61 protein-coding genes, 2 tRNA genes and 1 pseudogene (2 of these 64 cut by a window edge) are annotated in these 54,826 nt (G+C 61.0%); 44 read left to right on the top strand and 20 right to left on the bottom strand.

Annotation, left to right across the window (positions count from 1 at the left end; all coding sequences use genetic code 11):
- A protein-coding gene (locus tag U5919_RS11830; protein ID WP_336025583.1) for a CRISPR-associated protein Cas4 crosses the window boundary here: on the bottom strand, positions 1 to 537 show its 5' portion. The gene continues 192 nt to the left of window position 1, outside the view; the window shows 537 of its 729 coding nt (coding positions 1-537); the start codon lies at positions 535 to 537; the stop codon falls past the left edge of the window.
- A 188-nt stretch (positions 538 to 725) separates the two neighbouring features.
- Positions 726 to 1,211: an FKBP-type peptidyl-prolyl cis-trans isomerase gene (locus tag U5919_RS11835; protein WP_336024545.1), complete on the bottom strand. Its 486-nt coding sequence runs from the start codon at positions 1,209 to 1,211 to the stop codon at positions 726 to 728.
- Between the two features lie 116 nt (positions 1,212 to 1,327).
- On the opposite strand from U5919_RS11835, the gene U5919_RS11840 reads away from it, so the two are divergent.
- From U5919_RS11840 to U5919_RS11860, 5 genes and pseudogenes are all read left to right on the top strand, one after another.
- Positions 1,328 to 1,729 (top strand): DoxX family protein, encoded by a 402-nt coding sequence (locus U5919_RS11840; RefSeq protein ID WP_336024546.1) that lies wholly within the window; start codon positions 1,328 to 1,330, stop codon positions 1,727 to 1,729.
- Between the two features lie 11 nt (positions 1,730 to 1,740).
- Positions 1,741 to 4,089 (top strand): hypothetical protein, encoded by a 2,349-nt coding sequence (locus tag U5919_RS11845; RefSeq protein WP_336024547.1) that lies wholly within the window; start codon positions 1,741 to 1,743, stop codon positions 4,087 to 4,089.
- Positions 4,090 to 4,192: 103 nt separating this feature from the next.
- Entirely contained in the window at positions 4,193 to 5,443 is a 1,251-nt protein-coding gene (locus U5919_RS11850) for an MFS transporter (protein ID WP_336024548.1), read from the top strand.
- 473 nt (positions 5,444 to 5,916) lie between these two features.
- The gene (locus U5919_RS11855) at positions 5,917 to 6,195 is read left to right on the top strand and encodes a MarR family transcriptional regulator (RefSeq protein ID WP_336024549.1); all 279 of its coding nucleotides are present in this window, start codon (positions 5,917 to 5,919) and stop codon (positions 6,193 to 6,195) included.
- 46 nt (positions 6,196 to 6,241) lie between these two features.
- Positions 6,242 to 6,367: pseudogene (locus tag U5919_RS11860) on the top strand (type II toxin-antitoxin system HicB family antitoxin); the annotation flags it as partial.
- A 9-nt stretch (positions 6,368 to 6,376) separates the two neighbouring features.
- On the opposite strand, the gene U5919_RS11865 reads toward U5919_RS11860, so the two are convergent.
- The 4 genes from U5919_RS11865 to U5919_RS11880 all read right to left on the bottom strand — a co-directional run bounded on the left by U5919_RS11865 (position 6,377) and on the right by U5919_RS11880 (position 10,850).
- Positions 6,377 to 6,613, bottom strand: coding sequence for a DUF7563 family protein (locus U5919_RS11865; RefSeq protein ID WP_336024550.1), 237 nt, complete (start codon positions 6,611 to 6,613; stop codon positions 6,377 to 6,379).
- A gap of 61 nt (positions 6,614 to 6,674) precedes the next feature.
- A tRNA-Pro gene (locus U5919_RS11870) sits at positions 6,675 to 6,747 on the bottom strand.
- 78 nt (positions 6,748 to 6,825) lie between these two features.
- Entirely contained in the window at positions 6,826 to 8,676 is a 1,851-nt protein-coding gene (locus U5919_RS11875) for an SLC13 family permease (protein ID WP_336024552.1), read from the bottom strand.
- A gap of 116 nt (positions 8,677 to 8,792) precedes the next feature.
- The gene (locus U5919_RS11880; RefSeq protein WP_336024555.1) at positions 8,793 to 10,850 is read right to left on the bottom strand and encodes a DEAD/DEAH box helicase; all 2,058 of its coding nucleotides are present in this window, start codon (positions 10,848 to 10,850) and stop codon (positions 8,793 to 8,795) included.
- Positions 10,851 to 11,099: 249 nt separating this feature from the next.
- Between U5919_RS11880 and U5919_RS11885 the strand changes: the two genes are divergently transcribed.
- Positions 11,100 to 12,275: a CBS domain-containing protein gene (locus tag U5919_RS11885; protein ID WP_336024557.1), complete on the top strand. Its 1,176-nt coding sequence runs from the start codon at positions 11,100 to 11,102 to the stop codon at positions 12,273 to 12,275.
- A gap of 2 nt (positions 12,276 to 12,277) precedes the next feature.
- Here U5919_RS11885 and U5919_RS11890 read toward each other — a convergent pair whose 3' ends face one another.
- Entirely contained in the window at positions 12,278 to 13,018 is a 741-nt protein-coding gene (locus U5919_RS11890) for a competence/damage-inducible protein A (protein ID WP_336024560.1), read from the bottom strand.
- A gap of 115 nt (positions 13,019 to 13,133) precedes the next feature.
- Here U5919_RS11890 and U5919_RS11895 point away from each other — a divergent pair, with 115 nt between their 5' ends.
- Positions 13,134 to 13,322 (top strand): DUF8178 family membrane protein, encoded by a 189-nt coding sequence (locus U5919_RS11895; RefSeq protein WP_336024561.1) that lies wholly within the window; start codon positions 13,134 to 13,136, stop codon positions 13,320 to 13,322.
- 149 nt (positions 13,323 to 13,471) lie between these two features.
- On the opposite strand, the gene U5919_RS11900 is transcribed toward U5919_RS11895, so the two are convergent.
- Positions 13,472 to 13,897 (bottom strand): type IV pilin domain-containing protein, encoded by a 426-nt coding sequence (locus U5919_RS11900; RefSeq protein WP_336024562.1) that lies wholly within the window; start codon positions 13,895 to 13,897, stop codon positions 13,472 to 13,474.
- 419 nt (positions 13,898 to 14,316) lie between these two features.
- On the opposite strand from U5919_RS11900, the gene U5919_RS11905 reads away from it, so the two are divergent.
- The gene (locus tag U5919_RS11905; protein ID WP_336024563.1) at positions 14,317 to 17,520 is read left to right on the top strand and encodes a DUF7827 domain-containing protein; all 3,204 of its coding nucleotides are present in this window, start codon (positions 14,317 to 14,319) and stop codon (positions 17,518 to 17,520) included.
- A 62-nt stretch (positions 17,521 to 17,582) separates the two neighbouring features.
- Here U5919_RS11905 and U5919_RS11910 read toward each other — a convergent pair whose 3' ends face one another.
- Positions 17,583 to 17,897, bottom strand: a complete 315-nt coding sequence (locus tag U5919_RS11910; protein WP_336024565.1) for a thiamine-binding protein — start codon at positions 17,895 to 17,897, stop codon at positions 17,583 to 17,585.
- Between the two features lie 128 nt (positions 17,898 to 18,025).
- Positions 18,026 to 19,192: an AI-2E family transporter gene (locus U5919_RS11915; protein ID WP_336024566.1), complete on the bottom strand. Its 1,167-nt coding sequence runs from the start codon at positions 19,190 to 19,192 to the stop codon at positions 18,026 to 18,028.
- A gap of 167 nt (positions 19,193 to 19,359) precedes the next feature.
- On the opposite strand from U5919_RS11915, the gene U5919_RS11920 reads away from it, so the two are divergent.
- Positions 19,360 to 20,094, top strand: a complete 735-nt coding sequence (locus U5919_RS11920; RefSeq protein ID WP_336024569.1) for a YIP1 family protein — start codon at positions 19,360 to 19,362, stop codon at positions 20,092 to 20,094.
- A 210-nt stretch (positions 20,095 to 20,304) separates the two neighbouring features.
- Complete coding sequence (locus U5919_RS11925; protein WP_336024571.1) at positions 20,305 to 20,841, top strand: hypothetical protein; 537 nt, start codon at positions 20,305 to 20,307, stop codon at positions 20,839 to 20,841.
- 434 nt (positions 20,842 to 21,275) lie between these two features.
- On the opposite strand, the gene U5919_RS11930 is transcribed toward U5919_RS11925, so the two are convergent.
- A tRNA-Gly gene (locus U5919_RS11930) sits at positions 21,276 to 21,346 on the bottom strand.
- A gap of 233 nt (positions 21,347 to 21,579) precedes the next feature.
- Between U5919_RS11930 and U5919_RS11935 the strand changes: the two genes are divergently transcribed.
- From U5919_RS11935 to U5919_RS12060, 26 genes are all read left to right on the top strand, one after another.
- The gene (locus U5919_RS11935) at positions 21,580 to 22,413 is read left to right on the top strand and encodes a putative RNA uridine N3 methyltransferase (protein ID WP_336024573.1); all 834 of its coding nucleotides are present in this window, start codon (positions 21,580 to 21,582) and stop codon (positions 22,411 to 22,413) included.
- A 4-nt stretch (positions 22,414 to 22,417) separates the two neighbouring features.
- The gene (locus U5919_RS11940; protein ID WP_336024576.1) at positions 22,418 to 23,434 is read left to right on the top strand and encodes a 50S ribosomal protein L3; all 1,017 of its coding nucleotides are present in this window, start codon (positions 22,418 to 22,420) and stop codon (positions 23,432 to 23,434) included.
- 3 nt (positions 23,435 to 23,437) lie between these two features.
- A complete protein-coding gene (gene rpl4p, locus U5919_RS11945) occupies positions 23,438 to 24,184 on the top strand; it encodes a 50S ribosomal protein L4 (RefSeq protein ID WP_336024579.1) in 747 nt (248 codons plus the stop codon).
- On the top strand, positions 24,181 to 24,435 hold the full coding sequence (locus tag U5919_RS11950) for a 50S ribosomal protein L23 (RefSeq protein ID WP_336024580.1): 255 nt from the start codon (positions 24,181 to 24,183) through the stop codon (positions 24,433 to 24,435). Before rpl4p ends, U5919_RS11950 begins: the two co-directional genes overlap by 4 nt.
- Before the next feature lie 2 nt (positions 24,436 to 24,437).
- A complete protein-coding gene (locus U5919_RS11955; protein ID WP_336024582.1) occupies positions 24,438 to 25,175 on the top strand; it encodes a 50S ribosomal protein L2 in 738 nt (245 codons plus the stop codon).
- Positions 25,172 to 25,594, top strand: a complete 423-nt coding sequence (locus tag U5919_RS11960) for a 30S ribosomal protein S19 (protein ID WP_336024584.1) — start codon at positions 25,172 to 25,174, stop codon at positions 25,592 to 25,594. Before U5919_RS11955 ends, U5919_RS11960 begins: the two co-directional genes overlap by 4 nt.
- A 3-nt stretch (positions 25,595 to 25,597) precedes the next feature.
- Entirely contained in the window at positions 25,598 to 26,068 is a 471-nt protein-coding gene (locus tag U5919_RS11965; protein ID WP_336024587.1) for a 50S ribosomal protein L22, read from the top strand.
- A complete protein-coding gene (locus U5919_RS11970) occupies positions 26,068 to 27,087 on the top strand; it encodes a 30S ribosomal protein S3 (protein WP_336024589.1) in 1,020 nt (339 codons plus the stop codon). Before U5919_RS11965 ends, U5919_RS11970 begins: the two co-directional genes overlap by 1 nt.
- Positions 27,087 to 27,299 carry a 50S ribosomal protein L29 gene (gene rpmC, locus U5919_RS11975; protein ID WP_336024591.1) on the top strand — a complete coding sequence of 71 codons (213 nt, stop codon included), beginning with the start codon at positions 27,087 to 27,089 and terminating at the stop codon, positions 27,297 to 27,299. Before U5919_RS11970 ends, rpmC begins: the two co-directional genes overlap by 1 nt.
- A gap of 7 nt (positions 27,300 to 27,306) precedes the next feature.
- On the top strand, positions 27,307 to 27,816 hold the full coding sequence (locus U5919_RS11980) for a ribonuclease P protein component 1 (RefSeq protein WP_336024592.1): 510 nt from the start codon (positions 27,307 to 27,309) through the stop codon (positions 27,814 to 27,816).
- Positions 27,807 to 28,133: a 30S ribosomal protein S17 gene (locus U5919_RS11985; RefSeq protein WP_336024593.1), complete on the top strand. Its 327-nt coding sequence runs from the start codon at positions 27,807 to 27,809 to the stop codon at positions 28,131 to 28,133. Before U5919_RS11980 ends, U5919_RS11985 begins: the two co-directional genes overlap by 10 nt.
- On the top strand, positions 28,133 to 28,531 hold the full coding sequence (locus U5919_RS11990; RefSeq protein WP_336024595.1) for a 50S ribosomal protein L14: 399 nt from the start codon (positions 28,133 to 28,135) through the stop codon (positions 28,529 to 28,531). The genes U5919_RS11985 and U5919_RS11990 overlap by 1 nt, the downstream gene beginning before the upstream one ends.
- Positions 28,532 to 28,534: 3 nt before the next feature.
- Positions 28,535 to 28,897: a 50S ribosomal protein L24 gene (gene rplX, locus U5919_RS11995; protein ID WP_336024597.1), complete on the top strand. Its 363-nt coding sequence runs from the start codon at positions 28,535 to 28,537 to the stop codon at positions 28,895 to 28,897.
- Positions 28,894 to 29,691 (top strand): 30S ribosomal protein S4e, encoded by a 798-nt coding sequence (locus U5919_RS12000; protein ID WP_336024598.1) that lies wholly within the window; start codon positions 28,894 to 28,896, stop codon positions 29,689 to 29,691. Before rplX ends, U5919_RS12000 begins: the two co-directional genes overlap by 4 nt.
- Positions 29,688 to 30,206 (top strand): 50S ribosomal protein L5, encoded by a 519-nt coding sequence (locus U5919_RS12005; protein WP_336024601.1) that lies wholly within the window; start codon positions 29,688 to 29,690, stop codon positions 30,204 to 30,206. Before U5919_RS12000 ends, U5919_RS12005 begins: the two co-directional genes overlap by 4 nt.
- The gene (locus U5919_RS12010) at positions 30,203 to 30,379 is read left to right on the top strand and encodes a 30S ribosomal protein S14 (RefSeq protein WP_049985035.1); all 177 of its coding nucleotides are present in this window, start codon (positions 30,203 to 30,205) and stop codon (positions 30,377 to 30,379) included. Before U5919_RS12005 ends, U5919_RS12010 begins: the two co-directional genes overlap by 4 nt.
- 2 nt (positions 30,380 to 30,381) lie before the next feature.
- Positions 30,382 to 30,774, top strand: coding sequence for a 30S ribosomal protein S8 (locus U5919_RS12015; protein ID WP_336024604.1), 393 nt, complete (start codon positions 30,382 to 30,384; stop codon positions 30,772 to 30,774).
- A gap of 4 nt (positions 30,775 to 30,778) precedes the next feature.
- A complete protein-coding gene (locus tag U5919_RS12020; RefSeq protein WP_336024606.1) occupies positions 30,779 to 31,315 on the top strand; it encodes a 50S ribosomal protein L6 in 537 nt (178 codons plus the stop codon).
- Position 31,316: 1 nt separating this feature from the next.
- Complete coding sequence (locus U5919_RS12025) at positions 31,317 to 32,018, top strand: 50S ribosomal protein L32e (protein WP_336024607.1); 702 nt, start codon at positions 31,317 to 31,319, stop codon at positions 32,016 to 32,018.
- A complete protein-coding gene (locus U5919_RS12030) occupies positions 32,018 to 32,473 on the top strand; it encodes a 50S ribosomal protein L19e (RefSeq protein ID WP_336024609.1) in 456 nt (151 codons plus the stop codon). The genes U5919_RS12025 and U5919_RS12030 overlap by 1 nt, the downstream gene beginning before the upstream one ends.
- Positions 32,473 to 33,027, top strand: a complete 555-nt coding sequence (locus U5919_RS12035) for a 50S ribosomal protein L18 (RefSeq protein ID WP_336024611.1) — start codon at positions 32,473 to 32,475, stop codon at positions 33,025 to 33,027. Before U5919_RS12030 ends, U5919_RS12035 begins: the two co-directional genes overlap by 1 nt.
- Positions 33,024 to 33,677, top strand: a complete 654-nt coding sequence (locus tag U5919_RS12040; RefSeq protein WP_336024613.1) for a 30S ribosomal protein S5 — start codon at positions 33,024 to 33,026, stop codon at positions 33,675 to 33,677. The genes U5919_RS12035 and U5919_RS12040 overlap by 4 nt, the downstream gene beginning before the upstream one ends.
- Positions 33,677 to 34,141: a 50S ribosomal protein L30 gene (locus U5919_RS12045; RefSeq protein ID WP_336025584.1), complete on the top strand. Its 465-nt coding sequence runs from the start codon at positions 33,677 to 33,679 to the stop codon at positions 34,139 to 34,141. Before U5919_RS12040 ends, U5919_RS12045 begins: the two co-directional genes overlap by 1 nt.
- Positions 34,138 to 34,638 carry an uL15m family ribosomal protein gene (locus tag U5919_RS12050; RefSeq protein WP_336024614.1) on the top strand — a complete coding sequence of 167 codons (501 nt, stop codon included), beginning with the start codon at positions 34,138 to 34,140 and terminating at the stop codon, positions 34,636 to 34,638. The genes U5919_RS12045 and U5919_RS12050 overlap by 4 nt, the downstream gene beginning before the upstream one ends.
- Before the next feature lie 3 nt (positions 34,639 to 34,641).
- Complete coding sequence (secY, locus tag U5919_RS12055; protein ID WP_336024616.1) at positions 34,642 to 36,111, top strand: preprotein translocase subunit SecY; 1,470 nt, start codon at positions 34,642 to 34,644, stop codon at positions 36,109 to 36,111.
- 87 nt (positions 36,112 to 36,198) lie between these two features.
- Complete coding sequence (locus U5919_RS12060) at positions 36,199 to 38,301, top strand: DUF7845 domain-containing protein (protein ID WP_336024617.1); 2,103 nt, start codon at positions 36,199 to 36,201, stop codon at positions 38,299 to 38,301.
- 344 nt (positions 38,302 to 38,645) lie between these two features.
- On the opposite strand, the gene U5919_RS12065 is transcribed toward U5919_RS12060, so the two are convergent.
- From U5919_RS12065 to U5919_RS12080, 4 genes are all read right to left on the bottom strand, one after another.
- Positions 38,646 to 39,389, bottom strand: a complete 744-nt coding sequence (locus U5919_RS12065; protein WP_336024619.1) for a M48 family metallopeptidase — start codon at positions 39,387 to 39,389, stop codon at positions 38,646 to 38,648.
- Positions 39,386 to 40,771 carry a type I restriction enzyme endonuclease domain-containing protein gene (locus U5919_RS12070; RefSeq protein ID WP_336024621.1) on the bottom strand — a complete coding sequence of 462 codons (1,386 nt, stop codon included), beginning with the start codon at positions 40,769 to 40,771 and terminating at the stop codon, positions 39,386 to 39,388. The genes U5919_RS12065 and U5919_RS12070 overlap by 4 nt, the downstream gene beginning before the upstream one ends.
- A gap of 68 nt (positions 40,772 to 40,839) precedes the next feature.
- Positions 40,840 to 41,328, bottom strand: a complete 489-nt coding sequence (locus U5919_RS12075) for a DUF8154 family protein (RefSeq protein WP_336024622.1) — start codon at positions 41,326 to 41,328, stop codon at positions 40,840 to 40,842.
- Positions 41,321 to 41,908 carry a nucleotidyltransferase domain-containing protein gene (locus U5919_RS12080; RefSeq protein ID WP_345786355.1) on the bottom strand — a complete coding sequence of 196 codons (588 nt, stop codon included), beginning with the start codon at positions 41,906 to 41,908 and terminating at the stop codon, positions 41,321 to 41,323. The genes U5919_RS12075 and U5919_RS12080 overlap by 8 nt, the downstream gene beginning before the upstream one ends.
- Before the next feature lie 285 nt (positions 41,909 to 42,193).
- Here U5919_RS12080 and U5919_RS12085 point away from each other — a divergent pair, with 285 nt between their 5' ends.
- Entirely contained in the window at positions 42,194 to 43,312 is a 1,119-nt protein-coding gene (locus U5919_RS12085) for a hypothetical protein (RefSeq protein WP_336024626.1), read from the top strand.
- Positions 43,313 to 43,469: 157 nt separating this feature from the next.
- Positions 43,470 to 44,537, top strand: a complete 1,068-nt coding sequence (locus U5919_RS12090; RefSeq protein WP_336024628.1) for a hypothetical protein — start codon at positions 43,470 to 43,472, stop codon at positions 44,535 to 44,537.
- A 93-nt stretch (positions 44,538 to 44,630) separates the two neighbouring features.
- On the opposite strand, the gene U5919_RS12095 is transcribed toward U5919_RS12090, so the two are convergent.
- Positions 44,631 to 45,290: a tyrosine-type recombinase/integrase gene (locus U5919_RS12095; protein WP_336024629.1), complete on the bottom strand. Its 660-nt coding sequence runs from the start codon at positions 45,288 to 45,290 to the stop codon at positions 44,631 to 44,633.
- Between the two features lie 283 nt (positions 45,291 to 45,573).
- Here U5919_RS12095 and U5919_RS12100 point away from each other — a divergent pair, with 283 nt between their 5' ends.
- Entirely contained in the window at positions 45,574 to 46,302 is a 729-nt protein-coding gene (locus U5919_RS12100) for a DUF308 domain-containing protein (protein ID WP_336024631.1), read from the top strand.
- Positions 46,303 to 46,483: 181 nt separating this feature from the next.
- On the opposite strand, the gene U5919_RS12105 is transcribed toward U5919_RS12100, so the two are convergent.
- Positions 46,484 to 46,753: a type II toxin-antitoxin system HicB family antitoxin gene (locus U5919_RS12105; protein WP_336024634.1), complete on the bottom strand. Its 270-nt coding sequence runs from the start codon at positions 46,751 to 46,753 to the stop codon at positions 46,484 to 46,486.
- A 1,155-nt stretch (positions 46,754 to 47,908) separates the two neighbouring features.
- On the opposite strand from U5919_RS12105, the gene U5919_RS12110 reads away from it, so the two are divergent.
- The 4 genes from U5919_RS12110 (at position 47,909) to U5919_RS12125 (ending at position 51,013) form a co-directional block, all read left to right on the top strand.
- The gene (locus U5919_RS12110; protein ID WP_336024636.1) at positions 47,909 to 48,463 is read left to right on the top strand and encodes a hypothetical protein; all 555 of its coding nucleotides are present in this window, start codon (positions 47,909 to 47,911) and stop codon (positions 48,461 to 48,463) included.
- A 23-nt stretch (positions 48,464 to 48,486) separates the two neighbouring features.
- A complete protein-coding gene (locus U5919_RS12115; RefSeq protein ID WP_336024639.1) occupies positions 48,487 to 49,494 on the top strand; it encodes a signal peptidase I in 1,008 nt (335 codons plus the stop codon).
- Positions 49,495 to 49,568: 74 nt separating this feature from the next.
- Positions 49,569 to 49,997 (top strand): hypothetical protein, encoded by a 429-nt coding sequence (locus tag U5919_RS12120; RefSeq protein WP_336024641.1) that lies wholly within the window; start codon positions 49,569 to 49,571, stop codon positions 49,995 to 49,997.
- Positions 49,994 to 51,013 (top strand): DUF5305 family protein, encoded by a 1,020-nt coding sequence (locus tag U5919_RS12125; protein ID WP_336024643.1) that lies wholly within the window; start codon positions 49,994 to 49,996, stop codon positions 51,011 to 51,013. Before U5919_RS12120 ends, U5919_RS12125 begins: the two co-directional genes overlap by 4 nt.
- A 93-nt stretch (positions 51,014 to 51,106) precedes the next feature.
- On the opposite strand, the gene U5919_RS15935 is transcribed toward U5919_RS12125, so the two are convergent.
- The 3 genes from U5919_RS15935 to U5919_RS12135 all read right to left on the bottom strand — a co-directional run bounded on the left by U5919_RS15935 (position 51,107) and on the right by U5919_RS12135 (position 54,460).
- Positions 51,107 to 51,481 (bottom strand): ferritin-like domain-containing protein, encoded by a 375-nt coding sequence (locus tag U5919_RS15935; protein WP_425604228.1) that lies wholly within the window; start codon positions 51,479 to 51,481, stop codon positions 51,107 to 51,109.
- A gap of 321 nt (positions 51,482 to 51,802) precedes the next feature.
- Positions 51,803 to 52,516: a DUF8102 family protein gene (locus U5919_RS12130; RefSeq protein ID WP_336024647.1), complete on the bottom strand. Its 714-nt coding sequence runs from the start codon at positions 52,514 to 52,516 to the stop codon at positions 51,803 to 51,805.
- A gap of 663 nt (positions 52,517 to 53,179) precedes the next feature.
- Positions 53,180 to 54,460, bottom strand: a complete 1,281-nt coding sequence (locus U5919_RS12135; RefSeq protein ID WP_336024648.1) for a tyrosine-type recombinase/integrase — start codon at positions 54,458 to 54,460, stop codon at positions 53,180 to 53,182.
- 198 nt (positions 54,461 to 54,658) lie between these two features.
- Here U5919_RS12135 and U5919_RS12140 point away from each other — a divergent pair, with 198 nt between their 5' ends.
- Positions 54,659 to 54,826 carry the start of a formate/nitrite transporter family protein gene (locus U5919_RS12140; protein WP_336024649.1) on the top strand. The gene runs 678 nt beyond the window's last position, so the window shows 168 of its 846 coding nt (coding positions 1-168); its start codon is at positions 54,659 to 54,661; its stop codon lies beyond the right edge, outside the window.

Consider the following 54,826-nt stretch of genomic DNA (forward strand, 5'->3'; position numbering starts at 1 on the left):
CGCCGGATACTCGACGAGCGCTCGGGGGATCTCCCGGCCGCGCTCCCACGCGAGCGCCTTCGCGACCGCGACGGCGCGGACCCGCTGGGGATCCCAGACGCCCTGCGGCGGCGGGTCGCCGGGCGAGACGATCGTCGGCGTCGGCGGCGATTCCGCTCGCTCCGCCGTCGAGGCGGCGGGACCGTCACACGCGGACCCGTTCGGGACGTCGCTGTCGACCGCCGGCGCGAGTAGCTTGTGGGCGATCCCGTGGCAGTCGCGGCCGGTGAGGACCGCATCCCGCGTCCGCGGGGCCGCGAGCCGATCGTAGTCCTCCCGTTCGGCGAGCGAAGCGAGGTTCCGCCGATACGTCCCCGGGGCGACCGCGATCGGCAGCCGACGGAGGGTCTCGTCGGTCGCGGTCCGGTTTCGGTCATAGGCGAACGCCAACTCGCGGACGGCGGCCACGTCCGGTGGCGGCTCGTGGTCGTCGTCGCGGCGCGCGTAGTAGAGCTGTCGCGGGCAGTACGCCGCACGCGCGAGGTGCGAGATCGGGATCGAGTCGCTCGGTCGGCTCCCCTCGACGTCGTCGGGCTGACGGACGGGACGGTCGGATTCGTCCGGCGAACTCGTGTCTGGGGCAGTCTCGTCCGACGGGCTCGTAGACGGGTCGACGTGGGCTGGCGGAGGCACGGCGACTGTGGCCTCGGCCTCCTATTTGAACGCTCGGCTCGGACGTATCACTCTCAGTTGGGTTCCTCGGCGACGTCGACGACTTCGAGCTCGAAAACGAGCGTCCGGCCGGCGAGTTCGTGGTTGAAGTCGACCTCGACGCTCTCGTCGGTGACGGCGACGACGTCGCCGTGGAGGCCGTTCTGCGCGTGGACGTGCAGGCCGACTTCGGGCGACTCGCCGACCATCGACTCGAACGTGTCGGGATCGTACGTTCGCACGCGCTCCTCGCTCGCTTCGCCGTAGGCCGACTCCGGCGACACGGTGACGGTGGTCTCCTCGCCGACCGACAGCCCGCGAACCGCCCTGTCGAGCCCCTCGATCACCTCGCCCGCGCCGACGATGAACGCCAGTGGCCCGTAGTCGCTCTCCTCGCGCTCTTGGGCGTCGTCGAGGCCGTTCTCGACCGCGACGGCGTATCTGGAGGTTCCGAAGACCGTCCCGTCCTCGAACCGCCCGACGTACTCGATCGCGACTCGGTCGCCCGCCTCGATGGCCATAGCGGACGTTCGGACGGGGCCGAAAATAGGCTGTCGACTGTCCGCTGCCGGCTCGATTCGGCTGGTGACCGAACAGAGCCGAACGCTTATTGAGCGCCGTCGAGAGGTGTGTGGTAATGACTTCGGACACCGAGCGCGTCGAATCCGTCGACGGATCGGCCGCCCTCTCGCGCATCGGTCGCGTGCTGTTCGGCCTCGGCCTCGCGCTGCAGGCGTCGGAGGACTTCCGCGATATGGACGGGACGATCGAGTACGCCGAATCGGCTGGCGTGCCGATGCCCGAACTCGCGGCCCCGTTCGCCTCCGGAATGATGGTCGTCGCGGGGCTCGGCATCGCTCTCTGGCGACTCCCTCGAGTCGCGACCGGCGCGGCCGTCGCCTTCCTCGCGGTCGTGACGCCGACGATGCACGACTTCTGGAACGACGAGGACGCGAGCAAGGGAGACCGCCTCGCCTTCTTCGGAAATCTGGCGATGTTCGGCGCGGCGCTCGCCTTTCTCCGCGAGGCGTACAAGTAGCCGCTTCCACCGTGTCAGACCTTCCATCAGTCGATCGTCGGACGCTGCTCGCGACGCTCGCCGGCGCAGGCGTCGGGTCGCTCGCGGGCTGTTCGATGTTCGACCGCGAGCCCGACGGCCCGACGACCGAGGCCGATCCGGACTACGCAGAGTTGCTCGCCACCCGGTTCGCGCCGACGCTGTTTTTCGACGCCGCGGAACCGTGGCTGCCGACGGACCCGCGTCCGTACGCCAGCGAGCGTGACGGCGAAACGATCGTCGACGGCTTCGACGCGCTCGATGGGTATCACGAGCGCTACGCCGAGGCGGGCGACCCGCCGGATCCGACAGTGTTCTACCACGTCCTCGAATACGAGGACTCCCCGCTCGCAGTCGTGCAGTTCTGGCTGTACTCGACGTTCGATCAGTTCACGACGAACTTCCACTGGCACGACTGGGAGGTCCTGCACGTCTTCGTCGACACCGAGACCGATCGACCGCAGCTCTACGTCGCCAGCTCGCACTCTCAACGGGTTCCGAACAACGAGTTCCTCGATCCCGACCCCGAGATGGTCCCGCGGATCCTCTCGGAACTCGGCTCACATTCCAGCGCGCTCTCGGTCAACGACGAACCCGACGCGTTCCAGCGACTGCCCGGCGCGGACCTCTTGGCGGACATCACCAACTCCGCGATCGAGGGCGTTGAGTCGCTCTCGGAGCTCCCGCTCGCCTACGGACTCCCGCGCGACGAGGGCGCGAGACTCCCCTACGTCGTCCCGGAGTACGAGGGCGCGGCGGTGTACGAGCACGAGCGACTTCCCAACGTCGGGCGCGACTCGCTCGTCGACGAGGCGCTGACGGTCCGATCGTTCGACTCGCTCGCGTCGCCGCCGACGGACCTCCCCGAGCGCTCGACCGGCGTGGCGTTCAGACACGAGGACCGCGTTGGCAACGACGCGAGCGACGGGGTCCTCGACGCGTCGGCGGAGTACACCTACGAACTCGTTCCGACCGGAGAAATTGAGCACCTCGTCGATTTCACGGGCCCGCAGCTCAGCTTCGAGTTCTCCGTCCCAGAGTTCGCCGAAGACGCTGTCTCGGGGCACATCTCGACGACCGGCGCACCGTGGGGGCAGCCCCGCTACGGGAACCCGGCGGCGGACATCACCGATCCGAACCACCGGGCGACGCTGGCCGAGCGATACGACGCCATCGGCGACGCCGCCGCGATCAACACCGTGGTCGCCCGCGTCACAGAGGCGGTGACGAGCGACGACGCCCCGGAGAACGATGGACTGACTACCGTCGAACCGGGCGTCGAGGCCGTCGCGTTGCTGGAGAGCGATCCGGTCGCCGTCCCGACGTTCGGCGGCGTCGCGGCCGTTCGCGACGTTCCCGACGGCGAGCACCGGCTCACCGTCAACGCGCCCGGACAGGCACCCTACAGCGAGCGACTGTCCGTCGGAGACGACGCCGACTCGCCGGCGTCGATGTCGTCCACCTCGGAAACCGCGCAGACGACCGCGTCGGAATCACCGCGGACGACCGCGTCGGACGCGGCACAGACGACAGCGAGCGAGACCGAAACTACCGATCCGTCCGCGAGCGCTGACACCGCCGCGGACGCGGATCGTGCGGGGCAGCGAATAACCCTCGCCGGCAGCGACGGGCAGATCCCGCTCGTGGCCCGCGAAAACGCTCGGCGACTGGAAGTCGACGCCGACGGGACCGACGCCGATCTCACGGACCTCGCGGTCGATGACGACTTCGCCGGTCGGCTGTACGACGGATCAATCTCGGGGTCGGCCGCGGTCTACGTTCACGAGGGCGGGGCGTACACGGCTGAGGTGCGCGATTCCGACGGGGAGATCGGCGCGTTCCGCGTCGATCCCGATCCGGCGGTCGACGGTGACGGTTCGGATGACGACGACTCCGACAGCGACGCCTCTAACGATGACGACGCCGACGCGTCCGTCGGGCCGCCACTCCGAATCACCCGCCCCGACACTGGGAAGGCGTCGCTCTCGTCGTTTCTCGCCTCGATCGCCGGCGAGACGAGCGAAGACGTCGCGTCCCTCCTCGACGACGTGGAGGCCACTGACGAGAATCTCGTCGGCCGCGAGAACGCCATCCGTGGCCTCGTTACCGCCCTCGATGCTATCGTCTCCGCCGCGGAACGGGCCGCCCAGAACGCCCGTGCGGGCGACAGAGCGAACGCCGACCGGCAGATACGGGCCGTCGAAACCGGGCTCGAACGCGTCGTCGAACGGGTCGCCGCGGCGAGCGACGACCTGCCAGAACCGATCGCGAACGCGGTCCGAAATCGCGTCGACGAGGCGACACGACGGGCTGAACAGGCGCGAAACGCCGACAAACTCTGAGGGCCTTCGGGTCCGCTCTCTCGGCGTGACGCGGTTCTCGCGCGGCGCGCAGATATAAACGGTTATTTTCGAACTCCGAGTACGTCCAGTACTGAGTTCTCGAATGGGAGTCTCCGAGGCGATCCGGCTGGAAGCGACGGAACTGTGGGACGACGGGAAGGGACCGCTGCTCGTCACGATCGCGAGCGGATGGGGGATCCTCCTCGGCGTTCGGATGGTCTATCCGGTCCTCCTGCCGCATCTCCGTTCGTCGTTCGATCTCTCGCTCACCGTGGGTGGATTGCTGGTGACAGTCCTCTGGCTGGGTGCGGCACTCGGCCAGCTCCCCGGCGGGATCATCGCCGATCGCTACAGCGAGCGACGCGCGATGGTCGCCGGGACGCTCGTTGTCGCCGCCGCGATCGGTCTGGTCGTCACCGCGCCGACCCCGTTCGTCCTCTTCGCCGCCACGGCGTTGGTCGGCGTCGGACAGTCGCTGTATCCCATCGCGCGGATTACGATCCTCTCGAAGATCTACCCCGATCGAATCGGGAGCGCGTTGGGCGTGACGATGGCGACCGGCGATCTCGGTCAGACCGTGTTCCCGCCGATCGGCGGGGCGATCGCGGCCGCTGTCGCGTGGCAACTCGGCCTCGGGTTTCTCATCCCGCTGCTTTTGTTCGCCGCGATCGCGCTCTGGACGGTCCTGCCCGCGCCGACATCGTTGGCAGGGACATCGTTGGCGGGGACGTCGCTGGAGGCGGAGAGATCGTCCGGAGGCTCGATCTCCCTCGACAACGCGCGATCGGTCATATCGGACCTCCACGAGGCAAACCTCTCGTTCGTCGCGTTCATCCTCTTCCTTTACATTCTGATCTGGCAGTCCTTCACCGGCCTCTACCCCACCTACCTCGTCGAGGTCAAGGGCCTCTCGTCGTCGCTCGCGGGGCTGCTTTTCAGCGCTTTCTTCGGATTCGGCGTCGTCGTCAAGCCGCTGGCCGGTGTCGCCTACGACCGAATCGGTATCCGGAAGTCGCTTCTCATCGTGCTCGTCGGCCCGGTGGTCGGACTCGCTGCGCTTCCGCTCATCGATGGATTCTGGCCGCTCGCGGCGATAACTGCACTCGTGAGCACGATGCTCGGGTCGGGTGCGATCACCCAGTCGTTCCTCTCGGATGCGATCCCCGACGAGATTCAGGGCACGGGTCTCGGCGTCGTTCGGACGACGACGGCGACGCTCGGAGCCGCGGGGCCGGTGCTGTTGGGCGCGATCGCGGACCGCGGGTACTTCGACGAGGGCTACGTGTTGCTGGCGGCGGTGCTCTTCGGCGTGATCTTGCTCACGCTTCGGTTGCCCGACCCCGAGGGGGCGTGAATCACTCAGTCCGCGAACGCTGGCGAACTCACGATGTGTTGGAGAGAAGGAGTGGGACCCCCCGGATTCGAACTGAATCGAGAACTCACTTCGCTTGGTCTCGTCGAGTTCGAATCGCGGGAGTTTCGAACAGGTTCGAGCGTGCGTCGACCGGGGGCACACGCGGAGATCACCGCGACCTCGCGCCCGCACTTCTCGCACGCTCCGTGATTCGTCGTCGATGCGTTCGCCGTGTCGGGGGTTTTATCCGCGCCCCCAACCTTCCCGTAATCGGTTGTCATAGGATCTGACGACCACTCACCGGACCGCTGTCCAAAGCAGCGGTCTGTGTGTTTTCCAGACCAAATTGGCCCGATGAGCACCGTCACTATCCACGATATAACTGAGGTATTATAAATTTTAACCACGGACGTATTCTTAGAAAGAATATGGATGTAGTTAGAACTAACAACGATGCTGGTGATTTTTGCACTATGTCGACAGATGCTCTCAGAGAAATGGTGGAACGGATATCGTGGTTCTCGCCAGTTGATTACGAGATTTTTCTCTTTTTGGAAACTCACGATATACTGGTGTCGCCAAAGATACTCGCTGAAAATATCGGGTATGACCGACAGTACGTCTACAAGCGTCTCCGGGTATTGACAGAGGCTGAACTTCTCGAAAGCAATGATGGCATCTACGAGCTGACCGACTTGGGTCGAAAGTTCCTCGCGGGCGATGTCGACGAGGACGATCTCCCCGAGCCGTAACGACAGAACGCTTATCCCGAATTGTCGTCTACTACCGAGTCTGAGTATGGGCCGCGAGATCCGCCTGATCGAGGAGGACGATGGCGGCTGGTCGGCGATCGACGAGGAGACGGGAGTCGCCAGCCAAGGCGAGACGCGCCAAGAGGCGCTCGCGAATCTCGACGAAGCTGTCGATTGACGCTCATTCGGACCACCGACCGGCGATGTTACCGTGACGACCCGGATTTTCCTGTGGGTCGGGCGTTCGGACGTCGCGACCCGCTGCGGATCCCTGCTGAATCCGAACGGCGGTATCACAGTCTCGGCAGCGGTGTGCGACACCGTCACCGTCGCCGTAGACGCGGCGGAAGTCGCTGGTGACGTATGCGCCGCAGTTGTCGCAGTACCGAGGCTGCGCCTCGTAGGAGAGGCGCATCATACCGACCACCTCGGAGAGCCGCTAGAACCGGGGGTTTCAGCCGGTTCAAACTTAATGAGTATGGGACCGCCCGGATTCGAACCGGGGTCACGGGCACCCAAGGCCCGAAGTATACCAGGCTAACCCACGGTCCCGCACTCATCACTCGAACGGTCACCGAGTAAAGGATTTCGTTCGGCGCGCCTCCGACATTTGTCGGCTCTCGCTCCGTCTCATACGCCCCAGATGACCGCAATGCCGACGGTCGTCACCGCGGCGAAGATCAACTGCAGCGGGCCGCCGACGCGGATGTAGTCGCTGAAGCGGTAGCCGCCGGGACCGTAGACGAAGAGGTTCGTCTGGTAGCCGACCGGCGTCATAAACGCCGTCGACGCCGCGAAGGTGACCGCGAGGATGAACGCGAAGGCGTTCGCGCCGAGGGACTGGGCGGCCTCGACGGCGACGGGGATCATCAACACGACGCTCGCGTTGTTCGAGATGACGTTCGTCAGGACGGCGGTGAGGAGGTAGAACACCCCGAGAACGCCAACCAGCGGGAGGACGTCGCCCGCGGCGACGACGAGGCCGGCCAAAAGGGCCGCGCCGCCCGTCGATTCGAGGGCGATCCCGAGCGGGATCACCCCGGCGAGGAGGAACACGACGTCCCACTGGACGGAGTCGTAGAGTTCGACGGGACGGAGACAGCGCGTCGCGACCATCGCGAGCGACCCGGCGAGCGCGGAGACGACGATCGGCAGTACGTCCAGCGCCGCGAGACCGACGACGGCGACGACGATTCCCACGGCGATTGGCGTCTTCGACTCCCGGTAGTCGTGCCGTTCGATCTCCTGTGCCACGATGAAATTGCGGTTGGCGTCGAGGCGCTCGATGCTGTCGGCGGTCGCCTGCACGAGCAGCGTGTCGCCGACGCGCAGTGAGACCTTGTCCATCCGTCGCCGGATGAGCTCCGGCCCGCGACGCAGCGCGAGTACGGTCGCGTTGTACCGCTGCCGAAACCTCGCGGACGCGAGTGACTCTCCGACGAGCGAGGAGCCCGGAGCGACGACGACCTCGACGAGGTTCTGTCGGGACCCTCCGGCCTCCAACTCCGCCTCGTCGACCGCCGTAGGGACGAGGTCGAGACCCTCGACGTCCAGCAGTTCGACCAGCGTGTCGCGGTCGGTTCGGAGGGCGAACACGTCGCCCGCTTTGATCTCCTTCGGTCCGAGCGGTTCGAGGAAAACCTCCCCGCCGCGGATGAGCTGAATCAGGTCGACGTCGAAGTCGGTCTCGACGAGCGCGCGCTGGACCTGCTGGCCGACCAGCGGGGAGTCCTCGCGGACGACGACCTCCGTCAGGTACTCCGCCATCCCGAACTCCTCTGTCAGATCCTGTCGGGGCTTGATGCGCTCGGGCGTCAACCACTTTCCCACCGTCAACAGGTACGCCGTGCCGACGACGCTCACGACGATGCCGAGCTGTGTGAACTCGAACATCGTGAAGGAGCGGCCGATGAGCCGCCCGGAGAGCTCGGAGGCGAGAATGTTCGTCGAGGTTCCGATGAGCGTGAGCATCCCGCCGAACATCGAGGCATAGGAGAGAGGGAGGAGGAGTTTCGAGGGCGACGTGCCGCCGCGTTCGGCGAGGTCGGTCACCATCGGGAGCAGGATCGCCACTGCGGCGGTGTTGTTGATGAAGCCCGAGATCGGTGCGACGACGCCGATCGTCGCGCCGAGCTGTCGGTTCTGACTGTCGCCGGTGTATCCGGCGATCAACGCGCCGAGGCGCTGGACGATACCCGTCCGCTGGATCCCCTCGCTCAGGATGAACATCGCGAGGACGGTCAGCGTCGCCTGACTGGAAAAGCCCGTGAGGGCGTCTCCGGGGTAGTCCGAAAAAAGGGCGATCGGCTCTGCGAGCAGTCCCACGGACACGGCTGCGGCCGACACCGGTTGGACGAGCAGCAGCGCGACCATCACGCCGATCGCCGTGACGTCGACCGGCACCGGCTCGGTCACGAAGAGCGCGAGCGCGGCGAGGACGACGAGGAAGACGACCGCGACCCCCGGCGATATCGGTTCCACATCGACGAGTCGCTTCCGCGGTGCAAAATACTGTGGGATTCGTCGGATTGGACGACCGAAACGAGTCAGCCGGCTGACTGGATCGGATCAACCACCGGTCCCCTGCGCTCGACAGCTCAGAACTCGTCTTGCAGTTCCATCTCGGCGACGAGGTCGTAGGGGTCGGTCCCCGACCGGATGCAGTCGAGAATCCGGAACGCGTCTTTCGGCGAGAGAAAGTGTCGACAGACTGCTCTCCCGAGGGGAGTCGGCTCGAAGCCGTCGATGAACGCCCATTGGAGCAGCTTTCCGAGCGCGTGCTTCGTCGGCACCTCGCCGATCATCTGGTCGTTCAATCGCTTTGCCCGCTTGCCCGCGACGACGATATTCGCGAGGGTCTCCTCGGCGGCGGCGGTCTCGTCGTAGCGGGTCAACACGTCCTCCATCTCGCCTTTCAGGAGCGTGAACGCGACCTCGTCTTCGGTCATCTCCATCGAGTTGTGGTAGACGCAGTCGGGTTCGACCAGCAAGTACACCTTCCCCTCGTCGTGGTAGTCGGGCCGTCCCGCTCGCCCGAGCATCTGCTCGAACTCTTGGACGGAGAGCCACTCGATGCCCATCGCCAGCGAGTCGAAGATCACCTGCGAGGCGGGGAAGTCGACCCCGGCGGCGAGCGCGGCGGTCGTCACGACCGCGGCGAGGTCCTGCTCGCCGAACTGCCGCTCGACGCGCTTGCGACGGCCGTAGTCTAGGCCCGCGTGATACGGCGCGGCCGCGTACTCCAGCTTTCTGGAGATCTCGTGACACCGCCGTCGCGAGTTGGTGAAGACGATCGTCTGCCCGCGGTAGCCCTTCGAGGACTTCGAGTCGAACTCGCGGCGCACGAGCTTGTTGATGATGTCGGGCTTCTCCCGCCCGTCGGCGAAGGTGACGTGGCGCTCGATCGGTACCGGACGCTCCTCGAACTCGATGAGCGTTGCACGGAGCCGCTTCGCCAACGTCTCAGGGTTGCCGACGGTCGCCGAGAGGTAGACGTACTGCGCACCACCGTAGCTGTCTCGCCGACTCGCCCGCTCCTCGTTGTAGTATTTCAGGCGGCTGATGAGTCCGTCGAGTCGGTGCCCGCGCTCCTCTTCTTTGAGCGTGTGCACCTCGTCGATGACGACAGTCCCGATGTCTCCGAGGTCCTTTCCGGTCCGCAGGGCGTGGTCGATACCCTCGTAGGTGCCGACGACGACGTCGGCGTTCGGGTTGAAGCGGTTGCCGTCGTCGTTGATCCGCGAGGCACCCACGCGGATCGTCACGTCGAGGACGTCGCCGTAGCGCTCCTCGAAGTCCTCGTGCTTCTGGTTCGCGAGCGCGACGAGCGGGACGAGAAAGAGCAACTTCCCGTCGCCTTTCAGCGCTCTATCGATTCCGGCGAGTTCGCCGACGAGCGTCTTCCCGGTCGCGGTCGCGCTCACGACGAGTTGATCGCGGGGATCGAAGAGGCCGTTCTCGACGGACAGCGACTGGACCGGAAGGAGCGTGTCGAAGCGGTCCTCGACGCGCCGCTGCAGTTCGGGGTGAAGATCCAGCGTCGACGTCTCCACGAGGTCGACGTCGTCGGTCGTCGCACTGACGGTGTCGAACTTGGTGAGGTCGGGGTCGAGTCCGCCCGCCAAGAGGTTCGAGATGCGATCCAGATCCTGCGTTTCGAGCAGCAGGTCTTCGAGCCGATCTTGGGCGGCACCCGTGAGACGTCCCGATGAGGAGAAGTCGAGTTCGCGTTCGAGTTCCCGCTTCGCGCAGTCGGGGCAGATGTATTCCCGATCCGCTTTGATCGCGGTGTCGTCGGTGATCGGCGAGTAGCGGCCGTCGGAGGCGCAGTAGCGACACGTCCGCACGACGAGCGCCTCCAGCTGGTAGCCGTCGAGCATCTCCTGAAGCTCCCGTCGTTTCGCTTTCGAGGTCTGCTGGGAGATCCGAATACGGGACGCGCGACGGGCCAGTTCGACGAACTGACTCGGGTCGCGCGGCTCCTCGGAGGAGCTGCGCTTGATGCGGAACTTCGCGGGGCGGGGGCCGGCGTCGGTCTCCTGCAGTTCGAGCACCGCCCGAACAACCCGCTCGCCGTCTCGCTCGACAACGGCGAGGAAGTCCTCGCCGGTCTCGTGCAAGAAGAGCGTGTCGACGCGGCCGACCTGTTGAGACACGCGCGACGATACGTCGAGGAGGTATTTCAGCGGTTCGTCTCCCGTCGAGTAGACGCCGGTCCGCCCACGCGTCGACGACTTCTGCTTCCGGTTGGCTAGGCGACGAGTAACCGCGGAATCATCGCCGAACGGGCTGGATGACGGCTTTCGAGGGAGTCATTTCTCGCCCCGTTATTCCGAACGCTCTCGACGAGCTTCGAGACACCGTACCGCGGTTGGACTTAAGTTCCAGCCCCGACTAGGGAGGATATGCGCGGAATCCGTATCGGTAGCGCGTTCGGTATCCCGATCAAGTTGGATCTCACGTTCTTGCTCGTACTTCCGCTATTCGCGTGGCTCATCGGCAGCGACGTCGGCCAGCTCGCGGTCGTCGTCAACGACCTGTTCGGCTCCGCGATCGACGCCGAGCCGCTTACCGCGGGGTCGATGCAGTGGGTGCTGGGCGCGGCCGCGGCGATCGGACTGTTCATCTGTGTCCTGCTCCACGAGTTCGGTCACTCGCTGGTCGCGATGCGCTACGGCTACGAGATCGAGTCGATCACCCTGTGGCTCTTCGGCGGCGTCGCCAGCTTCACCGAGATGCCCGAAGACTGGCGACAGGAGCTGTGGATCGCCATCGCCGGGCCGTTCGTCAGCGTCGCGCTCGGCGTTCTCTCGTACCTCGTGTTTCTGGTGTTACCCACCACCCTCGATCCCGTGAAGTTCGTCGTCGGCTATCTCGCGCTGACGAACATCGTGCTCGCGGTGTTCAATATGCTGCCCGGGTTCCCGATGGACGGCGGGCGGGTCCTCAGGGCCCTCCTCGCGCGTACGCGACCGCACGCGAGGGCGACCCAGATCGCCGCAGAGGTCGGGAAGGTGTTCGCCTTCCTGCTCGGGATCTTCGGGCTCTTCGCCAACCTGTTTCTGGTGGCGCTCGCCTTCTTCATCTACATCGGCGCGTCCTCGGAGGCCCAACAGACGGTGATGAAAGCGGCGTTCCAAGACGTGACAGTCCGCGACGTGATGACCCCGCGAGCGGAACTGGACGTCGTGAGCGAGGACGCGAGCGTCGCCGAACTGCTCGAACGGATGTTCACCGAGCGGCACACCGGCTATCCGGTCATGCGCGACGGTCGACTCGTCGGGATGGTCACGCTCGGCGACGCACGTTCGGTCAAGGAAGTCGAACGCGACGCTTACCGCGTCGAGGACGTGATGTCTCGCGAGGTCGCCACAATATCTCCCGACGCGGACGCGATGACGGCCATCGAACAGATGCAGCGCAACGACGTGGGGCGGCTCCCCGTCGTCGACGACGCCGGCGAGGTCGTCGGGCTCATCTCCCGCTCGGATCTCGTCACCGCGTTCAACATCATCCAGTCCCGCGGCGCGCTCTCGGCGCTCTCGGCGAGCGACCGATCGAGCCTCCCGAACCCACGGTGAGACTACCGCTCCCCGCCGGTGTCCGTGAGTGAAATATCGCTGCTCTCGCGCAGCCACGTCGTCGCCTCCTCCAACACCGACTCGTCATCGCCGGTGAATTTGATGCGCGTCTCGCTCGCCTCGCGGTTCGGATAGCTGCCGACGCGGACGCCGAACCGCTCTGTGATCTCGCCGAGGTGTTCGGCGAGCGCACCCTCCGGTTCGGGGGAGTACAGCGTCCGCGTCGCCACGGTCCCGTCGAACTCGCCGGCGACGTTCTCGAAGACGGCCCGCATCTCCTCGGGAATACCCGGGAGGACGTACACGTTCTCGGCGACGCAGCCGGGGGCGAGCCCCTCGGAGTTCGGGATCGGGGACGCGCCCGCGGGCATCGACGCGTACCACTCCGCGCGCAGCTCGAAGTCGAGGTCGGGATTCTCTGCGAAGATGCGATCGAGCGTCTCCTGCACGTCGGCCTCGGCGACGGGATCGACGACCAACTCGCGGTCGAGGCCCTCCGCGATGGCTTCCATCGTCACGTCGTCCGGCGTCCCGCCGAGGCCGCCGGTCACGATCACGGCGTCGAAGCGCTCGCTCCACGCACGGACCGTCTCGGCGACGACCGACTCGTCGTCGGGAACGACGATGACGCGCGCGACGTCGACGCCGCGGGCGGTGAGCCGCTCGGAGAGCCACGTCGCGTTCGTGTTCTCGATGTCGCCTGCGAGAAGCTCGTTGCCGACGGTGACGATAGCGGCGTTCATACTCATCCCCTCGAACGGCGGCGAATTAAGCCTCTCGCCGCGCTCCCGGTGGACGACTGACGAACCGGAAACGAGAAACGGAAAGTCCATATTCGACGACCCGATAGAACCGAATATGGGACTGTTCGATAGCGCTCGCGTGCCCGCCGGTGTCGCCCTCATAATCGTCGGTTCGCTGCTGCTCGTGCCCGGTATGTTCCCGAACTCCGCACAGATCTTCACGCTCGCACTCGTGCTCGGTGCGGCGCTTCTCACCTACGGCACGTGGCTCGTCGGCACCTCGGAAGGGTCGCCGACGGTCTGAGCGCGAAACTGGGTTTCCCAATTCGATAGCAGATTCAACGAAACGGATTTTTCGGTAGTTCTTCCCCGGGCGGAATCGACTTTCGGAGCGTAGCCGTCGCTCATCGATTGAGGTGTGAAAAAGCGCCGGAGGAGACGCGATCGGGCGGGTTATTCGGTCGGTGCGGTGGATTCGCTCAGTGTCGCGGAGTTCTCGCCGTTCTCGGACTCCCAGACGACGCGGATGGTTTCGCCGTTCCAGTCTTGGTCGTTATCAAACGTGGCGCTTGCTCCCGCCGAGACCGAATCGCTTCCGGGCCACTCTTGCGTTGAATTGTTACCGAAGCCAGTGACGTTCACCTGATTCGCGGGAATCGAGTCACCCGTTTCGTGCGTCACAGTGACGTTCCCGTCATCCGTCGTGTCATAGTCGAACCCGAAACTCGCTTGCGGAGCAGTCTGCTGGATCCCTTGACCGAGATTCAGCACGAATGCGCCGATGACGGCGGCGAGGATGACTGTAATCGCGACCATCAGAATGACCCCGATAACCGGCGAAACGGCCGAATCGTCCGTGAATAGTTCTTTGAGTCTCATTGTTGATTTTGATACCGTCCCACGACACGATGGTATCGGTCGGAACCGGTCGTATCTGTGTCTATCCGGCGTTTTACGTTCGTCGTGAGCGGTGTAGACGCTGATTTTCACTAGGGTTAATTAAGTCTACCTCTTAAATTATCAAATTCGATACCGAGAGGGAGTCTCGCCCCCGATATCGAACGATGCACGTTCGCACGCACCAGCCGCGGATCGGCGCACACAAAACCTATACTTTTGCGTACTGACTACCCGAACGAACGGCTGACGATACGGCGCTGTGGCTCGGTTGTCCCCTCCAACGCGTTCGAGTCGGATCGACGCCGACAGTGTTGCGTCGCTCCGCCTGTATCGTCGCCATCGACTCCCCGCTGGATGGAGTCCGCCGAGGCTTCCATCCCTCCCGCTATCCCCTCACTATGACACGCATACCCTCCCAAATCGGTGCGGTTTCGCTCGCAGCGCTCGTGGTGCTGTCAGTCGTCGCTGGCAGCGTCACGTTCGCCGGCTCCGTCGCTGCCGTCGATGGAATCAGTACCGACCCCGGAATCGATCCCGGCGAAATTGACGAATCAACGCAGGGCCAAGAACACTCGTTCAATTACACATTCACCGGCGTCAACACGTCCGGGGATATTACGGCCACGCTATCGATACCACCCGAATTCACGGTCGAGAGTGCCGACGTCGAGATGAAGAACGAGAGCGGTGCAGTTCTCGAAACGAACACGACCGCCGAAAACACGATCGAAATCGCCAGTACGGAACCGACGGAGACGATGTACCTCGCGGGAACAGTAGCGCTCACGAGTCCCGCAGTCGACGCCGATACCACGACGTATCTCAAGATCAACGCGACCGACGACGACGGTGAATTCAGCGTAGAAGACGAGCTCGTGATCGAAAACGATCCGCTCGAAATCGACTCGACGGCGTTCGAGCCCACGGAAGTCGACCAAGAGACGGAGAACCGACACGCGTTCAACTACTCGTTCACCGGCGTCAACAGAAGCGACGACACCACCTACTCGATCGACGCCCCGGCCGAGTTCACGATCGAGAGCTACGATATCGTCGTCGAGAACGCAAGCGGCGATGAGTTGACCAGCACGGTTCAGGAGTCGGACAACACACTGGAACTCACCACGGGATCCGACACCGAGCGGGTCTATCTCAACGGCTCGGTGAATCTGACGAGTCCTCCGGTTCCGGAGGGCTCTGAAACGGCCGATTACGACGTCACCATCGGCGCGAGCGATGCTGGACGGAATACGGACACGACTGAGACGATTACCGTCCTGTACGAGGGCGGCCAACCCGGCGATCCGGAGTTCCTGAGCGCGACCCAGTTCGTCCAATCCGACGGAACGCCCGCCATCGAGGTCGCGTTCTCCGAGGACATCGAGAACTTCGAGTCGCACTACGGGTTGTACGTCGACGAGGAGGAGGTGACTGGTGACATCGTCGCCAACGTCGACGAGGCGCAAGGTCGCGTGATCATCGAACTCGACGACACCGACAGCCGAGATCTGACGCTCCGACTCGAAGACGGGATCGAAGACACTGACGGAAACGCGCTCGCGAATCCCGACGACCCCGAATACAAGCCGATCAGCTTCGCGCCGACGTCCGTGGGGGCGGGTGAATCCGCCAACGTCTACAGCGGATCGGTCGTTTCGATCGTCGCTGATTCCGCTAACACGGACATCACCCTTCAGGGTACCGACGACGACACGGACAACTACTTCTTCGAGGGGTCGACCGGAACCAACAGCCGCGTCTTCCTCTTCGACACGGAGGGTGAGGAAATCGGCGACTACGAGGCCGAACTCGGAAACGAGGGAACTGCTTCACTCACGATCCGCGACCTCGATCTCTCACTCGATATCGAGGACCGAAACGTGACCACCCTCCAGACGATCGACGGGACCGTCTCGGGACAAGTGGGTAACAGAGAACTCGAACTGGAACTCCTCGACGACAACGACGAGGTGATCGACGACCGGCTCGTCGAACTCACGGGACAGGGCAACTACGACTTCACCTACGACGTCGAATCGCTGGAACTCGAAACGGGCGAGTACACCGTCCGCGCGACCGACACAGCGTCCGGCGTTTCGGTCGAATCGGACACGATCACCGTCCGCGAGGCGGGCGATACCGAGGCGACGTTCCCGATAAGCACTATCCAAGAAGAGCGCGGTGATGTGGTCGCGATTCCGATCGAACTGCAGAACACCCGCGAAGCGACGCTGACCATCGGTGGCGACGAATCGGGCTATCAGTCGTCGGTTACCGTCCGCGAAGACGATGACGACCGGGACGGCGAGGTGACGGTCTACTTCAATAGCTACGAAGCCTCGAACGTCGGCACAGGATCGTTTGACGGCGAGGACGGCCTCTTCAGCGTCGATGACGAGGCCGAGATCGTCGACGGTGAGGTGAGCACCGGCGTCTCCAACCTCCTCGATGCGGAAATCTATCCGGTCGAGGCCAGCACCGGCGGTGAATTGACTGACGTGAGCCAGATCAATCTGCGTGAGCGCGAGACAACTGCGATCCGAACGTGGACCGCGCCGCGGAACCGCTACGGCGACCTCGACACCGGCGCGGACTTCCGCGAGGCGATGGACGACGAGTGGGTGACGCGCGATTCCGATATCGCCGTCGGCGACACCCTCGTCTACGAGATCGAGGCCTCGGGGCTCGAAGGCGCGCTCGACGCGCACGAGGAGGACACCGTCACCACCGAATTCTTCGACTTCGCCGACGGGACCGGTTCCGATCCCGTCGCGCTGTTCAGCGTCGAAGAGGAGGACCCCGGACCGAATCAGGACCCGTTACTGCTCGACCTCGACACCTCGAACGCGCGAGTCGTCGCCGATTCGGCTAACGACACCTATTACGTGGTCGCACAGACCGGCGAGGACGACCTCGAAGGCGTCGAAGACGAGGACGGCGACGGCGTGATCGACCCCGACGAGGACCGGACCGGCTCCATCGACGCCGAGAGCAGTCTTCGGGCGTCGTTCACCGTCTACGGCGAGGACGAGAACGACCTCGATCTGACGGCCGACGGCGAAGACGAGACCGTCGAGACGACGCACTCGCTGACCGAACCGGCGTTCGAGATGACCGAGCCGTTCAACGTGACCGAGGTGAGCGGCCAAGAGATCTTCGGCGAGGCGACCGTCGCGCCCGGAACGGAAGTCCGCGTCCGCGTGCGGAGCGCCGACGGCGTCCGCCCGGCGTTCCTGAAGACCGAGACCACGACCGTCGACGCCGACGGACAGTTCCTCGTGACGCTGTCGTTCAACGACACGAGCCCGGGCGACCGCTACTCGATCGTCGTCAGCGACATCGGTCCGGCACCCGAACTGACTGTCGAGGGGACCGTCCAGCCGGTGATCCAGACGCCGACGACGGACACGCCGACCGAGACGACGACCACGACGACGCAGACAGCAACGTCTACGACGACGACTGCGGCGACCACGTCCACCACGACCACCGAGATTCCGACCGTCCAGACACCGACGACGACGCCCGGATTCGGCGTGTTAGCGGCGCTGATCGCGTTGGCCGGTGCGGCGCTCCTCGCGGTGCGACGCGAGTTCGAGTGAGGGACGCGGCTGATGCGGCTACACGAATCGAGAAACGGTGTTGACGCGGGCTTTGGAGGCTGCTAGTCGTTATCGCTACGCGCGGGGCGACCGAGCGCCGCCTCGACGGACGCGACTTTCTCGCTAGCGCTCTCGTCGGACGTCCGCTTGTCGTCGATCTTCAACACGGTGCTCACCCGATCCCCGTCGACGGCGCGATGGGCGGCCTCGGCGGCGGCGAAAATCGTTCCGACGTCGTCGGCCTCGATCACGGTCCCCATCGGATTCGTCTCGTAGTCGACGTCGAACGACTCCAGCGCGTTGACGGCCTTCGCGACCTCTTCGGCCATACTTCCCTCGATCACCGGTGCGACGCTCAGCAGGGCGACAGCGGTCATACGCGTCCGTTCGGTAGCCAGCACTTTAGTTGGGGGCGACTCGTCTCTCTCGTCAGCTACCGCGAGACCGAGCCCCGAGGTGTGGAAGCCCCCCGGCGAGACGGTCGATCGCCCCGACGCGCTGTCGGTCACTCCGCGGGCTGATCGTCCGGGTTGTCGGCGGATGACGTCGGGGCTTCCGGGTGTTCCGACTGCGCCCACTGCTCGAATCCAGAGTGGTCCCCAGCGTCTCTACGGACGTTCTCGTCGGCACCGAGGAGCCGCGGCAGCGCCGTGTTCGCGAACGTGAGCCCGACGACGAGCAGGATCGGCGCGAAAAAGAGCCCGTAGAACCCGAGGACGACCGGCCCCAGCGTGTACGCCAGCATCAGCAGCCCCACGTGCGTCTCCTTGCCGCTGAGGATCGGCCGGAGGATCAGATCCGGGATTGTGTCGACGACGACGACCGCGACGAAGGCGAACACGCCGATGTATAGCAAATTAGTGGGGTCGCCGCCGAGCGCGATCGGGAGCGCGGCGGCGATCGTCACGGGCACGTAGACGATCTTCATTCCGACGACCGGAATGAGGCTCGCGATACCGGTGAGTGCCCCGACGAGCGCGGGGTACGGGACCTCCGCCGCGGCGGGGACGAACGTGTTATAGAGGCTGAACGCGCCGATCGCGATCAACGAAATCGCGAGGACGTTCAGGAGATTGCCGAACAGGACGGCCTCCAGTTCGTCGTCGACGGCTTCGAGATACTCGCGGATGATCGCGCCGTCGTCGAACTTGAGCAGCCAGCGGCTGACCTTGTGGCCGTCGACGAGCAGGTAGTAGGTGACGATGACGACGATGAAGATGTTGAGAAAGAACCCCGAGACGAGCGTCGTCAGGAACTCCGCGTGCTCGGTCGCGAAGTCGATGAACGGGGCGAGATCGCCGGACCGGTAGGCGTCGTACAGTCCTTGGACGGTGAATTCGGGGAGTTCGTTGACCCCGCCGAACCACTCGAAGCGCTGGTTGGCGACTTCGATGAGCGCGTACTGCTCGATGAATCGGCGGGCCTCGACGATCAACAGCACCGTCGCGTAGCTCACCAGCAGGATTAGGGGCAATGCGAGCGACGCGAGAACGACGACGGCCCGCGCGCTCGACGGAAGTCGGAACCGACTGAGAAAGCGGTGGTACCGTCGGGTGGAGTAGTACAGGAACACCGAGACGGTGAGCGGCGCGATGAACTCGTAGGCGAGCGCGGCGGTGATGACGCCGACGAGGAGACCGAAGAGGGCGACGACGAAGCGGTTTCCATCCATACACCGTGATGTTTCCACGCTTTCGTACTAAAACGTAGCTCTGGTCGTTCGCTATCGAGGTCGTTTCCGTCCGACATTCCCTTGTCTCGCTCGCTGACGGGGGTTGTTCTCGGTATGTCGACTGTTCGGAAAGATATTTACTTTAGATTCCGCCAATCGTAGGTCGAATGGTCCCCTCCGTCCGCTCCCTCCCACAGCTCGCCGTGTCGCCGACGCGGTTCTTCGAGGAACGGCCACCGGCCGAAACGCTTCCGATAGCCGCGGCCGTCGTCGTGGCGTTCTCGATCACGCTCACCGTTTCCCTGCTCCTTGTCGGCTCGATGCTCGCCGGCGCGGTCGACGCCACGGTCACGATGGACAACCCCGAACGCCCGCCGGATTTCGTCTGTGAGCAGCACGACGACGACCCCGATTCGACGTTCAGCGAGGGCTGTGACGAGCCGAAAACGATCGAACGCGACGCTGGCCGACTGATCGAAGAGGCCGTGAGCGAGCAGCTCTGGATCGGACTGGTCGCGCCTTTCGTCCTGTGGGCGATCGGGACGGCCGTCATCTTCGCCGGCGGTCGCCTCGCGGCCGGCGATCCGTCGTTCGCCGGTTCGGCGGCGCTCGCCGGCTGGGCCGCACTCCCCGAATTCGCCCGAGTTATCGCGGGTATCGCCGGAATCTGGTACGTCCTCGACGACCTCACGATCACGGATCTCGACGGCGCACCCGCCGTTCTGGAAGCCGCGATGGCCTCGATCGAACCCGTCCTCTTGATCGCTTCGGCGATCACGCTGCTCTGGCAGTGGTCGATTCTCAGCGCGGGGCTCAGCGAGGACGCGGACGTCTCTCGCGGTGCCGCCGCCGTCGCGGTCGGCGTTCCACTCGTGATCTTCTTTATTCTTGGGGCGCTGTGACGAATGAATGCGAGCCTCGGCGTCGAATCGCTCGGTGCGGAGACCGACGCCGACGTCCTGCGGCCACCGAGTGGTGATCGGGCGGCGTCGGATGACTGAGTGACTGCACCGACGAACGACCGAATATGCGGACTATACGTTCTCATTCGTAACAAAACGGCAATATTAGTTTATCCTATTAGAATGCGTATCCGAGTTGGTGAACACATAATGAGTTCTCAAACGTATCGATCCCACAGAACGGATTTGAAATCCAGTCGAACGTGGGGCGCAGCGGCCGCCGGCGGTCTCGTCGCGGGTGTCGCGATGGGCCTGTTAATGCACTTTATTATGGGTGCGATGCCCCTGATCGGCGGGCTCTACGGACAGCCGACCGTCGTCGCCGGATGGACAGCCCATCTCTTTCACAGCGTCGTCTTCGCGCTGATCTTCGCCGCGGTAATCGGTAGTACGTCGCTTCGCGAATACGGGCTCCTCGGTATGATCGGGCTGGGTGCCGTCTACGGCGTCATCTTGGAGATCGTCGCCGCCGGCTTCGTCCTCCCGATCTGGGCGAACGCCGTCGGGGTGGGTGGTGGACTTCCAGTCCCGTTCATCGCCCTGCCCGGATTCGTCACGCACGTCCTCTACGGCGTCGTCCTCGGCGCGATCTTCGGACTCGCGATGACCCGCGACTGGTCGAAGCCGACGGACGTTGAAGACGCCGAGCGCGCTACCGTCGAAGACGCAGAACGCGCTGCGGAGTAACGGCGATCGGCGATTTTTACGGAGATTTTTCGATATTCGTTGGTACGAGCAACCGTTTCGAATTTTCATTTCTCAAAGAATCTCACTGATGGGTTCTTTTCGATGTGACTGCATTGTTTCATCCTTTATCTGCACTGAACAACACCACGTTAGCTGGCTGAGCAATAACTCAAGTAATAGCACCGCGAACGCGAGCCGAGCGGCTTTTTCCCTCCAGGTTTTGCGCCGAGAGGTTCGCGAAGCGAACTCGAGGCGAAAAAAGGTGGATGCGCTGGCTGGGATTGTGAACCGAGCCGAGACGGTTCTGCTCGCTCACTGCGTTCGCTGCGCGGGCTGCGACTCGTCGGGTTCAAATCCCACCGTCTCGCACATACCGAATTCGACGTCGCGAGCGACACGCTACGCGGTCGCTCTTCGGGTAGAATTCAGAAGGATGCGCTGGCTGGGATTTGAACCCAGGTTGTGACCATGGCAAGGTCACGTGATACCACTACACTACCAGCGCGTGTGTGGTCCGCGTCTACATCTTCGAGGAGACGGGATTCGTAAATAAGACTTGCGAATCCGAGAGAAAAACCGCCCGATGGCGTGGGGGGAAATACCACGGTGTGCCGAACCACGAAAACGCCCGTTTGCGGCCGTGTTATGCCCTCACAACCCCCGCGAGCTTTCGCTACTCTTTTAGGGTCCGCTTTGGTATCACTGGTACAGTCTAGACGTGACGCTGAAGGGACCGGTATGACGCTGACCGTACTCGTGCCGTCCTCTCTCGTCCGAGAGGCCGAAGATAAACGCGAGGCAACTCGCAAACTCGGCTACGTCGCCCGTGCGGCGACGGTGTTTCGGGCGGATCGGCTCGCCGTCTTCCCCGATCGGGAAGGCGAGCGACGCTGGGGGGGCGAGTTCGTCGAAACGGTGCTTCGATACGCCGCAACGCCGCCGCACCTCCGAAAGGAGGTATGGGGCAAGCGCGACGAACTCGAGTACGTCGGCATCCTTCCGCCCCTCCGTGTCCCGTCTATGACCGGCTCCGAATCAGACGGTTCGGGGTCGTTAACACAGGGAATCGTGACCGAGGTCGGACCTGACGGCCGCGTTCGGGTCAATTGCGGACTGCAACACCCGGTCTCTCTGCTCGTACCTCCGTCGATGGAGGTCCAGCAGGGAGCGCGCGTCGCCATCAGGATCTCTTCGCGAGAACCGGTCCGTGCGCGGATCGTCGACGAACCCGTTCCGGGCTTCGACGTGTCCCGTATGGACCTCGAGGAAGCACTCGGCCGCGCCGATGCGGGCGTCACAATCGCGACGTCCCGCTTCGGCGAGGCGCTGACCACGACACGGCTGCCGCAGCTCGCCTCGCGCGTCGAGCGCGAGGGCGCAACAGTCGCGTTCGGGTCGCCCGGTCGTGGGCTTCCGGCCATCCTCGGCGTCGACGTCGAGGATGCGGTCGAACCCGCAGACGGTCCGGGGTTCGATCTCTGGCTGAATACGATTCCGCGACAGGGCAGCGAGACCGTGCGAACCGAAGAAGCGATGTTCGCCTCCCTCGCGACCCTGACACTCACGGAGTGATCATATGCCACAACCAAACAGACCACGAAAAGGTTCGATGGGCTTCAGCCCGCGCAAGCGTGCGGCCAAGGAGGTCCCACGCATCCGGTCGTGGCCCGACGACGACGGGTCCCCGGGCATCCAAGGGTTCGCCGGTTACAAAGCCGGAATGACCCAAGTGATGATGGTCAACGACGAGGCCAACTCCCCCACCGAGGGAATGGAGGAGGCCGTGCCGGTGACCGTCGTCGAGACGCCGCCGATGCGCGCTGTCGCCCTACGAGCCTACGAAGACACGCCGTACGGTGCAAAGCCCCTGACGGAAGTGTGGACTGACGAGTTCGAGGAGCACCTCGACCGCACCCTCGACCTCCCCAACGAGGACACCTTCGAGGACGACGCCGACGACCTCAGATCTGCGGTCGAGGCCGGCGAGGTCGACGACGTCCGACTCATCACCCACACCGTCCCGAGCGAGATGCAGAACGTCCCCAAGAAGAAGCCCGACGTGATGGAGACCCGCGTCGGCGGCGGCTCCGTCGAAGAGCGCATCGACTTCGCGCTCGACCTCGTCGGCGAGGGCGGCGAGCACGAGCTCGCCGACGTCTTCCGCGCCGGCGAGTACCTCGACGTCGCCGGCGTCACGAAAGGCAAGGGGACGCAGGGCCCCGTCAAGCGGTGGGGCGTCCAGAAGCGGAAGGGCAAACACGCCCGCCAAGGATGGCGGCGTCGGATCGGGAACCTCGGTCCGTGGAATCCTTCGCGCGTGCGCTCGACCGTTCCCCAGCAGGGGCAGACGGGCTACCACCAGCGGACCGAACTGAACAAGCGCCTCATCGACATCGGTGAGGGAAGCGAACCGACCGTCGACGGCGGCTTCGTCGGCTACGGCGAAGTCGACGGCCCGTACGCGCTCGTCAAGGGCTCGCTCCCGGGCCCGGACAAGCGCCTCCTGCGGTTCCGTCCGGCCGTCCGACCAGGCGACCAACCGCGCCTCGATCCCGAGGTGCGCTACGTGTCGACCCAATCGAACCAAGGATAACCTATGCAGGCAACAATTCGCGACCTGAACGGCGACGACGCCGGCACGCTCGACCTGCCCGAGGTCTTCGAGACGACCTACCGTCCCGACCTCATCGAGCGAGCCGTGGTCGCCGCGCAGGCGAACCGAAAACAGGCGTACGGTGCCGACCCTTACGCGGGGATGCGAACTCCGGCCGAATCGTTCGGCAGCGGCCGCGGGATGTCACACGACCCCCGCGAAAACGGACGCGCCCGACGCGTGCCGCACGCGGTCAAGGGCCGGAAGGCGCACCCGCCGAAGGCGGAGAAAGACCAAGGCAAAGACATCAACGACAAGGAGCGAAAGCTCGCCGTCCGCTCGGCGATCGCCGCCACGACGGACGCGGAGCTCGTCACCGAGCGCGGACATCAGTTCGACGACGACGTCGAACTCCCGCTCGTCGTCGACGACGACTTCGAGGGTCTCGTCAAGACCCGCGAGGTCGTCGACCTGCTCGAAACCCTCGGCGTTCACGGCGACATCGAGCGCTCCGACGAGAACAAGAAAGTGAAGGCCGGCCGCGGAAAGACCCGTGGCCGCAAGTACACGCGTCCGAAATCGATCCTCTTCGTCACGAGCGAAGAGCCCTCGAAGGCGGCGCGGAACCTCCCCGGCGCTGACGTGGTCACTGCGGCCAACGTCGGTGCGGAGGATCTCGCGCCCGGGACGCAGGCGGGCCGACTCACGATCTTCACCGAGAGCGCGGTCGAGGAGGTGGCGGACCGATGAGTTCGCTCATCGACCACCCGCTCGTCACGGAGAAGGCGATGGACGAGATGGACTTCGACAACAAGCTCCAGTTCATCGTCGACATCGACGCCACGAAGACGGAGATCGTCGACGAGGTGGAATCGCGCTACGAGGTGGCCGTCGTGGACGTAAACACGCAGATAACGCCGAAAGGCAAGAAGAAGGCGACCGTCCGACTCCACGAGGACGACGAAGCGCAGGAAGTCGCCTCACGAATCGGGGTGTTCTGAACATGGGACGACGAATTCAGGGCCAACGTCGCGGGCGCGGTACGTCCACGTTCCGGGCACCGTCGCACCGCTACAAGGCCGAACTCTCGCACAAGAAGTCGGACTCGGACGACACCGTCTCCGGGACGGTCGTCGACATCGAACACGATCCCGCGCGCAGCGCGCCGGTCGTCGCCGTCGAGTACGAAGACGGCGAGCAGCGACTCGTCCTCGCGCCCGAGGGCGTCGCTGTGGGTGACACGATCCAGACCGGCGTGAGCGCGGAGATCAAGCCCGGAAACACGCTCCCGCTCGGGGAGATCCCCGAGGGGGTTCCGGTGTGTAACGTCGAGCGCCAGCCCGGCGACGGCGGGAAATTCGCCCGCGCGTCCGGGACGAGCGCACAGCTGCTCACCCACGACCGCCGCGTCGCGGTCGTGAAGCTTCCCTCCGGGGAAGTCAAGCGGCTGAACCCGCAGTGTCGCGCCACCGTCGGCGTCGTCGCGGGCGGCGGTCGAACGGAGAAGCCGTTCGTGAAGGCCGGCAAGAAGTACCACAAAATGAAAGCGCGCGGCATCAAGTGGCCGCGCGTCCGCGGGGTCGCGATGAACGCCGTCGATCACCCGTTCGGTGGCGGCGGCCGCCAGCACCCCGGACAGCCGAAGTCCGTCTCGCGGGACGCCCCGCCGGGACGGAAGGTCGGTGACATCGCCTCGAAGCGCACCGGCCGCGGTGGCAAAGGAGGCAAGGATAACTCATGAGTTCGGAATACCGTACCGGCCGCGAGGGTGAGTTCACCTACCGCGGTCACACGCTCGACGAGCTGCAGGAGATGTCGCTCGACGAGGTCGCGGAACTGCTCCCCGCTCGACAGCGGCGAACCATCGAACGAGGACTCACGGTCCAACAGGAGAAGCTGCTGGAGACGGCCCGCGAGGGCGACGTCCAGGAGACCGCCAACGACCCGATCCGGACGCACCTCCGGGATATGCCCGTCCTCCCCGAGTTCGTCGAGAAGACGTTCGAGGTCTACAACGGGCAGTCCTTCGAGCGCGTCCGCGTCGAGCCCGAGATGATCGGGCACTATCTGGGCGAGTTCCAGCTGACCCGCAATTCGGTCGAACACGGTCAGGCCGGAATCGGCGCGACCCGGTCCTCGAAGTTCGTGCCGCTCAAATAAACCATGGGTATCAACTACAGCGTCGAGGCCGACCCGGAGACCACCGCCAAGGGGATGCTCCGCGATCGGCCCATCAGCCTGAAGCACAGCAAGGCCATCTCCCGAGAGATCAAGGGACTGTCCGTCGCGGACGCGGAGGAGTACCTCCACGACGTCATCGACGAGAAGCAGTCCGTTCCGTTCAAACAGCACAACACCGGCGTCGGACACCGATCCGACATCGACGGCTGGGACGCGGGACGCTACCCCGAGAAGGCCTCGAAGGCGTTCCTCGAACTCCTCGAGAACGTCTCCTCGAACGCCGACGAACAGGGATTCGACGGCGACGAGATGACGATCACACACGTCGCCGCCCACAAGGTCGGCGAACGCCAGGGCCGCAAGCCCCGCGCGTTCGGTAGCGCCGATCCGTGGAACACGCCGATCTGCGACGTCGAACTCATCGTCGAAGAACCAGAGGAGGTCGAAGCCTAATGGCAGACGAACATCAGTTCATCGAAGACGGGCTGCAGCGCTCCCAGATCGACGAGTTCTTCGCAGACGAACTCGGTCGCGCCGGCTACGGCGGGATGGACGTCGCGAAGACCCCGATGGGGACGCAGATCGTCCTGAAGGCCGAAAAGCCCGGGATGGTCATCGGAAAAGGCGGGAAGAACATCCGCAAGGTCACCCGCGAACTCGAAGAGCGGTTCAACCTCGACGACCCCCAGATCGACGTGCAGGAGGTCGACGAGCCCGACCTGAACGCCCGCATCGTCGCGGACCGACTGGCCAACGCCTTGGAGCGCGGCTGGTACTTCCGTAAGGCGGGCCACACGACCATCGACCGCATTATGGAGTCCGGCGCGCTGGGTGCCGAGATCGTCCTGAGCGGGAAGGTCACCGGTGCGCGTTCGCGCGTCGAGAAGTTCAACCGCGGCTACATCAAGCACAACGGCGAACCCGCCCAAGAGATCGTCGACGAGGGTCAGGGCGTCGCCGTGATGAAGCTCGGCACGATCGGCGTGACCGTCAAGATCATCCCGCCGGGCGCGGAGCTGCCCGACGACTTCGAGATCCACGAGGACGTCGAGGTCGAACCCGTCGAGCAGGTCGCAGAAAGCGAAGGCGTCGAGTCGCTCCTCGAAGAGGAGCCCGAGGAAGTTCCGGACGTCGGCGAGGACGACGAGGTCGAAATCCCCGACGAGGAGCCCGAGGACGTCATCGACGAGGAAGTCGTCGAAGAGGTCATCGAGGAGACCGACGAGGAACCCGTCGAGACGGGCGACGTCGACGACGAGGAAGACGTCGAGGAAGAGCTCGACGAACTCGACGAGGAAGTCGAAGCCGAGGCGGAAGAGCTCCTCGACGAGATGGAAGACGCCGACGACGAGTCGGCCGAAGACGAGGATACGGACGCTGACGCGGACGACGCCGACGCAGACGAGTCGGACGCTGACGCGGACGAGTCGGACGCGGATGAGTCGGATGCTGACGAGGAGGTCGAAGAATAATGGCGATCCTCTACCCCGAAGAGATCCGCGATATGACGGCCGCAGAGCGCGAGGCCGAGCTCGAAGAGCTCGAAACCGAGCTGCTCAACACGAAGGCCGTGCAGGCCGCCGGTGGTGCCCCGGAGAACCCGGGGCGCGTCGGCGAGCTCAAGCGCACGATCGCGCGGATCAAGACGATCCAAGCGGAAGAAGGCGACAACGACGACGAATAACCCGACAATGGCACTGACACCCGAAACGCTGACGCGACACGAACTCAACGGCCTCCGCGTGGCCGTCGTCGACGCGCCCAACCCCGACCTCGTCGGGATCTGCGGGCGCGTCGTCGTCGAGACGATGCGGACGCTGCACGTCGACGTCAGCGAGTGCGACGACAAGGCGGTCGGCGACGACGCCGACGAGGCCGCGCGTCGCACGCGGGTAAAACAGGTGCCGAAGCAGGGCTCGACGTTCGAGTTCGAGCTCCCCGCCCGGGCGGGACCACCCGGATGCACAGATGAAGCCGCCGACGTCGCGAAGGCGTCGGGGACCGCGTCCAAACTTCGATCGGAAACTGCCGGCGGATTCGATGCCGGTCAGTCTGGTCGGCCTGCTGTGGATTCCGCAGCGGCTTCTCGGCGTTCCGCCGGGAATTGCGAGGGCACGGCCTACGTTACGGTGGATGGCACACGTCTGCTCTCACGACCCGCCTTGCGGACCGAGAAGGCAGGTGACACATTATGGCGATAGGACTGAACGTAGAAGAACCGGAGGAGGCCTGCTCCGACGAGAACTGTCCGTTCCACGGGACACTTTCCGTGCGCGGACAGACGCTCGAGGGCACGGTCGCCTCTACCGATATGGAGAAAACCGTCATCGTGGAGCGTGAATACGACGTTCACGTTCCCAAGTACGACCGCTACATGAAGCGGCGTAGTCGCATTCCGGCTCACGCGCCCCCTTGCGTCGAGCTCTCGGAAGGCGATACGGTACGCATCGCAGAGACCCGACCGCTGTCGAAGACCAAGGCTCACGTCGTGGTCGAGACCCTCGGAGGTGAGGAGTGATGGAGGCGCTGAAAGCCGACGTCACCAAAGGCCTCGAACGGGGCTCGCTCATCACGTGCGCGGACAACACCGGTGCACGCGAGCTGAAGGTCATCAGCGTGAAGGGCTACTCAGGAACCAAGAACCGACACCCCGCGGCGGGCATCGGCGACCAGGTTACCGTTTCGGTGACCAAAGGGACGCCGGAAATGCGCCGCCAGGTGCTCGAAGCCGTCATCGTCCGCCAGCGGAAATCGATCCGCCGGCCGGACGGGACGCGCGTGAAGTTCGAGGACAACGCCGCCGTCATCATCGACGAGATGGACGAGCCTCGCGGGACCGAGATCAAGGGCCCCATCGCGCGCGAAGTGGCCGAGCGCTTCGGGAGCATCGCCTCGACGGCGACGATGATTGTATAGATTATGTCGAAGCAACCACGCAAACAGCGAACACGGACGCAGAACGCGCCGCTGCACGAGCGGCAGAGTCAGGTCCGCGCGACGCTGTCCGACGAGCTCCGCGAGGAGTACGGACAGCGGAACGTTCGCGTCAACGCGGGCGACACCGTCGAGGTGCTCCGCGGCGACCACGCCGGAACGGACGGCGAAGTCGTCGAGGTCGACCTCACGGATTCGGTCGTCTACGTCGAAGACGTGACGGTCGAGAAGGCCGACGGCGAGGAAGTGCCTCGTCCGCTCGACGCCTCGAACCTCCGCGTGACGGGACTGGACCTCGAAGACGACCGCCGTGAGGCGCGACTGCAAGCGACGGAGGACGAAGAATGACCCGACACCAGAAGCGACTTTCCGCACCGAACGCGTGGCCCGTCGAGCGGAAGACGGGGACGTTCACGGTGAAGGCCGGCGCGGGTCCGCACGGAGAGGCGGGGGTTCCCCTGCTCGTACTCCTGCGCGACGTGCTCGGCTACGTCGACTCGAAGAAGGAGGCGCGTTACGCCCTCAACGAGGGATCGGTCCTCGTCAACGGCGACGCCGTCTCCGACGAGCAGCGCCCGGTGGGGATGTTCGACATCCTCGCGTTCACCGAGCGCGAAGAGTACTACCGCGTCTTCCCCGAGGAGGGCGGACGGCTGGCGCTGACGCCGATCGACGGTGACGCCGCCGACAGCCGACTCGGGAAGATCGTCAACAAGCAGGAGATCAGCGGCGGCGACACGCAGCTGACGCTCCACGACGGCGCGAACGTTCGCGTCGACGAGGAAAGCGACTACAGCAGCAAAGACTCCCTCGTCGTCGACAACGAGACGAAGGAGATCGTCGCGCACTTCCCCTACGAGGAGGGTGCGCTCGTCACCGCCATCGACGGCACCCACTCCGGCGAGATCGGTACGATCGACGAGATCACCGTGACCGCCGGCAGTGGAAACAACACCGTTTCCGTCGAAACGGACGACGACAGCTTCGAGACGATCGAGCAGTACGTCGTCGTGATCGACGAGAAGTTCGTCGGCGACGATGACGGCTCCGAGGACGAGCCGTCGGACGAGGCGGCCGCTGACGAGGCTGACGCCGAGGAAGCCGTCGACGACGACTCCGCCGACGGAGGTGACGACGAATGAGCGAGGCTGAATTCCATTCGATGCGCCAGCCGCGCATCGAGAAGGTCGTCGCCCACATGGGCGTCGGCGAGGGCGGTCGCGAACTCGCGAACGCCGAGGAGATCCTCGAAGAGATCGCCGAGCAGGAGGCCGTCCGAACGACGGCGACCCGCGCGGCGACGCAGTTCGGTTCGCGCGTCGGCGACCCGGTCGGCGCGAAGGTCACCCTTCGCGGCGAGGCCGCGGAAGCCTTCCTCGAGAAGGCGCTGCCGATCACCGACCTCTCCGAGCGGCAGTTCGACGAGACGGGCAATTTCAGCTTCGGCGTCGAGGAACACACGGCGTTCCCGTCGCAGGAGTACGACCCGCAGATCGGTATCTACGGGCTGGACGTGACGGTCAACCTCGTCCGCCCCGGCTACCGCGTGAAGAAGCGCGATAAGGCGTCCCAATCGATTCCGAACCGGCATCGACTGACGCCCGAGGACGCGATCGTCTTCGTCGAGGAGACGTTCGACGTGGAGGTCACAGCATGAGCGAATCAGAGACTGAACAGACGGGCGAGCACGCGAGCCGTCGCACGGGCCAGAGCCACGAGTGCCGGCGTTGCGGTCGCAATCAGGGACTCGTCGGTAAGTACGAGATCTACCTGTGCCGACAGTGCTTCCGCGAGGTCGCCCGCGAGATGGGATTCAAGAAGTACCGATAACTATGGCAGGAAATGATCCACTCGCCAACGCGCTCGCCGGCGTCGACAACGCCGAGAGCGTCGGGCACCTGTCCCACAAGATACAGCCCGCCTCCAACGTCATCGGCTCCGTCCTCGAGGTCTTCTACGACCGCGGGTACGTCGACGGCTTCGAGTTCGTCGACGACGGCAAGGCCGGACGTTTCGAGGTCGAACTGAGCGGCGCAATCAACGAATGTGGTGCCGTCAAGCCCCGCTACTCCGCGGGCGCAGACGAGTTCGAGAAGTGGGAGAAGCGATATCTCCCCGCCCGTGACTACGGGACGCTCATCGTCACGACGAGCCACGGCGTCATGAGCCACTACGAGGCCCGCGAACAGGGCATCGGTGGCCAAATAATCGCCTACGTGTACTGAGACCATGACCAGAGTAGAAATCGAGATTCCGGACGAGGTCTCCGCCGAGGTGTCCAACCTCGATCTGACCGTCGAGGGGCCGAACGGCAGCGTCACCCGGACGCTGTGGTTCCCCTCGGTCAGCGTCAGTGTCGAAGACGGTGCCGTCGTGATCGCCTCCGAGGAGGAGGACGCCAAGACGAACGCGACCGTCGGGACCTTCGAGAGCCACGTGTCGAATATGATCCACGGGGTCACCGAAGGCTGGGAGTACGAGATGGAAGTCTACTACGCTCACTTCCCGATGCAGGTCGACGTCGAGGGCGACGAAGTCGTCATCACGAACTTCCTCGGCGAGAAGTCCTCGCGACGGACGCCGATCCGCGGAGACACGGAGGTACAGATCGACGGCGAAGCGGTCACCCTGACGGGCCCCTCGAAAGAGGACGTCGGGCAGACCGCCGCCGACATCGAACAGCTTACTCGCGTGACGGACAAGGATACGCGCGTCTTCCAAGACGGCGTCTACATCACGCAGAAGCCGCAGACCGGAGGTGCCTGAGATGGCCGACGACGACATCGAAACACTCGAAGACATCAGCGGTGTCGGTCCCTCGAAGGCCGACGCGCTCCGCGAGGCGGGCTATGAATCGGTCGACGACGTCAAAGCCGCCAGCCAGTCGGAGCTCGCCGACGTCGACGGCATCGGCAACGCCCTCGCAGCCCGTATCAAGGCTGACGTCGGCGGACTCGAGGTCTCTGAGGAGACCGAGGCCGAAGTCGAAGAGGAGACCGAAGAGGAAGAACCCGACGAGGACGTCGAAACGGAGCTTCGTCCCCGCGGCCACGCCGACAAGACGCCCGAACTCGACGACGAGACGGCGCGTGCGCTCGGCCAGAAGCACCGCGAGGGCAAGCCCGCGTTCCGTCGCCAGAAGTATCACGCCAAAAAGCGCGTGCCCGAATCGTGGCGCAAGCCCCGCGGCAACCTCTCGAAACAGCGCCGCGGCATCAAGGGCAAAGGCGATATGGTCGAGGCGGGCTACCGCACGCCGAAGGCCGCCCGCGGTCTGCACCCCTCCGGCTTCGAGGAGGTCCGCGTGCACAACGTGGACGACCTCGAGGGCGTCGACGGGGACACCCAGGCCGTTCGCATCGCCTCGAAAGTCGGCGCTCGCAAGCGCGAGCGCATCGAGGAGGAAGCCGAGGACCGCGAGATCCGCGTCCTCAACCCGACCTACGTCGAAGTGGAGGTCGAAGAGTAATGACGGATCTGAAAGCACAGAAGCGTATGGCGGCCGACGTCCTCGACGTCGGCAAAAGCCGCGTCTGGTTCGATCCAGACGAACAGTCCGAGATCGCGGAGGCCATCACCCGCGACGATATCCGTGACCTGGTTGATCAGGGGCTCATTCGCGCGAAAGACGCGAAGGGCAACTCCAAGGGTCGCGCCCGTGAACGCGCCGCAAAGCGCGCGTACGGCCACCGTAAGGGCCCCGGTTCCCGGAAAGGGAAATCCGGCGGTCGGAAGAACTCGAAAGAAGAATGGGTCAGCCGGATCCGCGCACAGCGTCGTCGCCTGAAGGAACTGCGCGACGACGGTCCGCTCAACCCGACGCAGTACCGCGAAGTGTACAACAAGGCGTCGGGTGGCGAATTCGACGACGTGGCACGGCTCGAAGCGTATGTCAGAAACAACTACGACGTGGAGATAGAATAATGGCAACAGGACCACGCTACAAAGTGCCGATGCGACGTCGGCGCGAGGTCCGGACGGACTACCACCAGAGGTTGCGCCTGCTGAAATCGGGCAAGCCCCGCCTCGTTGCTCGCACGAGCAACAAGCACGTCAGGGCGCAGCTGATCACCCCCGGACCGGACGGAGACGAAACGCACGCGGCCGCAAGCTCCGAGGACCTCGCCGAGTACGGCTGGGAGGCTCCCACTGGGAACCTACCGAGCGCGTACCTGACGGGCTACCTCGCGGGAGTGCGAGCCGTCGACGCCGGCCTCGAAGAGGCCGTGCTCGACATCGGACTGAACACCGCGACGCCCGGTAATAAGGTGTTCGCGGTACAGGAAGGAGCAATAGACGCTGGCCTCGAAATCCCGCACAACGAGTCGGTGCTCGCGGACTGGTCGCGCAACCGCGGCGAACACATCGCCGAGTACGCCGAGCAGCTCGACGAACCGCTTTACAGCGGAGATTTCGACGCCACGAAGCTCCCTGAGCACTTCGACGACGTGCTCGAACGACTACAGGAGGACGTATGAGCCAACGCAACGACAACGGCTGGACGCCGCGCACGCGGCTCGGCCGAATGGTACAGGACGGCGACATCACCTCGATGGAGCAGGCCCTCGACACGGGCCTGCCCCTGAAGGAGCCGGAACTCGTCGATCAGCTCCTGCCGGGGCTGGACGACGAGGTGCTCGACATCAACATGGTCCAGCGGATGACAGACTCGGGCCGCCGAGTCAAGTTCCGCTGCGTCGTCGCAATCGGTAACCGCGACGGCTTCCTCGGCTACGCCGAGGCGCGAGACGACCAAGTCGGGTCAGCAATTCAAAAGGCGATCGACGTCGCGAAACTCAACATCATCTCGGTGGACCGCGGCTCGGGCTCGTGGGAGGACTCCGCCGGCGGCCTCAACTCCCTCACTCGCAAGGCCGAGGGGAAGGCCGGCTCGGTGACCGTCGAGATTATGCCCGCACCGCAGGGGCTCGGCCTCGCGGCCGCCCCGACCGTTCGCAACATCCTCGAACTGGCGGGCGTCCAAGACGCTTGGACCCGCTCGAACGGGAACACGCGGACGACGGTCAACCTCGCGAAGGCGACGTACAACGCCCTGCGCAACGCCTCGCAGTCGCGGACGCCCAAGCGCGCCGCGGCTAAGCAGCGAGAGCAGGAGGTGAGCGAATGATGCAAGCGGTCGTTCAGCTTCGCGGCGACGTTAATATGAGCTCGGCCGTCCACGACACGCTCAAGATGCTCAACATCCACCACGTGAACCACTGCGCGTTCGTCCCGGAGACGGAGACGTACCGCGGGATGATCACGAAGGTCAACGACTTCGTCGCTCACGGCGAACCGAGCGCCGACGTCGTCGAGACCGTCCTGCGGACGCGCGCGGAGCCCGAGGAGGGCGACGCCGACGTCGACGAGGAGTGGCTCGCGGAGAACACCGACTACGACGACTTCGGTGCGCTCACGGAAGCGCTCCTCGACGAGGAGACGACGCTGCGAGAGCAGGGACTCTCCCCGGCGCTTCGACTGCACCCGCCGCGCGGCGGTCACCGCGGTCAGAAGCATCCGACGACCGAGGGCGGTCAGATCGGTAAGCACAACACCGAGCAGATCGACGAACTCCTGGAGGCGATGCGATGACGTCGAAGAAGCGACGTCAGCGCGGCTCCCGAACGCACGGTGGCGGCACGCACAAGAACCGGCGCGGAGCCGGTCACCGCGGCGGCCGCGGTCGCGCGGGACGCAGTAAACACGAGTTCCACAACTACGAGCCGATCGGCAAACACGGCTTCAAGCGCCCCGAGGACGCACAGCTGACGGTCGCCGAGGTCAACGTCCAGACGCTGGACGAGGACGCGGCGCTGCTCGTTGCCGACGGCCTCGCGGAGGCCGATGGTGACGCCTACCACATCGACGCGCGCGATGTCGCCGACGACGCAGAGAGCGCGGACGCCGTGAAGGTGCTCGGCGGCGGGCAGGTCCGACAGGAGCTGCACGTCGTCGCGGACGCCTTCTCCGCGGACGCCGCCGAACTCATCGAGGAGGCCGGTGGCAGCGTCGAACTCACCGAACGCGGCGAGGAGCTCGCCGCCGAGGAAGAAGCAGACGAAGACGAAGCCGAAGACGCCGAGGAGTAACGTATGGGATGGAAGGAGGCCGCCGAACCGGTGCTGACGCGGATGCCGTCAGTCGCGCGTCCGGAGGGACACGTCCCGTTCCGCCGGAAGCTCGGATGGACTGCCGGGATCCTCGTGCTGTATTTCTTCCTGACAAACGTCCCGCTGTTCGGGCTCCAGACCGGCGGCGCGGGCAGCGACTTCTACGGGCAGTTCCGTAGCATCCTCGCCGGCGGACAGGGATCGATTATGCAGCTCGGTATCGGTCCGATCGTCACGGCGAGCATCGTGCTGCAGCTGCTCGGCGGTGCGGATCTGCTCGGCTTAGACACCAACGATCCCCGCGATCAGATCCTGTATCAGGGCCTCCAGAAGCTTCTGGTGGTCGTGATGATCTGTCTGACGGGACTACCGATGGTGTTCGCGGGGAACTTCCTGCCACCGAGTGAGGCGCTCGGACAGTCGCTCGGGGTCGGTCTCGGGGGCATCCGCGGGATCATCTTCGCGCAGATCTTCGTCGGCGGCGTCCTCATCCTGTTCATGGACGAGATCGTCAGCAAGTGGGGCGTCGGCTCCGGTGTCGGTCTGTTCATCATCGCCGGCGTGAGCCAACAGCTCGTCGCCGGGCTCTTCAGCTGGCAGGCCCTCGGCGGGCAGAGCGGCTTCTTCCCGACGTGGATCGGGATCGTCACCGGCGCGGTCGACATCGGCTCGCCGCTGACGCCCGGCGGGCTCTCGGATCTGTTCCTCGGACAGGGGCAGATCCTCGCGCTCATCACGACGGTCCTCATCTTCGGGATCGTCGTCTACGCCGAGAGCGTTCGCGTCGAGATCCCGCTGTCGCACGCCAACGTGAAGGGCGCGCGCGGACGCTTCCCCGTGAAGCTCATCTACGCGAGCGTCCTGCCGATGATCCTCGTTCGCGCGCTGCAGGCGAACCTCCAGTTCCTCGGACAGATCCTGAACAACTCGTGGGCGGGGATGCCCGCGTGGATCGGTCAGTACACGCAGGGACAGGTCACCGGCGGCCTGTTCTGGTACGTCGCACCGATCCAGTCCCGACAGGACTGGATGTGGTTCTTAGGATTCACGTCTCAGGACCCCGCAGCCATCGCCGTGCGCGTCGCGATCGACCTGATCTTTATGGTCATCGGCGGCGCGATCTTCGCGATCTTCTGGGTCGAAACGACGGGGATGGGCCCCGAAGCGACGGCCCGACAGATCCAGAACTCGGGGATGCAGATCCCCGGCTTCCGGCGGAACCCCCAAGTGATAGAGAAGGTTATGGAGCGCTACATCCCGCAGGTGACGGTCATCGGCGGCGCGCTCGTCGGCCTGCTCGCCGTGGGGGCGAATATGCTCGGAACCATCGGCGGCGTCTCCGGAACCGGGCTGCTGCTTACGGTCTCCATCACGTACAAGCTGTACGAGGAGATCGCAGAGGAGCAGCTGATGGAGATGCACCCGATGATGCGCGAGATGTTCAACAACTAGTCCCGAATATCTACACTTCTTTAAGTTCTTTAGCGGCCTCCAGCTGCCGCTGCATCTTCAACCTTCTTCCTACGGGGGGCGGTTGCAGTGACCGACCCGGACGATTTCTTCGACCAGCTCGACGACGCCGAAGCCGTCACTGCTGACGACACGGATTCGGTTCAATCGTCCGTCGAGCAATCGGAGGCAGACCGTATCAGGTCGGAGAGACAAACTACTTCACAGACTCCTACGCGTTCCCAGCGGCGTAGCTATCTTGCGCCCAAGTACGTTGCTCGATGTCGATTCTGCCGCTGTAAATTCTCAGATATCGACGTAGCGCATCATCACGAGGGGCGATGCAAGGCAGAGCCGGTTGCACAGTGTATCCACTGCGAGGAAGAGATACAGAGTCAGGAATCATCGGAGGAGCATCTAAAATCCTGTGACGCGTATCACAGTGCCATACAGGAGGAAGCAGAACAGGAGGACAGCTCCGCGTCCGAAAACGAGGAAGAGAACAGTGAGCGCTTTTCGAGACTCTTCATCGATCCTCAGCCGCACGAGTTCCACGCGTACCTCAAATGGGACTGTGCGGATCGCGAGAATCCGCTTCGGTCCTACTTCGGGCTTCGGTCACTCCAAGGAGAGCACGACTTCGAGGATCACGGGCGGCTACGAGCTGCCGTCGACATCGATGGAGACGAATGGACGGTCGAGTTCGGCTTCAAAGAGTCCGGTATCGCGCCACGCGATTCACCCACCTTCGAGCTTGATGAGGTTCGCGAGTACTTGACCTATGTCTATCCAAGTGCATACTCTTCGTGGGAGGACGCTAAATCTGAGGCTCGAAAGCGCGCGTACTTCCGAATCTCGCCACGCTGGCCTGATATCGAAACCAAGGAAGGCCTCCGCTCGATGTCAAATCCGTGTAACATCGAGGGCTACGACGTCGAGGTCGAAGGCTCCAACTGGGACTTCGAACAGTATCCCCAGGTTCTACAGCAGGCACTCAGCGCACTCGCAGACCGCCAAGGATTCCGGTTCAACAGTCACAGCCCAATCCACCCGGAGGACTTCGCGCCTGAACGCATTCACCGCTCGTCAAATATCGTCGACGGGGAGCTGTACGTTCGTGTCAAAGAAGGTGAGACCGGACAGATCATCGCATACGACGGCGCGCTACATCGGATCTCGCTCCTGTTGGCGGGCGACCGGGAGGGCTACGCAAAATCCGTTCGTGATGATCGAGAGTGCTCTGGTCACTACCATACGGCGACTATCGATTCCAGACGGGCAGGACAACTCGTCAGTGACCACGAACTCGCAAAAGAGTTCAAGCACTACTATATGCGTAACCCGGACGCCGTTGAGGGTACCGCCTTGGAAAACCCGAAAGTCGGTGTCTCCTTCCAGAACTCGATACATGACGGGACACTGTACTGGGACGACCTCGACCAACTCGTCAAGGAACTCGACGAATCGCTTCTGAACGTCTTGGACTGGTCAAACCTTCCGACTGAGCCCGATAACAAGATCTTCGTCGCTGACGACTACTTCGCAGTCTCGGGATCGCGACGCTGGCGGAAACTACTCCCCGATCAGCTGCCGCGGATCGAGTCAAAACAGGACGACCAACTGTTCGCGACGATGACGCAGATGAACGCAACCGACGCTGAGCTGGTGGACACGCTCCTCACGGACGGTGGGAAGAAGTCACCAAAAGAGTTAGCCGAATCTATTGGCACCCATTTGGACACGATCTACCGGGCGCTGAAGCGTCTCGCGCCGCTTGTCGATCATACCTATGGCGAGGTACAACTCGGCTCGAAATACATTGCTCAAGAGTTGACAGGCTATATCGATGCAGTCTCGGAGAGCATCCAATCCGGATGGGAACACGCCCTTGATGAACTTACTCGGGCGGAATCGTATGGTGATAGCGATCCGTGGAGTCGCTGGCTGGACAAATACGGTGGAAAGATCAGTCAGACGGAGGGTACAGACCCTGATGACCTCGATATTGGGTACAAGCCTTCCACGGTACGAGAGGCTCGTCAGCTCCTTCGGGAGGGAGCTCGGCGATGGGCAGAGGTAACTGGTGAGCCGCTTCGACAGTTTGCCTTCGCGTTTGCTCCCGCCATCACGACTGTCGACGGCAAGCGATACGCACCGAAGTACTTCGCGGCCGCGCTCGGGACCCCTGGCTAGCGCGACGACTCGTGAGAGGCATCACTATCGATTGCTCTTTTTAGCGGTGGTTTTTGCTTGTTTTAGAGCCGGATAGCGTCGCTTCGAGTGTTGATTCTGGTGCGTGACCCAACAGCATCTAACTGGTTCTGTCAATTCCGAGGCGGGGTACCCAATTCTCCGTTAGGGGTGTGGCTAAGGAGCCACCTGAATAAACCACTGCCTCGCTTCGCTCGGCAGATGTCCAGCAGAAGCCGGGGTTGGTCGGCGCGCCTGACTCGGCGCGCCTCGGTACTGTACTATCGAACGATCACCTCGTCTGAGACTATATCTAGAGTCGAACTTCGGTTCAAACAGCAGAGCAGTCAGACAACTAGCGTGTTCCCCCTCAATCGTAGCCATTCACGCCTGTCTTCGTAGTCTGGAACGAGAGCTCCGACCGTGTTCCAGAACGAGTCGGAGTGATCCTCGTGTACCGTGTGGGCTAATTCGTGGGCAAGGACATAGTCCTGGATGCGTACCGGCGCACACACCAGACGCCAGTTGAGGCGAACAGTCCCGTTATTGTACTCCCCCCACCGCCCTTCGATCTCACCAACTTCGACAGGGATGTCGTTGAGGCCGAGCCGCAACTCGAAACGAGAGGATCTCTCCGGGAGCTCATCCTTCGCGCGCTCGAGGAACCAGTCCACGACCGCCTGACGTTTCCGCCGAACGCTCACTCTGTCCGCCTCTGCATCGAAGCGGTGGACGCGTAGCGTGAACTTCTGTTCGTCGAAGGACAGCGCAGGCTGTGGAACATCCGACTCGACGACTTCAAGCGGATACTGCCGTCCTCGGTACTGGAGCTTCTCACCGCTCAGGTACTCCTTCGAGTAGGGAGGGCTCTCCTGCTCTTTCAGCCCGTAGAGCTTCTCGAGGATCCACTCTTGGCGAGACTCAAGCACCGACTCGATATCATCAGAGGTTGCGGTCATAGGCGCTGTCACCGTCAGTTCCAGCGACTTGTCGATCGAGATGGACACGGTCTCTCGATCCTGTGACCAACTGATGCTGTAGGGCACAACCGTCTGGCCGATGTGGTGGTGCCGGGTTAGTTGCTTACTCATCGGTAGTGCTGCCGCGCTAACTCGATGACTCGGTTAGTCAGTTCCTGGCGCTCGTCAGCTGACAGGTCGATTCGTGACCGATACAACTGGCCAGTCACCGCCTTCCGCATCTGGCTCTGTATGTGCGTGCGCTGTTTCCATTCGACCTTTGTAACGAATCCTTCGACCGTTCCGACGAGGTCCGCGGTAAGTTCGATTACGGCTTGCTCTTCGACATCTTGTGCATCTAAGACGTCCTCGATCGCGTGGTAAAACGAGAGGTCGGTCTCGTCGCTGAGTCCCTTCTCGCGTGCCTGCTTGTCGCGGGATCGGATCTCGTCCATCAGACTCCGGAGCTCCTCGATGGTCTCCCGTTCGCTGTATCTTCCTTCGCGGTATTTCTCGATGAGGTCCTCGAGGCGTTCCTTCAGCGAGCCGTACTGCACCGGATCTTCGTCGAACCGGACGTTTATCTCGTGCTTGATTGCGTTCTGCATCTCGCTCGCACGGGCTTGGTCGCTCTCTAGGTCATCAAGTTTCGCGTCGAACTCAACCTCGTCCATTATCGAGACCGGCTCGTCGTTCAGGATCTCGATGCCCCGCGAAGTGATGTGGTCCTGAACGAGCTTTCTGACCTTCGCCCCCGCTCCCTCGAGATTCATCGTCTCATCACGGTAGCGCTCCTTTGCCTTTCCGTAGATCGTGCTGAGTCGCTCGAGGTCGTCCCGGTAGGGGTTCGCCATCGGGTCGGGGAGGACGATGTCCATCAGCTTCGAGAAGCGCTTGAACGCGTTCTTGAACTCGATCCGGCGATCTTCTGGCTCCAGCGACTGGACGCATTGCTCAACCTCATCGAGATCCTCGAAGAACGATATCGCCTTGCTATGGGCCGCCTCAAGTTCAGGCTGTTTGTCTTTGACCGGCACCATCGCCCGCTCGACGTCCTTCGAGCTGAACATCGCGAGCGCCTCCTTGAGTTCGTCGGAGACGCCGTAGTAGTCGATGATGAGCCCGTGGGTCTTCTCCTCGAACGGGCGGTTCACGCGGGCGATCGCCTGCAGGAGGCTGTGCTCGCGCAGCGGCTTGTCGAGATACATCACCTGCGCGACCGGCGCGTCGAAGCCCGTCAGGAGCATATCGCAGACGATGAGTAGCTCGACCTCGCCGTTCGGATCGACGAACGACTCCTTGTACTGGCTCTTCTCCGAGTCGCTGGGCGTCCACTGCTTGATGTGCTCCGGGTCGTTGTGTCCCTCCGACACGATGACCCGCGACTCCGGGCCGTTCAGGCTGTCGAGCGTCTCCTTGTACCGGATCGCCGCCTCCTTGCTGGTGGTGACGACCATTCCCTTGAACGGCGACGGGACCTCGTTCTCGAAGTGGTCGATGATGTCCAACGCCACGATCTCTTTTTATCCCCGACCAACTCCCCGGCCTTCACCCGACCATCTATTCGTAGGGTACCGGCCGATCAGTCTCGACAGAGACACTCGTATGACACCCGAGTCATATCGACGAGGTGCCGGTGGATGTCCTCGGCGAGCCGGTACATTGCCTCGGCCTGTTCCTTCGTTGCGATCCCAAGCCTGTAATAGGTCTTCGTGCGGTTCCGATTCCACAGTTCAGCGAGGTCGTCCCCGAACGCGTCGTCGTAGAGGCCGACCTCGGCACCACGTTGGTAGAGACGCCGATGGCTGCTGATGACCTCCTCGGGAGACATCGCTCCGTCGTGGATCAACCGAAACTGAATGGTGCGCTCGATGGCAACGAACGCCGACTCGATTACGACCGTGTAGTATCCTTCCTCAAGGAGGTTTGATCCAACCTCTAAGAGCCGGCACGCACGACGAAGTTGGACCAATTCTGCGTCGTCGACGTCCAATCCCTCCTCGATCGTTCCGGGGCTCCCCTCGAAGGTCCGCTCGGCCTCTACCAATTGGTCCCGAATCTCGTCATTCATCGGTATACACCTCGGTCCGAAGCTCGGAGAGTTGGTCGGAGCCGACCAACGTGATCCCATCGTCAAATTGGGGACGAAGTTGGTCACCAATTCTTTGGACGCTGTCCGTCGATTCGACGAGCGGCTGGAACGTATATCGGTTCCCCTCGAACCGTTGGTCTTCGAGATCACTGACGACCGACTGGACAGTCCGACGAGCTGCTGTTTTGTCCCCGCCGACAATCACCAATAGGTCGATGTCGCTGGCCCGATCTGCTTCTCCCCGAGCGACGCTTCCGAACAAGACGACCCCGACTAACTCGTCCAACTCATTTTGGAGTCGTTGGAGAAATGCCTGGACTGGTTGGTGGAACTCGGGTTGCGGTATCGATAGAACTGGGTCCGGTTTCGTGAGCCGTTGACGGTTGATCCGGACCTGCTGGGTCCGCCCGTCCTGTGCAGTCTCGACGACATCAAGTTCGGAAAGCAGCCTGACTGCCTTCGAGATTGTCCCTTTATTTGCCCCCGTGAGGGTTGCGAGCTCGCTCATCGAGTACGTCGCATACGGTTGGTCGATGAGGACGTCAAGAACGTCCTGCATCGCCTGGTATCGGAATACTCGATCCTCCGGAAACGGATACTGCAATTCTATCGAGATTGACCCTTTCCTATTAGGCATATGATTCCTATTAGGAAACAGTATGAAAACTCTGGCGGTGACCTCGTCTAATTACAACGTGCTGGACTTCGGGATCTTACGAAGCAGACATTGTTAACCACTCTGACCCACCGGCATATTGGGTCCCAACTGTTCTATGACGCCATCTTTCTTCAGCTTCTCTATTATCTACGAAAAATACTTATCGTTATTAAATCATATAACTGTATGAATACACTTCTGCTTTCATCGGCCACGATAGTTCTATTATTTCTATTAATCGTAAATTGGAAATTTGCCATAGTTTCTGCTGGCTTAGTAGCTATCCTTGCCTATTTCATCGGTCCCCAATCGGCTCTCATTCTACTTGTCGGGTATGGTGCGCTTCTACTATTTATTGAAGCGGGAACGGCTTTGTTCGTAGGTCTGAGCTTGATCGGACTTTCTTCTCTGGTAGGGTTGAGACTGGCGATTGTCATTTTCGTCTTCATAGCTGTCCTTCTGTCATTCTTACTGGTCCTCGGACTCTCTGAGGGCCAGAAATCACAAACAAAAGGTATCACAGATTTTGGGATAATCCTGCTCTCTGGTCTATTATCCGGTGTGTCTACATTTATCAGCCGAATTGAAGCAGTCGGTACACTTCCTTCGCCACGACAGTTATTCAAAAAGGTATTTTCGTGGTTTCCGGGCGCAGATTTCACGAGAGAAGTTAGGGAAGATTTCGTGGAACGGGGTGCCTCGTACGTGCGGAAAGATACAGTCGACGTGAACAAACCGCCTGAAAGACTTGCCCACGAAGTCCGGGTAGCTCATAATAATGCGGGTCAGTTTCTATCCGATGGGGAAGCAAATATCGCTCTACTTCTAACTATAATTAGCTTGTTTCCGTTCTTACCGGAGAACCTGTCGTCCCCTCTGTGGCTTACTCCTCCCGAGTGGGCAGGTGTCATCCTTTCCGTAACAATCCTTTTCGGTGTTAGTTTTCGAGATGCGGCATTAGACGCGGTTCTATACCACGATGTTTCAGAGAGTGAAGGTCAAGAGCGACTCGTGGTGATGTCCGACTGGAATCAATACCTATCTAATGGGTCGAAAGTTCTCCGAGCCATCGCACTGCTAAGAGGAATCAGGGCTATCAGTACAATTGCGTATGATCACTACTTGGACTGGGTGCTCGAAGAGTCAGTCAAGAGAGATGGTGCCAGTACCATCAGTTTAGTCTCCCAATGGCGTGAACTCGCGTGCTTTGTCAGGGCGGATCGACAAGAAATTTCGCCGTCTAAAGCCAGCCAACAGCTGTTTAGCGAGGATATTTTTGAGGAATCCAGCAACACGGAGACGTGATATATTCGATTCGCTATTACTCAATATAGGAAGCATATCGGTCGTATCATTACCGCTGATTCCGCTGGCGAGGAATCGCTGAGTACAGTGAAGAATTTTCAATCCAGACCCGAACAGGATATTTATGTACAGTAGAACGCGGGACGAACTGAGAGAAATGACTGACTTCTCCGCATTCGAGGATCTATGTAATCTCCTTCTTTCCAGAATCGGGTATGAAGGACTTGATCCGCAAGGTATCCAAGGCCGAGACGGCGGTAAAGACTCTATTCTTCGGAGAGACAGAACCACGGTATTCCACTACAGCCTCCGAACTGACTGGGAATCCAAACTTGATGAAGATCTTCAGACAGTACAGGAACACATTGAGGAAGGCGACTTCAGCTGCGAGCACTTCGTGTTCGTCACCAACGAGTTCATTGGAGGGGAAAAGAAGGGCAAAAAGAAAAATCAGATCGAAGCAGAATTTCTGTGGACATTTGAGCTCATTGATGGATTGAGAATCCAAAAAGAGCTTGACGCCCACCATCTCGACCTACGGAAGCAATTCTTCGGTATCTCTGATGATGGTCCAGAAACGAAATTACTCGATGAATTGGAATTATGGAGAGATCAACGCATCAAGAAGATCAAGAACAACGACGGTCTGTCAGTCAATTATGAACACACGCCGAATATCATACTGCACATTGTTCCCCGGTCAGCATTGGTCGGAGCCAATAGTATCGAATTAGGCCGAGATGATGAACTATCACCAATCAAACTGAATGGCTGGAACGCAAAGCCGTTCAAAGACGGAATAACTGGATGGGCTCCAAACCCCGATGGAACAGAATCCAAGGCGTACACCGATTTGTACAGAGATGGTCGTGTGGAAGGAGTATGTAAGATCGAGCCGTTCGATAGAGGTGATAAAGAGCTGATCAACCCCGACTACTTTCAGAAACACATATTCAATAGCCTAAACAAATACCTCAGAAAGCTGCGCGAGAAAGGGGTTGAAACGCCGATATACGTGTCCCTGTCACTACTGGGCATTGAGGGAATTGGGATCGGCGTCGGTGGATTCCGTGGAAGTGTTGACGAAGGACAAGTATTCAGCACAGATCCTCTAACCCCGGAACCTGTTGAAGTCACTTCGTTCGAATCCAGCGTAGAGGATCAGTTAGAAGACATAGTCGATGAAATCTGGAGGGATGCCGGACATTGGGGAAGATCAGTCTGACTAAGTCTAGAGAGGTATAGAAATTCAGCTCTGCTGAAATCCACATCTGATGACAGTAGTGACGTGCGAGATACGCACGCTCTCTTTAACGGCTTATTCATCCCAATTACGGATGGAAATCAAACCCTCGTGAATAGTTCTATGACACCCTCCGGGGGCGCTATGTCTGCATCGCCTCTCCGATACGTGCCTCAGTCGGCTCGCCAGGTAGGGCTCGATGGCAGAGTAATCGGACCATCCACCAATGCTCATCATAGTCCGAACATCGGCTTGGCGCTCGACGAGATGATAGGTCGCCCAGGACCGGCGGAGATCGTGGGACGAGACTGACTGCCAGCGTGGGTCGTCAGTTTGTTCTGCGACGGCGTGAGCGGCTTCCTTGACCCAGCGACGAACGGAGGGGGTGCTAGCCTCGACCCACGGGTCGGAGAGATTGAGCCCCCGTTCACGGCTGTATTTGTGAATGTCGTCGGCGACGGCGTCGGGCATCCATACGTCGCGTGTCTTCTTTGACCCACCTTTCGTATTCTTCCCCTGGACCTCGAAGAGCCAGATGTCGCCATCGTCGGAGTAGCGCAGATTGCTATCGCTCGGATAGCCCACTTCCGACGCCCGGAGCCCACACCGACCCATCAGCTGGACCGCGACCTCACGTTCCCAGCCACCTTCTCCAGCAGTTCGCTCTAGGCGGTTCAGTTCGTCGGGAGAAAGCCAGCACTTCGTCACATCATCGCTGTCATCGACGCGAACCATAATCGAATAGGACAGTATATCCGATTATATATTTGGTTTGCTTGGGCCAACTTCGCCCGAGTATCCCGTTCAATGGTCGGTACGTAATCGGGTTATCAAATAACTCGATTATGAGAAGTCATAGAAGACTTCACAAGATGTTATTTTCACTGTTACCCAGATGAATACTGTTAGAACGTACTTGCGTATGTCACACATCGTTTCAGCTTAGTCCAACAGAATGAACCAGTCACCCTCGAGTGGCAATACAGTGATATACACGGAATTACACATATCAAACTATATGGATATCTGGATTTCATCAGGAACCCACGTTGACAGCATTGCTGAGCGTGAAAAACGAATTGAACAGCAGCTCGACAATCTAAATGTCGTTTTTGCTGAGGGGGCTGAGAAATCAACCTCCCGAGAGCAGATCATTTCTATCCTCGAGATCATACCAATTGCACCACTACTGGCTGCTGCCGTCACTTTCCACATCTACATCACCGTTGAAATACACGGAAGAATGAAGTCGAAGATTAGCGGCGGGGAGACAGGAAGAGACGTAGAGCTCGTTCAAAACCTAACTTCTCGTCATAACGTTGAGTGGCACGAGATTGACAATGAGCCGCTCAGTCAATACATCCACACCAACCGAATAATATGGGGAATTCTCAACTGGGGTTCTTTGTTTGGGATTACGGTACTCATTTGGCCTTCTCCGGTAACCGTGTGGAACGCAATCCTATACGGTATCGTGTTGCTCCTAAGTGGCTATATTCTTCTCATTGCTCTCCTCACAGTTGCAAACTATGCACGCGAGGAGACTATGGCGGAAGAGATCACAAACAGAAGTGAGAAACACGACCAAGCTGTCGTTGTTCTCGGAGAAGGTCATCATCCCGGAGTAGGAAGGCGATTGAAAAAAGAGTCAGACCTGAATATACTCAATCCGAGGCCGGAGGATTTGAATTGGGGGACACGAGTGATACTTCGAGTGTTTGAGAGCTACAGTCTACTAAGGACGTAGTGAGAGATGATGATAAATCTCTCTGACCGATTAACCGAGGCAGTTCGAAATAGAATACTCTCTCGCGTGAACCGCTGAATACAGTATCTGTACTGAACGATTTGCTGGTAACCTCAACAAGGTATGCAAGCCTTCTATGACACTCCCAGTAGAGTCAGGCAGAAGAACGCCGTCTCCCTATCTATTTTAGAACGTCTGGAGGAGTCTGATCGCCGGTGGTATTCTCTTCCGGGTCAATCCCCATTTCACGGAGTTCCTCATCCGGCGGCTCACGTCCGGCTGTCTCTCTGTGGAGGGCAACAGCGTCACCGAGGTTTTCTAATACGGCTGCTCGCGAAGAGCCCTGAGTCGTAACACTGTTTTCGACGTCTTTGGCGATACACCAATCAACCTCTTGCCAGAGGCGGATCCCATCCTCGTGATTATCTCTGTCCCACGTCGAAGTTGTCATTACGTACTACGTATACGATGAGCGAAATAAGCATTTAGCCTAATCAGCACGAATTCCATTATTCGGGTTTTACAGCCCCCTAGTCCCAGTTCGTAATTTCAAGAAACATTCAGGACTAATTGATTGGTCGTTATCGTTGATATCGGATTAAGAGTGCCCGGGATTGTGGTCCTTCTGTCGGGTCGCGACGACGCCTTCGAGAACCAGATGGCATAATGACCGCACTGGATTCATCCAAGTCACCGGCAAAGTCCCGACCAATTCCCGGCCTTGCTGACCAGCCTTCGAGAGGTCAGCACCAATAGAGAAGAGACGGCGAAGTTCGAGTATCTCGTCGCGAAACTATTCACTCGACTCAGGGCCCCGACCAATTGGATCTAAGGCGGGGCGACACCGAAGTCGAGATCCGCTCGCCCGAGCACGTCATGGTCGAGGTAAATCCCGAGGAAATAGTCGGGTCTACTCGGTCGGAGTCACTATTGTCAGTCAACACCGACACCAGCGCGGAGGCGACCACGCTATCGTCGTCGCTTCGAACCTTGCCCCGAGGGTGATCGGCAACGCAGCGATGAATGAAGTGATGACTATTTCAGCGACGAGCTTGCCGAATTGGTCGACTGTCGTGACCAATACTCGATTTCGCCCGAGGAAACGATAGACCTTCTGATTCGGACGGGTGCCTCCCAAGACACCCGCCTTGACCTTCGGGGGCGCTCGGGGGATTGGTCGATACAGTACCGGGGAGACTCTGGGGAGAAGTCCGGTCCGGGACAATTCGATATCGTCTACAGCCTCCGAGGAACGTCGCTAGAATTGGTCGGGGATCCCGGGCGAGATGCGGGGGGTGGGGAGATCCAAGGGAATCTGGGAGAAGAAAATATTCAATTTCAATCCCGCAGAATTGGTCGGTGTTTCCTCGTAAGTCCCTCGCGATCGGGCGTTTCTCCGTAGAGACATTCTCTCACCATAATCGCTTGGACAGACCCATTGGTGTGGGGGTGGAGGACTTTGGCGCCTAGCGGCCACAACCATATTCCAAGGTTACGTACTCATTACCTCCAGATACGGTTTGTAAAGATCACTATGCTCTAAATATTAAATCAGATAACTAGGTCCGAACCTACTTACGTTCCCGGTTTAATTTTACCTATTACTATGCAAACGAAAGCAAAAATCGGTATACTAGCCCTTGTCCTTGTGGTTGCTTCAGCGTCGTTCGCCGCAACAGCATTTACCACTGGGAGTGTCGACCGTCAAGCTAATGTCAACGTTGTTAACGACGACACTGGTCTCATCGCGCTCGAAGATGGGACATCCGGTGGACTGGTCTTCCAGAATTCTACCGGAGCACTGGAAATTGACTTCACAAAAGGTGGCGCTGGTGGCGTGAACACCGCGGCCCACTACGAACTGGGCGATCCGAACAACGGGAACACCTCCTATGCGTTCAACATCACCAACCTCGACGCTGAGAGCCACGACATCACACTCAGTTACAGTGGTTCCGATAGCGAGGACACGGATGCCAACATCCAATTCCAGGTCTACGACAGCACCGGAACACTCGTCGACACAGCAGACGAGGAAGGTAACTCGGCTAGCCTCACTGGGGTCGCGTCTGGGGGAGTCCACTACGTCGTCATCGTCGTAGATACTCACGGACTTACCAACGCCTCCGACCTCTCAGGAACACTAACCGTGTCTGCCTAATCAACCACTCCAGCTGAGTTTTCGTGTTTACACGCGCTGGAATCCTGATCGTTGTGCTCGCCGCGCTTGCAGTCACGACTCCAGCGTCACCCGTACAACTATCATACGTCTACTCCGACAGTATGGAACCGACTATTGGTCAGAATGACGGCTACATCGTTGTCCCGACCGAGGAGATTAACCAGCGCGACATTATCGTGTTTTGGTCGGAAGAGCGCGAAGAATACGTCACCCACCGCGTCGTCGGCCGCTCCGACGCCGGCCTGATCACCCAAGGTGACAACAATGACGTAACCGACCAGGCGGCTGGGTATCCCTATGTCCAACGCAAGGCGGTCACGGGGGCCGTTTTGATCCTTGCGGGCGAACCCGTGACGATCGATGGACTGGGCCTCTATGTCTCGCTCGTCCACTCACATCGGCTGCTTATTATGGGGATTGCGATAAGCCTAATCGGAGGGAGTCTACTGTATGGCGGCCGCCAGCATCCTCATCCGCGCCGATCGCTCCTGAAAGTACGCGACGTCATCCATCCGGTGTTCGTCGCGGCTATCATCGGAGGCACAATCATTATTCTCACTGGTGCGGTGAGTCACGAGCTCGTGTATGTCGCCGTTGATGGTGGGAGCAGTGCCCCGAACACACTCGCGGTTGGCAAGGCCACGACAGAAACAGTATCCATCACTGCCACTACGCTACCGCTCACCTATCGGCTCGTCAGCACAGACGGGATGACAATCACGGACTCGACCCGAAACGCCTCAACCATCACAGCCGATGTCCACATTCCAGGCCCAACTACGTCGGGGGCATACGAGACGAACATCGCGATCTATCGATATCCGGCTGTGTTGCCGTTAGGACTCGTCAAGACCATTCATTCCATCCATCCCGCCTTGGCTGCCGGGACGACTATATGTCTGATGTTCTTGCCGTTCTTCCTGGCGTATGCGCTCCTGTTTGACGGCAACACACCGCTTCGAGGGTCGCAAACGCGGTGGCGACAGAAACTCTGGTGGAGGTTTCGATGACTCGTCCTCGATCACGGCGCCGGGGTCCGAGAACGACAGCTTCCGGGCTGATCCTACTTGCAGGCGGCATCGTTATGATCGCCTTTGTGCTCGGAAGTGGTGGAATGGGTACGGCGTCCTTTTCCACGTCAGACACGCCCAGGGAGAACGTCGTGAACGTGACCTCCGATGAATCGGCTGCCCATTCTTTGGATGTCGCTTCCGCAGTCCACATCAACGCGACTGATCCGTTAGTGAACGTAACAAATAGATTAGAAGAGGACGTCACGGTGACGGTGACACTCCGTTCCGATTCGACGCAGATTGGAGACCTCGTCGTGGATGGGACCAACGACGGGAACGAAACCACGTTTACCCTGGCTGAACAGAACACTCAAACCGTGAAAATAATGATTCCGGATGATACCTCGCTGACCACCGAGACCGTTTATTTCCATGTGTCCGCGACGGCACCAAGCCTTGAGGTAAGTGCTCCGGACCGAAATGCCCCGGTCAACGAATGATTGGACTTCCAGGGATCGTCCGGGCGAAGCTACTTGTTGCTACGTATGGTCGCCAGTTCGTCATCATTCTCTTTGTCGTGGGGGTGCTCTTGATGGGGAGTGCCGGCTGGATCTATACTCACCCACCGACGACCACGGTCACTGATAATACGAACCAACAAACGATCGAATCAACGCTCCATACTAGTGCCAACGTAACGGGAGAGAGTGATCTGTACCAACAGGGTACTCAGTTGAGAGATAAGACCATTTACTTGTTGCCTGCAACGCCGAATGCGACACTCACCGTCCAAACGACTGTCCCTCCAGATGAAGATGTACATCTGACTCAACAGCTTGAGCTTGTTATGCAGGCCACTAACGGTGGCACTGTGTTCTGGGAGCGTTCCAGAACCCTCCAGGAGCAACAGGTAACGACTTCAGATGGTTCATTGAACACGTCGGCAACGCTCGATATCCCTAAGTTAAAGGACCAAACCGATGAGATTCGGAGTGAAATCGGGGCTGAGAGTTCACTCCATATATTCATCCGGGTAACGACATCGTATGAGACGAGTCTCTATTCAGGCAGCATAAGCGAGACTTCATCTCTCCGTCTCGCACAGGATTTATACTCGTTTAAGCCGCTCACAATTGGGAAAACAGAGAGTACGCCGGAGACCAGAGAAGTCATTCTTCCCACGCGAAGCGTATTCTCGTATTTGGTGCCGGCCGGGATTGGCGTTGGAGTGTTACTCCTGGCGGTGGCTATCGAATTTATCTTCCGTCGCGTGAGGGGGCAGGATATACTGGCGGAGCAGGTACATCGTACGCGATATTCGGAGTGGATTTCAGCGGGGACTATCCCTCCCTCTATGGGCAGTAAGTATGTATCGGTGGACTCGCTTGAGGATCTCGTCGGGATTGCCATCGACTCCAGAAAACGGGTATTATTCGACAGGAGCGAGGATGTGTATGTCGTTATCGACGGCCCGGTCGTGTACTACTACGGCGACTGGCCCCGACGTAAGGAATAAAACTGTAACCCTACGATGGACTGTGACGTGTAGCTAAGTCGGTGGTCTACTTGCCAGAGTATGGTTGGTAAGTCCACAGCGCGTATCTCATTGCTAGGTGTTTGATGGTTGGGCCTTATTCGGAGTTTTAATCTCCCGCTTGAATGTCTGGACCGACCACTTCGAGAACTTCGTCCTATGAGAGGGGAAGTTGAACGCGTTTGGGATCTTCGACCCCCTGTTGCTGTCGTTGAGCAGTGACCAGTGATTCGTCTCTACGCTGTGGATCGACACTGCGTCCCTCACCAGGTCAGAACTCTCGAGAAACCGTCCCCCTCCAGTATACGCGCCGACACCCGTCTTCTCGAAGGAGCGTGCAGTGGCCAAGGACCTGTCCACGTTCGCGACATCGAAGTTGTACTGGGCCTCCGAAACGGGATCGTCACCGCCTGTATAAGCACGTCGACGTGGGCCTCTTCGTAACCCCAGATTATCTCTCTATAATCACAGCTACTGAGGGGAGGTTCAAGAGGAAGAGTGGAAAGCAAGTTTGGTTGAATCGCTCGGTGCAGACGAGTTACGTACCACGAGCGAACGTAGTGAGCGAGCGGGCCAAGGAACCCTCGAAGCGGGTCTTCGACCCGCTGAGGGGGTGACGCAGTGCTTTTGTTCCAGCTTTTGCCGAGGACCGGCGAAGCCGGTCCGCAGCGCAAAAGCTGGGTATGCAATCACGCTTTGATAGGTGATTCAGTCTCAAAAGCGTGAAATGAACTCTTGCGAATAGTTCTGTAATACCCTGAACAATAGCTATTATCTGCTTCTGTCCGATCCAGTGGTCGAATCTCCTCCAACGTAGACGCTAGGGAATCCCGGTCCAGTCTTCTCCAACTTCTCCAGATCGCCGGGTTCCAACTTCCCTGACTGCACGAGGGCACCAATTTCTCCTGGTGTTAATTGATCGCCCTCACCTTCCTCTACGCGTTCATAGAGTGCCTCAATATCGGGGTCGTAATCGATATCGATCGATACGTCGACGTCGTTAGCCTTGCCCGACCAGCGTCCGGAGGTGCTATAATTAGCACCGAGATAGAGACCGTGCTCAAGGATTTTCTCCATTCGGTCCGGGTCTTGGCCAATACCGAGGTACATAAACGACAGCATCGCCGCGAAGGTATCGTTCAGCTCGTCGGTCTCGAAGGTATCGAATACCTTCTTCCACTCGGTTTCTCCGAGCAAGAGCCACAGCAGATTGAAGTCCTTCAAGGCGTTTATTGTTCGTTCTCGGATTGCCTGCCGTCGGTTGAGCTCGCTCTGTTGATGGCTGTAGTCCCGCAAGCCGCAGAGGTATTCCCGATCGGTACCGGAGAGAATTCCCCGAGGGCGATCTTCCGGTTCAAGGGCAGAGATGTCGGGCTTATAGTTTTCAAATGCGCTATTGGCCTCCTCATCCGACTTATGCCCCTTCTCGTCTTCGACATCGTCGACACCTGTGAACAGTTCGTAGTCTTCGTTATCGTCAGACATACAAGTCAATATCCGCCTAATCGAACAGAGACACCGTCGCGAAATAATTTTAACGGTGGCAGACAGTCGAATAGACGGACGCCGCTGAAATCACCGGTGAAATCAGCAGATGGGTGGACGGTACGACACCAGTCTTCCTATTGATCGTTCCGAGGTGGAACGATACAACGCCGAAGTGAATACGCGCGGCTCGAAGGTCGTAGAGTTCGACGCCGTCGACCTCGTTCTGTGGAAGGGGCGCGGTCAACGACGTCTGAAGTACGCAGCCGGATAGGCCGATTGGGACGGTGGATGTGTGTAAGGTCACTTCACCGAACCGTGTGGCGTACCGGTGTGGGCGTTAGTCGGTTTCCGACTAACAAAATGGTTTCGGGCCCACTCCGGTACTCCTTGCCCAGTCGGTCTGTCCGCATTCACCGACTCGAATGCAGGACAAAATCAGCAAACATACACGACGGACGACGTACAATTCGCAGACTGAACGATCTGAATTACCTACTTGGGTGATTCGATGAGTGCCTCGACTAATTCTCCCGGGGACATCGTGCAAACCCATCTGGAGACATTCAGACAGCTTGCCCGATCAGATCTCCCGATTTCGTCGGATGCACGGCGGGCGTTAGATCTCGTCGACGTGGAGGAAGAAGAGTGACGACCGCCTGCTCAGAAGTCAGCTGTGGCGCGCCGAAGAGACGGGTACTCATTGAAGAGTTGCCGGAGTTCGAGGACGGCCTCGGCAAGATTATCGTCGGCACGCGCCGCGGATTCGACCACTCGGTCGTCTTGAGCGTCCAGAGCTGCTTGCGCTTCCTCGCTCGTTGGTGTACCACACCGCGGACAGAATTGCGCCCCTGGACTGAGGGTTTCTCGACAATTTCCGCACGACTGAGGCGTCGATGGATCGGTTTCTGCCTCCGATTCCTCGATGTATCCCGCCTTGAGACCGATCTGTTCGTTCCGTTGGCGGGCAGTCGTGTGGTCGTACTTCTCCATCATTCGGTCGTTGGCCCAGCCGGCGATATGCTGGATCTCTTGAGGCGAATAGCCTTCCCTGGAGAGCCGAGTGATGGCGGTGTGGCGGAAGTTGTGCGGATTCACGGGCTTGTCGATGTCTGTACGGTTGCCCGCCCGCGAAAGCGAACTGCGGAGACTTTCCCCGCTCACAGCACACTCTTGGGGGTTTTCTTCATCGTATCCGCGAAGGACCGGCCAGAGCGGAGCCTTCGGTCGAGGGTCCGGATGGTGGTAGTTGATCCATGTTCGGAGATCGGCACGGCTCCGAAGGATCGGGTACTGTTTGTCGGGCGCACCTTTGTGCCCCTTCCCGTTCGGGTTGGGTGTGAAGTACGGACGTTTGGTATCGAGGTCGTGGATATCCTTGACTCGGAGCTGCGAGGCGAGGGAAATTCGAGCTGCACTGTCGGCGAGGAATTCGATGAAAGTACTGTCTCGTGGGTTCCGCGTTGCTTCCTTCAGCAGTGCGATATCTTCCTCGTCAAGGATCTGATCCTCGTCAATTCGGTCAATCGACATAGACGAGGTCTGTATGTCCTCCCAGAAGGGAAAGTCGGGATAGTCCGGTTGGTTGTCGAGCCATCTGAAGAAGACTCTGAGGGTCCGCTCATAATTATAAATTCCACTCCCGTTCGGCGCGAGTCCTCGACCTCCCTGACTTTTCGGAGCGGTGAGGGTCGCCCACAGATTCCGAAGCACAATCTGGGTCATCTCCACCAGCGGGCGGTCAGCGTACTGAGAGGCAAGCCGGAGTGCACTGAGATCTTGATAGAGTGTGTTGTCTTCGAGGTTCTCGTTCCCCTGTCGGTGGATCCTGACGAAGGTTCGGATAGCCTCCCGATCGGAATCGTCGATATCGGACTCTTCAAGCAGTCTCCACTGATTTTCGAGCTTCTGAGTGGTGTTGTTAGTGTCGTCGACGTTCACCATAAACTGCCTAACTACCCGCAGGTATTAAGCAATTATGGACTAAAACGCGCGAGATGTTCGGAAACTAAGGAAAACCGTTCTCGAACGGCAGACTATCTTTTTTTTGCGACCTGACGATTTCTCTCTTCGGACAGGCCTAGCGGTCGTGTTTTTGTGGACGTTTTAACCGATCTCCCGTTGTAGATCTACGTCCAGCGTATGACTTCGGGATCTGATACAGAGCCTGCTGGGGCCTCACTCTCGTATCGTAACATTCTGGAGCGCGAGATGGAAAACGCGCTCAAGGAGATCAACCGCCCTGCGACAGGCGTGTTCCTCTCCGGACTCTCTGCTGGCCTCAATCTGAGCTTCGGCGCGCTACTGATG

The sequence above is a fragment of the Halobellus sp. LT62 genome (genome assembly GCF_037031285.1).
In the GTDB taxonomy this organism is placed as follows: domain Archaea; phylum Halobacteriota; class Halobacteria; order Halobacteriales; family Haloferacaceae; genus Haloquadratum; species Haloquadratum salinisoli.

What these genes read in the sequence shown, in the direction of transcription:
- U5919_RS11920 (WP_336024569.1), top strand. Translation starts at nt 19,360, where the DNA reads ATGGTCCCCTCCGTCCGCTCCCTCCCACAGCTCGCCGTGTCGCCGACG.
- U5919_RS11925 (WP_336024571.1), top strand. Translation starts at nt 20,305, where the DNA reads ATGAGTTCTCAAACGTATCGATCCCACAGAACGGATTTGAAATCCAGT.
- secY (WP_336024616.1), top strand. Translation starts at nt 34,642, where the DNA reads ATGGGATGGAAGGAGGCCGCCGAACCGGTGCTGACGCGGATGCCGTCA.
- U5919_RS12015 (WP_336024604.1), top strand. Translation starts at nt 30,382, where the DNA reads ATGGCAGGAAATGATCCACTCGCCAACGCGCTCGCCGGCGTCGACAAC.
- U5919_RS12125 (WP_336024643.1), top strand. Translation starts at nt 49,994, where the DNA reads ATGATTGGACTTCCAGGGATCGTCCGGGCGAAGCTACTTGTTGCTACG.
- U5919_RS12000 (WP_336024598.1), top strand. Translation starts at nt 28,894, where the DNA reads ATGACCCGACACCAGAAGCGACTTTCCGCACCGAACGCGTGGCCCGTC.
- U5919_RS11990 (WP_336024595.1), top strand. Translation starts at nt 28,133, where the DNA reads ATGGAGGCGCTGAAAGCCGACGTCACCAAAGGCCTCGAACGGGGCTCG.
- U5919_RS12135 (WP_336024648.1), bottom strand. Translation starts at nt 54,460, where the DNA reads ATGGTGAACGTCGACGACACTAACAACACCACTCAGAAGCTCGAAAAT.
- U5919_RS11865 (WP_336024550.1), bottom strand. Translation starts at nt 6,613, where the DNA reads ATGATGCGCCTCTCCTACGAGGCGCAGCCTCGGTACTGCGACAACTGC.
- U5919_RS11850 (WP_336024548.1), top strand. Translation starts at nt 4,193, where the DNA reads ATGGGAGTCTCCGAGGCGATCCGGCTGGAAGCGACGGAACTGTGGGAC.
- U5919_RS12130 (WP_336024647.1), bottom strand. Translation starts at nt 52,516, where the DNA reads ATGTCTGACGATAACGAAGACTACGAACTGTTCACAGGTGTCGACGAT.
- U5919_RS12110 (WP_336024636.1), top strand. Translation starts at nt 47,909, where the DNA reads ATGCAAACGAAAGCAAAAATCGGTATACTAGCCCTTGTCCTTGTGGTT.
- U5919_RS12120 (WP_336024641.1), top strand. Translation starts at nt 49,569, where the DNA reads ATGATCGCCTTTGTGCTCGGAAGTGGTGGAATGGGTACGGCGTCCTTT.
- U5919_RS12085 (WP_336024626.1), top strand. Translation starts at nt 42,194, where the DNA reads ATGAATACACTTCTGCTTTCATCGGCCACGATAGTTCTATTATTTCTA.
- U5919_RS12020 (WP_336024606.1), top strand. Translation starts at nt 30,779, where the DNA reads ATGACCAGAGTAGAAATCGAGATTCCGGACGAGGTCTCCGCCGAGGTG.
- U5919_RS11915 (WP_336024566.1), bottom strand. Translation starts at nt 19,192, where the DNA reads ATGGATGGAAACCGCTTCGTCGTCGCCCTCTTCGGTCTCCTCGTCGGC.
- rplX (WP_336024597.1), top strand. Translation starts at nt 28,535, where the DNA reads ATGTCGAAGCAACCACGCAAACAGCGAACACGGACGCAGAACGCGCCG.
- U5919_RS12095 (WP_336024629.1), bottom strand. Translation starts at nt 45,290, where the DNA reads ATGGTTCGCGTCGATGACAGCGATGATGTGACGAAGTGCTGGCTTTCT.
- U5919_RS11950 (WP_336024580.1), top strand. Translation starts at nt 24,181, where the DNA reads ATGAGTTCGCTCATCGACCACCCGCTCGTCACGGAGAAGGCGATGGAC.
- U5919_RS12025 (WP_336024607.1), top strand. Translation starts at nt 31,317, where the DNA reads ATGGCCGACGACGACATCGAAACACTCGAAGACATCAGCGGTGTCGGT.
- U5919_RS12030 (WP_336024609.1), top strand. Translation starts at nt 32,018, where the DNA reads ATGACGGATCTGAAAGCACAGAAGCGTATGGCGGCCGACGTCCTCGAC.
- U5919_RS12065 (WP_336024619.1), bottom strand. Translation starts at nt 39,389, where the DNA reads ATGAGTAAGCAACTAACCCGGCACCACCACATCGGCCAGACGGTTGTG.
- rpmC (WP_336024591.1), top strand. Translation starts at nt 27,087, where the DNA reads ATGGCGATCCTCTACCCCGAAGAGATCCGCGATATGACGGCCGCAGAG.
- U5919_RS11895 (WP_336024561.1), top strand. Translation starts at nt 13,134, where the DNA reads ATGGGACTGTTCGATAGCGCTCGCGTGCCCGCCGGTGTCGCCCTCATA.
- U5919_RS11940 (WP_336024576.1), top strand. Translation starts at nt 22,418, where the DNA reads ATGCCACAACCAAACAGACCACGAAAAGGTTCGATGGGCTTCAGCCCG.
- U5919_RS12050 (WP_336024614.1), top strand. Translation starts at nt 34,138, where the DNA reads ATGACGTCGAAGAAGCGACGTCAGCGCGGCTCCCGAACGCACGGTGGC.
- rpl4p (WP_336024579.1), top strand. Translation starts at nt 23,438, where the DNA reads ATGCAGGCAACAATTCGCGACCTGAACGGCGACGACGCCGGCACGCTC.
- U5919_RS11965 (WP_336024587.1), top strand. Translation starts at nt 25,598, where the DNA reads ATGGGTATCAACTACAGCGTCGAGGCCGACCCGGAGACCACCGCCAAG.
- U5919_RS12045 (WP_336025584.1), top strand. Translation starts at nt 33,677, where the DNA reads ATGCAAGCGGTCGTTCAGCTTCGCGGCGACGTTAATATGAGCTCGGCC.
- U5919_RS11855 (WP_336024549.1), top strand. Translation starts at nt 5,917, where the DNA reads ATGTCGACAGATGCTCTCAGAGAAATGGTGGAACGGATATCGTGGTTC.
- U5919_RS11890 (WP_336024560.1), bottom strand. Translation starts at nt 13,018, where the DNA reads ATGAACGCCGCTATCGTCACCGTCGGCAACGAGCTTCTCGCAGGCGAC.
- U5919_RS12010 (WP_049985035.1), top strand. Translation starts at nt 30,203, where the DNA reads ATGAGCGAATCAGAGACTGAACAGACGGGCGAGCACGCGAGCCGTCGC.
- U5919_RS12005 (WP_336024601.1), top strand. Translation starts at nt 29,688, where the DNA reads ATGAGCGAGGCTGAATTCCATTCGATGCGCCAGCCGCGCATCGAGAAG.
- U5919_RS11900 (WP_336024562.1), bottom strand. Translation starts at nt 13,897, where the DNA reads ATGAGACTCAAAGAACTATTCACGGACGATTCGGCCGTTTCGCCGGTT.
- U5919_RS12040 (WP_336024613.1), top strand. Translation starts at nt 33,024, where the DNA reads ATGAGCCAACGCAACGACAACGGCTGGACGCCGCGCACGCGGCTCGGC.
- U5919_RS12075 (WP_336024622.1), bottom strand. Translation starts at nt 41,328, where the DNA reads ATGAATGACGAGATTCGGGACCAATTGGTAGAGGCCGAGCGGACCTTC.
- U5919_RS11885 (WP_336024557.1), top strand. Translation starts at nt 11,100, where the DNA reads ATGCGCGGAATCCGTATCGGTAGCGCGTTCGGTATCCCGATCAAGTTG.
- U5919_RS12100 (WP_336024631.1), top strand. Translation starts at nt 45,574, where the DNA reads ATGGATATCTGGATTTCATCAGGAACCCACGTTGACAGCATTGCTGAG.
- U5919_RS11980 (WP_336024592.1), top strand. Translation starts at nt 27,307, where the DNA reads ATGGCACTGACACCCGAAACGCTGACGCGACACGAACTCAACGGCCTC.
- U5919_RS12090 (WP_336024628.1), top strand. Translation starts at nt 43,470, where the DNA reads ATGACTGACTTCTCCGCATTCGAGGATCTATGTAATCTCCTTCTTTCC.
- U5919_RS12105 (WP_336024634.1), bottom strand. Translation starts at nt 46,753, where the DNA reads ATGACAACTTCGACGTGGGACAGAGATAATCACGAGGATGGGATCCGC.
- U5919_RS11985 (WP_336024593.1), top strand. Translation starts at nt 27,807, where the DNA reads ATGGCGATAGGACTGAACGTAGAAGAACCGGAGGAGGCCTGCTCCGAC.
- U5919_RS11960 (WP_336024584.1), top strand. Translation starts at nt 25,172, where the DNA reads ATGAGTTCGGAATACCGTACCGGCCGCGAGGGTGAGTTCACCTACCGC.
- U5919_RS11840 (WP_336024546.1), top strand. Translation starts at nt 1,328, where the DNA reads ATGACTTCGGACACCGAGCGCGTCGAATCCGTCGACGGATCGGCCGCC.
- U5919_RS12080 (WP_345786355.1), bottom strand. Translation starts at nt 41,908, where the DNA reads ATGCAGGACGTTCTTGACGTCCTCATCGACCAACCGTATGCGACGTAC.
- U5919_RS11910 (WP_336024565.1), bottom strand. Translation starts at nt 17,897, where the DNA reads ATGACCGCTGTCGCCCTGCTGAGCGTCGCACCGGTGATCGAGGGAAGT.
- U5919_RS11835 (WP_336024545.1), bottom strand. Translation starts at nt 1,211, where the DNA reads ATGGCCATCGAGGCGGGCGACCGAGTCGCGATCGAGTACGTCGGGCGG.
- U5919_RS11905 (WP_336024563.1), top strand. Translation starts at nt 14,317, where the DNA reads ATGACACGCATACCCTCCCAAATCGGTGCGGTTTCGCTCGCAGCGCTC.
- U5919_RS11935 (WP_336024573.1), top strand. Translation starts at nt 21,580, where the DNA reads ATGACGCTGACCGTACTCGTGCCGTCCTCTCTCGTCCGAGAGGCCGAA.
- U5919_RS12035 (WP_336024611.1), top strand. Translation starts at nt 32,473, where the DNA reads ATGGCAACAGGACCACGCTACAAAGTGCCGATGCGACGTCGGCGCGAG.
- U5919_RS11955 (WP_336024582.1), top strand. Translation starts at nt 24,438, where the DNA reads ATGGGACGACGAATTCAGGGCCAACGTCGCGGGCGCGGTACGTCCACG.
- U5919_RS11970 (WP_336024589.1), top strand. Translation starts at nt 26,068, where the DNA reads ATGGCAGACGAACATCAGTTCATCGAAGACGGGCTGCAGCGCTCCCAG.